Origin of the sequence: Kitasatospora sp. NPDC051914, assembly GCF_040680995.1 — a bacterium.
Lineage (GTDB): Bacteria > Actinomycetota > Actinomycetes > Streptomycetales > Streptomycetaceae > Kitasatospora.
Genome location: NZ_JBFAXX010000049.1, coordinates 1 through 57,671, shown reverse-complemented (window position 1 = coordinate 57,671; position 57,671 = coordinate 1). Strand labels below are relative to the sequence as shown.

The following is a 57,671-nucleotide window of genomic DNA, read 5'->3' as shown; positions in this document are numbered from 1 at the left end:
CGAGCCGCTGGAGTGCATCGAGTGGGACGAGTTCCGCAAGGAGAACCCGCAGGTCGGCACCGCCGAGGAGTACGCCGCACGGCTGCTCGCCGCCCTCGCCCCGACCTTCGGCGGACGCACCGAGGAGGAACTGCTCGAGATCTGGACCCGGACGGAATCCGGCGACCCCGACGCGCGTTGAACCCCCTGCCACCCGACCCGCCGGACACCTGGAGCAGGCCTTGCTGTTCAACCGCCACAAGAGCGCTCTCGTCACCGCCGACCAGGCGCTGCCCGGCCGCACCGCCCCCGCCTTCGCCGTGACCGACCTGCACACCGTGCTCGGCACCCCGCTCACCGGCCCCTACCCGGAGGGCCTGGAGACCGCCGACTTCGGCCTCGGCTGTTTCTGGGGTGCCGAGCGCGCCTTCTGGCAGCTCCCCGGCGTGTGGACGACGCTGGTCGGCTACCAGGGCGGCCACACCGAGAACCCGACGTACGAGGAGGTGTGCAGCGGCCTCACCGGCCACACCGAGGCCGTCCGCGTCGTCTTCGACCCGGCCCGGATCTCGTACGAGACCCTGCTGAAGACCTTCTGGGAGGCCCACGACCCCACCCAGGGCTTCCGCCAGGGCAACGACGTGGGCACCCAGTACCGCTCCGCGGTCTACACCCACTCCCCGGCCCAGCAGGCCTCCGCCGAAGCCTCCCGCGACGCCTTCCAGCCCGCCCTCACCGCCCTCGGCTTCGGCCCGATCACCACCGAGATCGCCCCCGCCGCCGCCTTCTACCCGGCCGAGCCCTACCACCAGCAGTACCTCTCCGAGGCCAAGAACCCCAACGGCTACTGCGGCCTCGGCGGCACCGGCGCCTCCTGCCCGATCGGCGTCGCCAGGGCCGAGGGCTGACCCTCCGGTGACGACGGCCCAGGAGCTGTACCGGGCGATGCTGCGCGACAGCATCGCCCCGCGGCTCCGGGCCCTCGGCTGGAAAGGGTCCGGGCAGCGCTTCGAGCTCCCGGACGCGGCGGCCTGGGTGCAGCTGGGCTTCCAGGGCTCCCGCTTCAACTCCGCGTACTCCCTGGACTTCACCATCAACATCTCGGTGATCGACCGCCGGGCCTGGGAGGCCTACCGGACCGACCGGCCCGAACTCCCGGCCCGGCCCAACCCGGTCGTCCACTACGACCGCCGCCTCGCCCCGGTACGCATCGGCTACCTGCTCGCGGCCGGCCGCGACACCTGGTGGAACATCTCCACCGACCGGCCCCGTGACCACATCGACCGGACGGCCAACGGCGTCCTCGCCGCAGTGACCGACCACGCCATGCCCGAAATCCGCCGCCGCCTCGACAAGACATGAGCCGACCTGGGTCACATGGCACTGCACGCTCGGCAGAGCGAGCACGACGCCGGTTGACCCGTCCATCGGGCCCGGGCCGTCTGACGGATCGACGTTGACCGGGCCGCCCGACACGGGCCCGCACCGGGCGGCGCGCAGGTTCCGGCCGCAGGTCGGCCGTGTGGAACGCGGCCGCCGCGCCCTCGCTGCGGTAGACCCCGGGCGTTCCGGGCAGGCGCAGGCCACAACACCGCCCGAGGCCACGTGGACGCGGCTTGCACATCGAATCATCAACGAACCATGAAGTCGGATACAGCGGCCGCCGAATACTCCCCGCATCCTCCGCGCAGGTGCCCTGGACACTCCCCTGAAGAGGCGATTTCGCCGCCACCGAATTAGACTGAAAGGACCGACCGAACCTCCCGCATCCAGAACCCCAGGAGTGACGGCAGGCCGCTCTGGCGAGCCGCTGCGCGACATGGCCCAGGAATTCTACAACCAGCCACGAAATTCCTCGCCGCCCGCCATCGAGTCAGACTTCAGGACAGAATTCTCCGCCGCGGCACCGAAGGCTGCCCAGTTGGCCTGTGCCAGACCAACTGGACGTCACGGCTGCAGCTTTCTGGATGCCCATCCGCCGGAGACGCACACTCCCCGGCACAGCATGAACAGAACTCGGCCGTTGAGGCGGGGGGTATCGAGAGACCATTCGGACGTCACCGAAATCCACTTCCTTGCTAGCGAGGTTTCTGCAATGCCAAGGAAAACGAAACTGATACTCGCAATGGCTGCGGCCATGACTGCGGTGCTCTCCACGTCGGCATGGGCATCTGCTCCGACCGTCTTCCCGAGAGGGATTCCCGGGACGTGGGCCCTCGACTGGTCGGACGAGTTTTCCGGGACGGCGGTTGACGGCAGTAAATGGAACCTGGCCGGCCATGCACCGAACGGGGCGCTCAATTGCTACGACGCCGCACAGGTCAAGCAATCAGGCGGATTACTGCACATGATTCTCGAACACCGCAGTGACACCTGCGCCGACGGCGCCACCACCCGCCCGTACGTGTCCGGCAGCGTCTCGGGCAAGAAGACCTTCACGGCCGGGGCGTTCGAAGCCAGGATCAACGTGCCCGCGGCCTCCAACGGGCTCGTGGCGAACTTCCCCGCCTGGTGGCTGGTCGCATGGCCTGCGGTCGGCGAGATAGACATCTGGGAGGGTCTGGCGGAATCCGGCAGCTGCTGGTCGGTCCACCCCCAGCCTGACGACGGCAAACCCGCGGGATGCACACCGCCGACAACCGGGTGGCACACCTTCGGCGCCGTCTGGAAGTCCGGCAAGTCCGTCGACGTCTACTACGACGGCCGGAAGGTCGGCAGCATGCCCTGGACGCTGACGACGGCTCAGTACCCGGTCCTCGACAACGCGGTCGCGGACTGGTCCCCCATACGTACGCCCACCGATCTCCAGGTGGACTACGTGAGGCACTGGAACGCCCGCTAGCGGGTGGTGCTGCAGCAGGTCTTCGCGGTGTCCGCCACGACCGTTCGGCGGACACCGCGAAGGCCCGCTCCCGGGCGTTCGCCGCGGCCGCCGGCGGAACGCCGCTTCTGACCAAGGGTCACATTCCGGCAGGCCGCCGACACGAGCACCGCTGCGCGACCGGCACGGCCGGGAACGGGCGCAGCCGGCCGCGGCGGGAGTGCCTGCGGGTGCTTCCGTGGCAGGGGCCGGGGGGCGGGCGGAGACTGGAAGTATCGACAGGGCGACCCGGGCGCGCCCCCGGTAGGCGTTCGGGGCAGGCGAGGTGGCACGCGGTCAGCGGTCGCTCCCGTTCGGAGGAGGAGCACATGTCCGGTCTTGTCCGTATGAGCCTGGACTCGCCCGAGGAGGTCCGTCCGTTCGAGGACGGCCGCGGCCGGGTCGAGCTGGTCAACCTGGAGGGCGGCGCGGTGGGCCGCGGCACCTTCGAGCCCGGCTGGCAGTGGTCGAAGCACATCAGGCCGATCGCCGGCACGGAGAGCTGCCAGGCCTCCCACATGGGGTACGTCGTCTCCGGCCGGATGAAGGTCGTGATGGACGACGGGCAGGAGGACGAGTTCGGCCCGGGCGACTTCATGATCTGCCCGCCGGGGCACGACGCCTGGGTGCTCGGCGACGAGGCCTGCGTGGTGATCGACTGGCAGGGCTTCGCCGACTACGCCAGGCCCAGCTGACGCCGGCCCTCCCCAGGGTGCCCGTGCACCCTAGGTCTCGGTCCTCGCCTCGGCGATGCTCCGTTCCAGCAGCTCGATCAGGTCTGCCGCGTCCATCTCCGCGACGGGCATGGGTTCGGGGGCGGTCACGATCTCGCCGCGGGCCGCCTTCGCGCCGACCAGCCCCTTCACCGCCTCCTCGTAGGGGTCGCGGTACTGCTCCGGCTGCCAGTCCGTCTCCGTCAGGGTGAGGAACTCCTCGGCGACGGCGAGTTCCTGCTGCGAGAGTTCGACGCCCTGCGGGAGGTGGTCGACCGTCGTGAGGGGGTCCCGGAGTTCCGCGGCGTAGTGCAGGGTGTGCACGACCAGGACGTCGGGCCGCGCCCGGACGACGGCGAGGTGGAGCCGGCCCCGCATGGTGAACCGGGCGATCGCCACCCGGCCGGACTGCCCGAGCGCCTGGTGCAGCAGTTCGTAGATGCGCCCGTGCTCCGCCGAGCGGGGCCCCATGTAGTAGCTGCGGTCGTAGTGCACGGGGTCGATCCGGTCGAGGGGGACGAATCCGGCGACCTCGATGGTCTTGGACGGCTCGGGGAGGCTCTGCTCCAGCTCGGCGGGCTCGATGGTCACGTACTGGCGGCCCGTGCCGTCGGGCAGCTGGACGCCCTTGACGATCTCCTCGTACGGCACCGGCTCCCCGGTGGCCGAGCTCACCCGCCGGTAGCGGATGCGGGCGCCGGTCGCCCGTTCCAGCTCGTGGAAGTGCTGCCGGCCCTGCTGCGTCGAGGCGTAGAGACTGACGGGCAGGCTGACGAGGCCGAACGTCAGCGTCCCGGACCAGGTGCTGCGAGTCATGGCGTGGCCTCCTCCGGCCCCCGCACCCCATCGTGCCCCAGCGGCCCGCGGAGTTCGAGCGGCCGCGGACCCGGCCCGGTCGCGGCCGGAGTCCTGCGGGGCACTGTCGGCACGGGCTGGGATGCTGCTCGCACGACGGGGACGGCGCGGACGGCGCGGGAGCTGTACCGGGTGCTGCTGCGGGACGAGGTCGCGCCGCGGTTGCGGGCGCTCGGCTGGAAGGGGTCGGGGCTGCGGTTCCGGCTGCCGGACGCGGGGGCCTGGGTGCAGTTGGGCTTCCGGTCCTCGCGCCACGGCGCCGGCGGGCCGGTGCGGTTCACCTTCCACGTCTCGGTGGTCGGTCGCGCGGCGTGGGAGGAGTACCGGGCGGCACACCCCGGGGCCCGGCCCGGCCGGGCCCGACGATCGCCTACGGCCCTGCGTTCCGGCCGGTGCGGATCGGCCACCTGACGGCCGTCGCCCGGGATTCGTGGTGGCTGGTGCGGGAGGGCGACACCCCGGCGCAGACGGCCGCCACGGCGGACGGCGTGTGCGCCGCGGTGACGGGCACCGCCGTCCCCGAGATCCACCGCCGCCCGGCGCAGCTCGCGGCGCCCGCCGCGGACGGGATCCCGGGATGACCGGGAGCGCCGCCCGTGGTGGCGCCGCTCCCGTTGAGGGCGGGTGTCAGACGGCGCTGCCGGCCTTCCAGGCGGCCCAGCTCATGTTCCAGCCGTTGAGGCCGTTGGCCGGGTTGACGGTCTTGTCGCCGGAGTTCACCACCTCGACGACGTCGCCGACCATGGAGCCCTTGAAGAAGACGGCGCCGTCGGTGCCCGGGTCGCCGGCGCCCTTGACGTCGCGCAGGGCGATGCAGCCATGGCTGAGGTTCTCGGCGCCGAAGGCCGGGCCCGGCGACCAGTAGTTGCCGTGGATGAACGTCCCGGAGCTGGTGAGCCGCTGGGCGTGCGGCACGTCGGGGATGTTGTACTCGTCACCGAGGCCGACGGTCTGGGAGTCCATCTTGGTCTGCAGGTACTGCTCGGAGATGACGAGCGTGCCGCCCCAGGTCCGGTTCTCGGGGGAGCCGCCGATGATCGGGTAGGTCGCGGTGACCTCGCCGTCGGTGGTGACGGTGAGGGTGTGGGCGGCGAGGTCGGCGACGCTGGTGCGGCTGCGGCCGACGGTGAAGCGCACGTCCTTGGACTGGGTGCCGTAGACGCCCTCGGCGCCCTCGACGTCCTTGAGCCGCAGGCCGAGCGTCACGACCGTGCCCTTGGCCCAGTACCGCTCCGGGCGGAAGTCGAGGCGGGTGCTGGAGAGCCAGTGGCCGACGATCTCGACGCCGGGTTCGGCGGTGACGGTGATGGCGTCCTGGACGGCCTTGCGGTTGGTGATCGGCCGGCTGAAGTTGATCGAGACGGGCATGCCGACGCCGACGGTGGCGCCGTTCTCGGGGGTGAAGTGCCCGACGAAGGTCCTGGCGGGTGCGGCGGTGGCGAACTCGGCGTGTGCGGCGGCTTCCAGGGCGTCCGCGTCGGTGGCGACGGCGGCGACGGCGTAGTTGGTGCCGCTGCTGAGCGGGGCGGTGGAGGACCAGGTGAGGCCGTCGGCGGCGAGGGTGCCGGCGACCGGGCGGCCCTTGGCGTCGGTGGCGCTGACGGAGGAGAGCGTGCCCCCGGTGACGGCGACCCGGATCGGCCGGGTGAAGGGCGCGGTGGCGCTGCCGTCGGCGGGGGTGATGGTTATTCGGGCGGCCGAGGTCCTGGGTGCGCCGGCGCCCTCGGTCGCACCGGCACCGCCGGACGGCCCGCCGGAGCCTGCCGCGCCGGAGGTGCCCTTGCCGCCGGAGTCGCCGTCGCAGGCGGCGACCAGCAGGGCGGGTGCGGCGAGCAGGCCGGCGAGGACACCGCGCCGGCTCCAGCTGCTGCTGCGCCCGGACTGCTGGTTCTGGGGTGCCGTCACGTGGTTCTCCCTGTTGCTCGGCCGGCGCGGTCGGGGCGCCCGGCACGGATCGTGAGCACGGCACAACGGGGCGAATACACCCGTTCGGCGCACATACTCCAGACCGTACGAGAGTACTTGTCATACCTCCATATCGGACAAAAGGCCCGGTCCGGAGGGGTCCGGACCGGGCCTGGGCAGCGCAGCAGCGCACCGGCGGGCGGTCGGCACCGGGATGCCCGGCACCGACTCGTCGAACGGGGGCTAGTCGACGGTGTACTCGTCCCAGCTCTCGTCCTCGGGGTCGAACTCGGTCTGCGCGGACTCCCAGGTGGCGGAGGTCAGCTCGATGCCCGGGACGTCGCCGAGCAGCGCCACCGGGTCGATGAAGTGGGCGAGCGAGCCGGACGGGTCCACCTCGATGGCCTCGACGGACTGGGTGCGCTCCTCGTCGTCGAGGTACTCGTCGTTCTCGACCCGGGCGAGGGCGGCGGCCTTGAGGGCCTGCTCGTCGGTGATCTCGGCGATGAGTTCGATCTTCAGTCGTACGTAACGCGGTGCGTCCTGCGCGGGCAGGTCAGTGCTGGTCATGGCGGCGAGCCTAGGTCAGCCGGCGATCGGACCCAAACCGTGCCGGGGCGGCCGGGCCGGAACAGCGGGAAGGGCCGGCCCCCAGGAGCTGGGGACCGACCCTCCCGCCTCCGCCGGGGCTCCCCCACCCGGGAGCCCGCGGAGACGCGCCTTTCGGCGCGATGGGTGCCGCGGGGGCCGCCGCACCCTGTTGATCGGTCGGAACCGAACAGGGGCGGGACGACGGCAACCCCCGCGGGCGGGACACGGAGGGCCGGGTCAGGGCCGACCGACGTGTCCGTGGTGACTGCGGTACCGGGGAGCCGCTCCCGGTCTCCGCTGCCACCATGCTCGGCGTCTTGCCGTTGACCAATACGATGCAGGACCGTTGTTAACGGGCCGATGCGCCGATGTGACGTCGGTGTACCAACTGGTGGGACGACGCCCTTTCACTCCTTCGGCCGGTGCACCCGGCCGGGCCGCTGACCGCGGGTCAGTGGCCGACCCGGCTGGCGAGGAAGGCCAGCAGGTCCTGGCGGGTGACGATGCCCTGGGGCTTGCCCTCCACCAGCACCACCACGGCGTCGGCCTTCTCCAGAACGGTCATCAGGTTGGTCACCGACTCGCCGGAGCCGACCACCGGCAGCGGCTTGGACATCACCTTGTCGAGGGTGTCGGAGAGCTTGATCTTCTGCGCGAAGAGGCCCTCCAGCAGCTCCCGCTCGACGATCGAGCCGATGACCTCGCCGGCCATGACGTCCGGGTGGCCAGCGCCGGGCGAGACGATCGGCATCTGCGAGACGCCGAAGTCGCGCAGCACCTGGACGGCCTCGGCGACGGTCTCGTTGGGGTGCATGTGGACGAACTGCGGGATGCCCTCGTGCTCGATGGCGTCCTTGCGGGCGAGCACCTCGCCGATGTGCGCCTCGTCGGTGGCGGTCGGCAGGAAGCCGTAGTCGGCCATCCAGTCGTCGTTGAAGATCTTGGAGAGGTAGCCGCGGCCGCCGTCCGGCAGCAGCACGACCACGACGTCGTCCGGGCCGAGCCGCTTGGCGACCTCCAGGGCGGCGACCACGGCCATGCCGCAGGAGCCGCCGACCAGCAGGCCCTCCTCCTTGGCGAGGCGGCGGGTCATCTGGAAGGAGTCCTTGTCCGAGACTGCCACGATCTCGTCCGCGACGGTGCGGTCGTAGGCGGTCGGCCAGAAGTCCTCGCCGACGCCCTCGACCAGGTACGGGCGGCCGGTGCCGCCGGAGTACACCGAGCCCTCCGGGTCGGCGCCGACGACCTGCACCTTGCCGCCGGAGACGTCCTTGAGGTAGCGGCCGGTGCCGGAGATGGTGCCGCCGGTGCCCACGCCCGCGACGAAGTGGGTGATCTTCCCGTCGGTCTGCTCCCACAGCTCCGGGCCGGTCGAGTGGTAGTGCGAGGCGGGGTTGTCCGGGTTGGAGTACTGGTCCGGCTTCCAGGCGTTCGGGGTCTCGCGCACCAGGCGGTCGGAGACGTTGTAGTAGGAGTCCGGGTGCTCCGGGGCGACCGCGGTCGGGCAGACGACCACCTCGGCGCCGTACGCGCGCAGCGTGTTGATCTTGTCGGTGGACACCTTGTCCGGGCAGACGAAGATGCACTTGTAGCCCTTCTGCTGGGCCACGATCGCCAGGCCGACACCGGTGTTGCCGGAGGTCGGCTCCACGATGGTGCCGCCGGGCTTGAGCGCGCCCGAGGCCTCCGCGGCCTCGACCATGCGCAGCGCGATCCGGTCCTTCACACTGCCGCCGGGGTTGAAGTACTCGACCTTCGCCAGAACGGTGGCGCTGATGCCCTCGGTGACCTTGGTGAGCTTCACCAGGGGCGTGTTGCCGACCAGCTCGATGATCGAATTGCTGTACCGCACGGGGATCCTCCCGATAGTGGCGCGTGTGACTGTGGGTGTCTAAAGGGTATGGCCACGGATGGCCGACGGCCGCCGATAGCGGCACCGCCGGAAGGGGTAGTACGGGTACAACGACTCTGGAGACCGCACAAGGGGGTGCAGGATGCCAGGGGCACAGGCGTCGAGGGCCCGGGTGGCCCGCCGGATCGCCACGGCGGCCGCGTACGGCGGTGGCGGGATCGGCCTGCTGGGTGTGGGACTGGCCGGGCTGCTGCTGACCGAGAGCCGGCTGGCCGTCCGGGCGATCGGCCTGCTGGACGGCGATCCGCCGCGCGCGGACGGGGTGTACGGCGATGCCTTCACCGACGCGGGGACGATCGCCGCCGCCTCGGACGACCCGCCGCTGGTGCTGGCCTTCCTGGGCGACTCGACGGCGGCCGGGCTGGGGGTGCACCGGGGCCGCGAGACCCCGGGGGCGCTGCTGGCCTCGGGGCTGGCGTCGGTGGCCGAGCGCCGGGTGCGGCTGGTGAACGTGGCGAAGTCGGGCGCCCGCTCGGCGGACCTGGTGGACCAGGCGGCACTGGCGCTGCCGCACCGCCCCTCGCTGGCCGTGATCATGATCGGCGCCAACGACGTGACCCGGCACAGCCCGGCGGCACAGTGCGTCCGCCAACTGGGCGACGCGGTGCGGATCCTGCGGTCCACCGGCTGCGAGGTGGTGGTCGGCACCTGCCCGGATCTCGGCACGATCAAGCCGGTGCGGCCGCCGCTGCGCTGGGTGGCCCGGCGGCTGAGCCGGCAGCTGGCCGCGGCGCAGACCATCGCGGTGGTGGAGGCGGGCGGCCGGACGGTGTCGCTGGGCTCGCTGCTGGGGCCGGAGTTCGCCGCCCGGCCGGAGATGTTCGCGGCCGACCGCTACCACCCCTCGGCCCAGGGGTACGCGACCGCGGCGATGGCGATGCTGCCCTCGCTGTGCGCGGTGCTGGACCTGTGGCCGCAGGAGGAGGACACCGCGGCCGAGCCGCCGGCCCAGGCGGTGCTGCCGGTCGAGGTGGCCGCGGCGGCCGCGGCGGGCCGTTCCGGCACCGAGGTGGCGGCGGCCGGGCCGGAGGCGGCGGCCAGGCGCTGGGCGCTGCTGCGGCACCGGCTGCGGCTGGGGCTGCCCGGCACGCCCGAGCCGGAGACAGCGTCGGCCAGCTCACACCCGGGACCGGGTGACGCCGGGACTACCAAGCGGTAATTTTCCTCCCGAGTGTCATTGGGGGCCGATACGCGCCCTCAAGTGAATACTCGCTAGCCGGTCACTCAGCGAGGAGCCCACCATGCCCGAAGCCGTCATCGTCAGCGCCGCCCGTTCGCCGATCGGCCGGGCCTTCAAGGGCTCGCTGAAGGACGTCCGCCCGGACGACCTCACGTCGCAGATCATCGCGGCCGCCCTCGCCAAGGTGCCCGAGCTCGATCCGCGCCAGATCGACGACCTGATGCTCGGCTGCGGCCTCCCCGGCGGTGAGCAGGGCCACAACCTCGGCCGGATCGTCGCGGTGCAGATGGGCATGGACTACCTGCCCGGCACCACCATCACCCGCTACTGCGCCTCCTCGCTGCAGACCACCCGCATGGCGCTGCACGCGATCAAGGCCGGCGAGGGCGACATCTTCATCTCGGCCGGCGTCGAGACCGTCTCCCGCAGCATCAACGGCACCTCGGACGGCATGCCGAACACCCCCAACCCGCTCTTCGACGACGCGCAGGCCCGCACCGCCAAGCGCGCCGCCGAGGGCGGCGGCGAGTGGCACGACCCGCGCGAGGACGGCCTGGTCCCCGACGCGTACATCGCCATGGGCCAGACCGCGGAGAACCTCGCCGCGCTCAAGGGCATCACCCGCGCCGACCAGGACGAGTTCGGCGTCCGCTCGCAGAACCTCGCCGAGAAGGCCATCGCGGCGGGCTTCTGGCAGCGCGAGATCACCCCGGTCACCACCCCGGACGGCACCGTCGTGTCCCAGGACGACGGCCCGCGCGCCGGCGTCACCCTGGACGCCGTCTCCGGCCTCAAGCCGGTCTTCCGCCCCGACGGCACCGTGACCGCCGGCAACTGCTGCCCGCTGAACGACGGCGCCGCCGCCCTGGTGATCATGTCCGACACCAAGGCCCGCGAGCTCGGCATCACCCCGCTCGCCCGGGTCGTCTCCACCGGCGTCAGCGGCCTCTCCCCCGAGATCATGGGCTACGGCCCGGTCGAGGCCACCAAGCAGGCCCTCGCCCGCGCCGGCATGACCATCGGCGACATCGACCTGGTCGAGATCAACGAGGCGTTCGCCGCCCAGGTGATCCCGTCCTACCGCGACCTCGGCATCGACATCGACCGCCTCAACGTCAACGGCGGCGCCATCGCGATCGGCCACCCCTTCGGCATGACCGGCGCCCGCATCACCACCACCCTGATCAACTCCCTGCAGTGGCACGACAAGCAGTTCGGCCTGGAGACCATGTGCGTGGGCGGTGGCCAGGGCATGGCGATGGTCATCGAGCGGCTGAGCTGAGTCGCATCGGGGCTGAGCGCGTGCGCGACACGCCGTACGGGCGCCCGGAACCACCCGTTCGGAGTGACACTCCGTAATTGAGGGCCGGATCACACTCGAAACGTGATCCGGCCCTCGATTTTTCATTTCCGGGCCGTTTCGTCGACGGAGCGGAATGGCCTGACTGCGCTGCGTAGACGGGTTGTACCTAACAATTTGAGGACAAGTGAGGAAGTTCGCGATAAATGGGACATCCACCACTGCAGTAACCGGCCCGCATGCGGCAATGTGGACGTGCAACCCCGTTCCACTCCTCGCAAGGAGTACATTCCGTGAGCGTCGTCTACATCTCCCTGCTGCTGATCCTGATCGTCGTCGCCGCCACCGTGCTGGTCCAGATCCGGGCGCTCGCGCGCCGTTTGGACGACCGGCACGCCAACTCCGCCCGGGCCGTTCTCGACGAGGCGTCGATACGACGGGCGGTCACCGAGGCACTTGCGGCGGACCGGGAGCGGGAGATCACCGAGGCCCGGGCGTTCTGGGCCGAGCAGGAGGCGCGCGCCGCGGAGGACGCCCCGCTGTTCGACGGACCGTTCCTGAGCGTCGGCGAGGAGTGGCCGCTGTTCTTCCCCCGGCCGACCGGCCCGGAGACCGCCGCCGACAATGCCGGGACGATGGACCCGGGATTCGGCGAGGCGCTGCGCCATGCACTCGAGGACATCATCAGGGACGGCGGCCCGGAGGGCGGCGTCCGCCCCGGACACCCCTCACAGGGCGGCGTCCCGCTGCCGGCCGAGGCCTCCGGTGACGCCCGCGCCCGCCGCGAGGCGGACCTGATCGCGACCGGCCTGGAGGCCGGACTGCTGGACGCCGAGGCCGAGCCCGCCCCCGCCCCGGACCCGCGCCGCCACCCCTCGCACCCGGACTTCGTGCCGAGCCAGACCCCGTCCCGGGAGTGGACCGACACCCGGCTCGCCGTCCTGGCCGACGAGAAGATCGCCCTCACCGACGTCCGCCCCGGCCCGCTGGGCACCCTGGACGTGTACGCCTTCGCCGACGGCACCACCCTCTGCGTGGCCCCCGGCGACCGCGAGGCGGCCTACCGGCTGATCGACGCCGTCCAGGCCGGCGAGGACGTCCGCCTGCTCGGCGGCTCGTGCTTCTCCGGCTCCTACTCGCTGACCTTCTCCACCGACGACGATGCGGTCTACGTGCTCGCCGACCGCGTGGTCGCGAGCATCTGAACCACCTGCTGACGTGAACACCGGCCGAGGGCCGGTCGGGCGACCCCGGGGTTGCGCGCCCGACCGGCCCTCGGCGCGTGGTGCCCCTCGGCGCGTGGCACCTCAGGCGGTGAGCCGATCGGTCTCCAGGACGGCGGCCAGGGCCTCGGCGAGCGCCTCCGGGCGGTCCTGCGCGGCGATCACCAGGTCGTGCCCGGTGACCGAGAGCTGGTCCCCCACGGCGAAGGCGCCGGCGTCCGGGACCTCGCGCGGCGGCTCGCCCTCCAGCTCCAGTGCCGTCGAGGCGAGGGTGCGGACCAGCGCCAGCGCGGCCCCGGCACGGGACGGGTGGCCGGGCACCGCGCCGAGCAGCCGGCTCTGCGACATCGAACGGAACCGGTCCGCGAGGCGGTCGACGGCTTCGACCAGGGCGGCGGCGGACGGCGGGTGCGCTTCGGACATGCAGCGAGGGTATCGGCCCGCACCCCCGCCCCGAGCACGGCCCGGCGGGGGCCGGAAACGACACAACCCCCGGCTGTCGCCGGGGGTTGTGTCGTGCGGTGCGGCTCGGTCAGTCGTCGCCGCGGAGGATCGCGATGAGGCGCAGCATCTCGAGGTAGATCCAGACCAGCGAGAGGGTGAGGCCGAAGGCGGCGCGCCAGGCCTCCTGCTGCGGGGCGCCGCAGCGGATCGCGTTCTCGATCTCGGCGAAGTCCAGCGAGAGGAAGAAGGCGCCCAGGGCGATGCCGACCAGGCCGACGACGATGCCGAGCGTGCCGGAGCGCAGGCCGAAGTCCGCGCCGAACATCGAGGCGATCATGTTGACCAGGAGCAGGCCGAGGAAGCCCATGGCGATGGCCAGGCCGATCCGGGTGTACCGGGGGGTGACCCTGATCCGGCCGCTCTTGTAGGCGATCAGCATGGCACCGAAGACCACGGCGGTGCCGAGCACGGCCTGGACGGCGATGCCGGGCAGGATCGTGTTGAAGACCTTGGTGACCGCGCCGAGGAAGAAGCCCTCCAGGCCGGCGTAGACCAGGATCAGCGGGGCGCTGACGCTCCGCTTGAAGGTGATGACGAGGCCGACCACGAAGGCGGCCAGGGCGGCACCGGCGGCGAAGGCGTAGCCCTCGTCGGGGAGCGCGAACCAGGCGAGCGCACCCGCGGCGACCAGGGTGAGCAGGGTGAGCGTCGTCCGGGCGACCACGTCGTCCATGGTCATCCGGCCGGTCTGCAGCGGGCCCGCGGACGGGGCCTGGTACATCTCGACCAGCTGGTCGTCCGTCAGCTGGGTGCCGTCGGGCCGCGCGTAGGGGTTGGCACCGTAGGGGTTGGCGGCGTACGGGTTGTTGGCGTACGGGTCGCCGGCGTGGGGCTGCCGGGCGGTGTCGAACCCCGCGTATCCGGTGTCGCGGGTGAAGGAGCCCTCCCGCGAGAAGACCGGGTTGCTGCTTCTCATCTCATTCCCTCCGGGGCGGCACGGCGCCGCCCACGGAAACAGGGTAATGGTTTGGCAAAAGAATTCGCGTACGCCGTGAGGAGGATCTCCTGCGGCGCCACAGTGGCGCTGGTGCCCGGGGCCGGACTCGAACCGGCACGGCCTCGCGGCCAAGCAGTTTTAAGCTGCCCGTGTCTGCGTTCCACCACCCGGGCGTGAACCGCGCGCCCGTGTCGGGCTCCCCTGAGCCTAGTCGCCCCGATGCCCGTTTCGCATGTTCCGGCCATCGGAAGTTGTCATGTTTCCTTGCCATCTGACGAACAGTCCGTGATTCGGCCACCCTGCGGTGAGATCCGGCCAGCGGCGGTTCTCAGGGTCGGTGTCATACCGCAGGAGGAGAGGACACGTTCCGGATACGCCTGGTGGCGGTCGCGGGAACCGTTCGCCGGAGCGACGAAGTCCATGATCACGCAGGAGACGATCGAGTAGACAGCCCGCACCCTCCCGACAGGAGCCCTCGTGACCACGACGACCGCATCCGCCGTCCGCACCGGCCAGGCGGCCGCCCGAGCCGACGGCCTGAGCAAGGTCTACGGGGCGGGCGAGACCCGTGTGGTCGCGCTGGACGACGTGAGCGTGGCCTTCGCCCAGGGCGAGTTCACCGCCATCATGGGGCCCTCCGGCTCCGGCAAGTCGACCCTGATGCACTGCATGGCGGGCCTCGACACGGTGAGCTCCGGCTCCGCGACCATCGGCGGGACGGAGCTGGTCGGCCTGAAGGACAAGCAGCTCACCCGGCTCCGCCGGGACAAGATCGGCTTCATCTTCCAGGCCTTCAACCTGCTGCCCACGCTGACCGCGCTGGAGAACATCACCCTGCCCATGGACATCGCGGGCACCCGGGTGGACAAGCAGTGGCTGGACCGCGTGGTCGACACGGTCGGCCTCTCCGGCCGGCTCTCGCACCGCCCCTCCCAGCTCTCCGGCGGGCAGCAGCAGCGTGTCGCCTGCGCCCGCGCGCTGGCCTCCAAGCCGGAGATCATCTTCGCCGACGAGCCGACCGGCAACCTCGACTCCCGCTCCGGCGCGGAGATCCTCTCCTTCCTGCGCAACTCGGTGCGCGAACTCGGCCAGACCGTCGTGATGGTGACGCACGACCCGGTCGCCGCCTCGTACGCCGACCGTGTCGTCTTCCTCGCCGACGGCCGGATCGTCGACGAGCTGATCGCCCCGACCGCCGACACCGTCCTGGACCGCATGCGCCGCTTCGATGCCAAGGGCCGCACCAGCTGACGCGCCCTCCGCCGCCCGCCCGCACCGACTCCTCCAGGACACCCACCCATGTACCGCACCGCACTGCGCAACGTGCTGGCCCACAAGGGCCGACTGTTGATGACGGCACTCGCCGTCATGCTGGGCACGGCCTTCGTGGCCGGCACCATGGTCTTCTCCGACACGCTCGGCGAGGCCATGAAGAACAGCCTCTCCAAGAGCTACTCGGACATCTCCGTCCAGGTCACCGACCCGGTCGCCGACTCGCCCTTCCGCGCCCGTGAGAAGAGCGGGAAGAACCAGGCGAAGCTCACCGACGACACCGTGGCGAAGATCGCCGCGCTGCCCGGCACCGAGCGCGCCCGCGGCAGCGTCGGCGGCTTCGTCGGCGTGGCCGACCGCAAGGGCGACCTGATCGGCCAGGGCTGGAGCTCCCGCGGCGGCAACTTCCTGCCGGACGCCTCCGGCAAGGACTCGCGCTACCCGATGGCCGAGGGCCGCGGCCCGAAGACCTCCCAGGAGATCGCCCTCGACCGCCGCACCGCCGAGAAGGGCGGCTACCACCTCGGCGACCCCGTCCGGACGGCCTCCGACGGCCCGGCCGTGGAGCGGACGCTGGTCGGCGTCTTCACCACCGACGACCCGCAGGTCGAGTCCGGCGGCACGCTGACCCTCTTCGACAACGCCACCGCCCAGCAGCTGCTGCTGGCGCCCGGCCAGTACAGCACCATCACGGTGACGGCGAAGCCGGGCACCTCGCAGTCCGCCCTGCTGCAGCAGATCACCCCGGTCCTGCCGGGTGACGGCCAGATGCAGGCCGAGACCGGCCAGGAGCTGACCGACAGCCAGACGAAGATGATCGCCGACGGCACCTCCGGCATGAAGACCGCGCTGCTCGCCTTCGCCGGCATCTCGCTCTTCGTCGGCATCTTCATCATCGCCAACACCTTCACCATGCTGGTCGCCCAGCGCACCCGCGAGTTGGCCCTGCTGCGTGCGGTCGGCGCCGGCCGCGGCCAGGTCACCCGCTCGGTGCTGATCGAGGCGCTGCTGATCGGCATCATCGCCTCGGTCGCCGGCCTGGTCACCGGCATCGGCATCGGCGCCGGCATGCGTGCCGTGCTCGACGCCCTGGACGCGGGCCTGCCGGCCGGCAGCCTGGTGGTGGCCCCGGCGACGATCGTGGTCTCCCTGGTGGTCGGCGTCGTGGTCACCACGCTCTCCGCGCTGCTGCCCGCCGTCCGCGCCTCGCGGATCGCCCCGGTCGCCGCCATGAGCAGCGGTGACCAGCCCGCCCCGCAGAAGAGCCTGGTCGTCCGCAACGTGATCGGCGGTCTGATCGCGGCCGGCGGCCTGGGCCTGGTCGCCCTCGGCGCCGCGTCCGGCGACTCCTCCGGCCGGATGCCGGTGGCCGCCGGTGCGGGCCTGGCCATGATCGGCATCTTCATCCTGCTGCCGCTGCTGTCCCGCCCGGTGATCGCCCTGGTCGGCCCGCTGCTGCGCCCGGCGGGCACCGCCGGCCGGCTGGCCCGGCAGAACGCGGTGCGCAACCCGCGCCGCACCGCCGCCACCGCGGCCGCGCTCACCATCGGCCTGGCCCTGGTCAGCTCGCTGACGGTGCTCGGCACCTCGGTCGGCGAGGCCGTCGACCGCTCGGTGACCAGCAGCATGAAGGCGGACTACAGCATCAAGACCGCCAACGGCATCTCCCCCGACCCGAAGCTGGCCGCCTCGGTCGCCAAGGTGCCGGGTGTGGCCGCGGTGAGCCCGATGACCGACGTGTACTGGACGCTGGACGGCCGGGACCGCGCGATCAGCGGTGTGGACGCCGACGCGATCGACCGGCTGGTCTCGCTGACGCTCGACAGCGGCTCGACCGGCGCTCTGAAGCAGGGCGGCATCCTGGTCGAGGCGGACACCGCGAAGAACCACAACCTGTCGGTCGGCTCCACCCTGTCGGTGGAGTATCCGGACGGCAGCAAGGGTCAGGTCACGGTCGGCGGCGTCTTCCGGAAGAGCGAGCTGCTCTCGCCGGTCGTGATCGCCAACACCGAGGTGTTCAAGCACGTCGAGGACCCGTACGTCACCCAGATCCTGGTGAAGGCCTCCGACGGTCCGAGCGACGGCCTGCGCAAGGCGATCAAGGACGCCACCGGCAGCAACCCGGTGATCGAGGTCCGGACCAAGCAGGACATCCGGGACGAGTTCAACAAGATCATCACCTTCATGCTGAACCTGATGTACGGCCTGCTGGCGATGTCGGTGCTGGTCGCCGTGCTCGGCGTGATCAACACGCTGGCGATGTCCGTCTTCGAACGGAAGCGGGAGATCGGCATGCTCCGCGCGATCGGCCTCGACCGGCGCGGCATCAAGCGGATGGTCCGGCTGGAGTCCGTGGTGATCTCGATGTTCGGCGCGGTGATCGGCGTCCTGCTCGGCTGCTTCCTGGCCTGGGCGGTCAACGGCACCCTGGAGTCCAGCATGCCGGGCCTGGGCACCGTCCTCCCGTACGGCAAGCTGCTGGTCTTCCTGGCGCTGGCCGGGCTGGTGGGCATGGTGGCCGCGATCTGGCCGGCCCGCCGCGCCTCCCGGCTGGACATCCTCTCCGCCATCAAGACGGACTGACCCTCCGGCTCCGCACAGGGCCCCGGCACCGACAAGGTGCCGGGGCCCTGGGCCGTCCCGCAGCGGGCCCGGTGCGGCCCCGGGACGCGGCCCCGGGCACCCCCGACGCACCGTCAGCCGGGTGCGCCCCTGCGGGCGCCCGGCGCCCCGGACGGCACGCCCCGGGCACGCCGAAGGCCCCCGCCCGGTTACGGCGGGGGCCTTCGGTCACTTCTGTACTCCGCCCGGCTCGCACGGCCGGCTGAGCACCACGGAGGTCGTGGTCCGGCGGCGTTGCCGGGCGGAGGGCCTCCGACTCATCCCCGACCTGCACGGCCGGGGCCACAGTCGCTTACTTGCTGGTGGCGAGCTCCTTCTCGGCGACAGCCGGCTTCGCCTGGGCCGGAACGGCCTTGGCGGGGCCGGCGGCCTCCTGGAACGCCTCGAACGGCTTCTCCATCTCGGCGAGGCCGACGGTCTCGCGCTTGAGGAACATCGCCAGCGTCCAGTCGGTGAACACGCGGATCTTGCGGTTCATGGTGGGCACCCGGCTGCCGTGGTACAGGCGGTGGAACCACCAGGCCGGACGGCCCTTCAGCTTGTACTTGCCGAAGAGGATCGCCACGCCCTTGTGCAGGCCGAGGCCGGCGACCGCACCGAGGTTCTTGTGCTTGTACTCCTTCTGCGGGAAGCCCCGCATGCCGGAGACCACGTTGTCGGCGAGGACGAGCGCCTGACGCACCGCGTGCTGGGCGTTCGGCGGGCACCAGGCGCCCTCGCCGACGGCGAGGTCCGGCACCTGGGCGTTGTCGCCGGCGGACCAGACGTAGTCGAAGCCCTGCACCTGGAGGGTGGGAGCGGTGTCGACGTGGCCGCGCGGGCCGAGCGGGAGGCCGAAGTTGGCCAGCACCGGGTTCGGCTTGACGCCAGCCGTCCAGACGATGGTGGAGGCGTCGGCCTCGACACCGTTCTTCAGGACGACGTGCTGGTCGACGCAGGAGTCCATCGAGGTCTCGATGTAGATCTCGATGTTGCGCTCTTCGAGCTTCTCCTTGGTCCACAGACCGAGGTCCGGGCCCATCTCCGGGAGGATGCGGTTGGCCGCCTCGACCAGGATGAAGCGCATGTCGTCGCGGCTGACGGTCTTGTAGATCTTGGCCGCGTCGCGGGCCATGTCCTCGATCTCGGCGATCGTCTCGACACCGGCGAAGCCGCCGCCGACGACCACGAAGGTCAGCGCCTTGCGGCGGACGTCCGCGTCGGTGGTGGACTCGGCCTTGTCGAGCTGCGCCATGACGTGGTTGCGGAGGCTGATCGCCTCCTCGACCGTCTTCATGCCGATGCCGTGCTCGGCGAGACCCGGGATCGGGAAGGTGCGCGAGACCGAGCCGGTGGCGACGACCAGGTAGTCGAAGGGCAGCTCGTACGAGTCGCCGGCCGCGGGCTGGATGGTGGCGACCTTGCGGGCGTGGTCCACACCGGTGACCGCACCGGTGAGCACCTCCGCCTTCTTGAGGGCGCTGCGCAGCGGCGCGACGAGGTTGCGGGGCGCGACGTTGCCGCCGGCCGCCTCGGGAAGGAAGGGCAGGTACGTCATGTACGACCGCGGGTCGACGACCGTGACGGTCGCTTCGCCGTAACGCATCTTCTTGAGGATGCGCATCGCGGCATACAGGCCGACGTAACCACCGCCGACAATGAGGATGCGAGGACGCTCCGTGGTGCTCATATCCGAAAGTATCCACCCCCATCTGACGGGCACTTCGTGAGGCCCGTCACAAGCCTCTGGACACCCTCTGCTACACTGCGCGGCCGCATTTCGGGGGTGTAGCGGCCCGCTCACCGCGCGGGGCGGTGCCGGGTGAGCCCGGGGGCGGTCACGGCCGCGCTGAGCAGCAACGATCCCGGTCACGCCGGAGTTCCCGAGCGGAATTTCGAATCCATCGCCGACGGGCGAGCTCAGCCTGCGATCCGCTGGCCGAACACGGAGGGCGACCTTCGGTCCCACATATCGGACGGACCGGACACCGGAGTGCGCCGAAAGGCCGGTCGGCCATGTGAAGAAATTCACGAAGGTTCTCGCGACACGCGGTACAGGCGGCGGCCCCGGGCGCCGCGGGGGCGCTCCGGGGCCGCTCGGGTAAGGCCCTCAGCAGGTCAGGGGGCGATACTCCAGGCGATGCCGTCGAGGATGTCGTGCTCGCTGACGACCACCTCGGAGGCACCGGTGCGCTCCATGATCTCCAGCAGGACGAGCGCGCCGGCGCCGATCACGTCGGCCCGGCCGGGGTGCATCACCGGGATGGCCATCCGCTCGGCGTGGGTGGAGTGCAGCAGCTTCAGTGCGGTCTCACGGACCTGCTCCACGGAGAGCCTGGCGTGGTGGATCTTCTCGGAGTCGTACGCGGGCAGGCCGAGCACGATGCCGGCCACCGTGGTGACGGTGCCGGCGAGGCCCACCAGGGTGGCCGCCTCGGTGAGCGGGACGGCCTCGGCGGCGGTGTCGAGCGCGGCGCCGATGTCGGCCCGGGCGCGGGCGATCTGCTCCTCGGAGGGCAGTTCGGTGCCGGCGAAGTGGCGCTCGGTCAGCCGCACGCAGCCGATGTCCACCGAGCGGGCGGCCTGCACGTCCTCGCCGCCGAGCACGAACTCGGTGGAGCCGCCGCCGAGGTCGAAGACCAGGTAGGGCGGCTTGAACGGGCCGCCGGTGAGCTCCTTGGTGGCGCCGGTGAAGGAGAGGTGGGCCTCCTCCTCGCCGCTGACCACCTGCGGGGTGACGCCGAGAACGGCGTGCACGCCCCCGGTGAACTCGGCGGCGTTCTCGGCGTCCCGGGAGGCGCTGGTGGCGACGAAGCGGATCCGCTCCGGCCCCACGCCGTGCGCGGTGATGATCTCCGCGTACTCGCGGCAGGCCGCGAAGGTGCGCTCCAGGGCGTCGGGGTGGAGGCGGCCGGTGGAGTCCACGCCCTGGCCGAGCCGGTTGATGACCATCCGGCGGTCGAGGTCGGCGATCGCGCCGGTGGCCGGGTCGAGGTCGGCGATCAGCAGCCGGATGGAGTTGGTGCCGCAGTCGATCGCGGCGACCCGGGTCGCGGTCACTGGCCCTCCTCCTCGGCGCGGGCGCGCTTGGCCGCGCGCTCGGCGGTCTTCTGCTCCTTGGCCGCGATGACGGCGGCGTGGTCCTGGTCCTTGGCGCGGTTGCGGAGGACGCGCTCGCCGGCGGCCTCCACCTCCTCCGCGGAGACGCAGGGGCCCTTGGCCCACCAGTCCTCCAGCATGCCGAGCGCCTCGTCGCCGAGCGGGTTGACGCCCGGTCCGGCGGCCAGCGAGTGGCCGACCAGGACGTGCAGGCACTTCACCCGGTCCGGCATGCCGCCGGCGCTCGGGAAGCCCTCCAGCACCTCGATGGCGTCACGGCGGGCGATGTAGTCCTCGTGGGCCGCGCGGTAGGCGGCGGCGAGCTCCGGGTCCTCGGCGAGCCGGGCGCTCTGATCCTTCATCACACCGTCGGCCTCCAGGGTGCCGATCAGCGAGGCGGCCTTGGGGCAGGTCAGGTAGTAGAGCGTGGGGAACGGCGTGCCGTCGGGCAGCCGGGGGGCCGTCTCGACCACGTCGGGGTTGCCGCAGGGGCAGCGGTGGGCCACGCCGCGCAGCCCGCGCGGGACCCGGCCGAGCTGGGCGGCGATGGCGGCGACGTCGGCGTCCGGCACGGCGGGGCCGGAGGGGGTGCCGGGGTGCTGTTCAGAAGTCATGGGGTGCTGTCTTCGTGAGGGGCGGTGGTCGAGTCGGCCAGGTCGACCGAGTCGAGGACGGTGGTGTACCAGGGCTTGGCGGCCCTGACCGGGCCGGTGGGCAGGGCGTCGGCGGAGGCCGGCCCGGCGGTGGCCGACGGGTCGACCGAGACGAACGGGGTCTCACCGGGCATCGCGAAGTGCAGCCGCTCGCGGGCCTGCGCCTTCACGTACTCCGGGTCCTGCCAGCGGGCCTTCGCCCGGCGGAGTTCGTCGACCTGCTGCCGGGCGTGCTCCGCCCTCGCCCGCTGGTCGGCGATCTCCGAGCGCTGCGTCAGGAACTGCCGTGCGGGGTAGGCGAGTATCGCCACCAGCGAGCACAGGACGAGCACGAGCACGGTCGCGCGGCTGGTGAAGCGCGGTCGCCCCGCCAGTCCCGGGATCTTCCACATCGCTCGTACCCCTCCTGCTCACGCCGGTGCCCCGGCCCCCACCCTACGGGGTGGTTGCCGGGGCACCGGTCCAGCGGCCGTGTGTCAGCCGCGGGGTGTCAGCCTTCGAACTTGAACCGCGGGAACGCGCCGCGGCCCGCGTACTCGGCGGCGTCGTCGAGGATCTCCTCGATGCGCAGCAGCTGGTTGTACTTGGCGACGCGCTCGGAGCGGGCCGGGGCGCCGGTCTTGATCTGGCCGCAGTTGGTGGCGACGGCGAGGTCGGCGATGGTGACGTCCTCGGTCTCGCCCGAACGGTGCGACATCATGCAGCGGTAGCCGTTGCGCTGGGCCAGCTCGACGGCGTCCAGGGTCTCGGTGAGCGAGCCGATCTGGTTGACCTTCACCAGCAGCGCGTTGGCGGTGCCGGTCTCGATGCCGCGGCGCAGGCGCTCCGGGTTGGTGACGAACAGGTCGTCGCCGACCAGCTGGACCTTGTCGCCCAGCTTGTCGGTCATGGCCTTCCAGCCGTCCCAGTCCGACTCGTCCAGCGGGTCCTCGATGGAGACCAGCGGGTACGCGGCGACCAGCTCGGCGTAGTAGTCGATGAGCTCGGCGGAGGAGATCGCCTTGCCCTCGAAGGTGTAGGCACCGTCGTTGTGGAACTCGGAGGACGCGACGTCCAGGGCGAGCGCGACGTCCTTGCCCGGGGTGTAGCCGGCCTTCTTGATGGCCTCGACGATCAGGTCGAGGGCCTCGCGGTTGGAGTCCAGGTTCGGCGCGAAGCCGCCCTCGTCGCCGAGGCCGGTGGACAGGCCGCGCTCCTTCAGCACGCCCTTGAGGGTGTGGTAGACCTCGACGCCCCAGCGGACGGCCTCGGAGAAGGACTCCGCGCCGATCGGGGCGATCATGAACTCCTGGATGTCGACGTTGGAGTCCGCGTGCGAGCCGCCGTTGAGGATGTTCATCATCGGCACCGGCAGGACGTGCGCGTTGGGGCCGCCCAGGTAGCGGAACAGCGGCAGGTCGCTGGCCTCGGAGGCGGCGTGCGCCACGGCGAGGGAGACGCCGAGGATGGCGTTGGCGCCGAGCGAGGACTTGTCGGGGGTGGCGTCCAGGTCGAGCATGGCCTGGTCGATCAGGCGCTGCTCGGTGGCGTCGTAGCCGACCAGCTCCGGGCCGATCTGCTCGATGACGGCGAGGACGGCCTTCTCCACGCCCTTGCCGAAGTAGCGGTTCTTGTCGCCGTCGCGAAGCTCCAGGGCCTCGAAGGCACCGGTGGAGGCACCGGACGGGACAGCGGCACGACCGGTGCTGCCGTCGTCGAGGCCGACCTCGACCTCGACCGTGGGGTTACCGCGGGAGTCGAGGATTTCGCGGGCTACGACGACATCGATGGACGGCACGAGGCATCTCCTAGCGGAAGCGGATGAGGGTCGTTACGACCAGAGCCTAACCGCACGGGCCCGCAGGGCCACGCCGCGCATGGCCCTGTCTCACCGTGTGACCTGGCTACTCGCCGGTAGTTCACCTGAAGGACCACAAAACCGGCCGTCCGCCCCCGGGTGCCGCCCCGCGGGCGGACGGGCCGTTCGTACAGTGTCGGTCCGTCAGTCCAACTGCAGCTGCTGGCCGGGCAGGATCAGGTCGGGGTCGGCGCCGACGACCTCCCTGTTGTTCGCGTACAGCTGCTCCCAGCCGCCGGCCGTGCCGCGGTCGGCGGCGATGCCGGAGAGCGTGTCGCCGGGCTGCACGGTGTACGTCGCGCGGCCGACCTCGGGCACGGGGACGGCCTGCATCGTCCGCCCGGAGTCCTCCGCCGCGGCGTCCCCGTCGTCGTCGCCGCCGGCCGGCTCGGCCGGGGTCGGCGGCAGGTGCCGCTCGTAGATCTCGCGGTGCGCCGTCCAGTACCAGCGGTCGTCCTTCTGGTACCAGTACACGCCGCCGGACGCGTCCCACCCGCCGTGGCCGGGGAACCGCGGCGAGCCCGAGCGCTGCCCGCTGCCGGACTGGGCGGTGCCGGCCGCCCCGGTACTCGAGGCGGAGGCGCGGGTCAGGCCGGCGCGTTTGGAACAGACCGGCCACGCATTGGGCCCCTGGGAGGCCAGCACCTTCTCGGCGACGGCGATCTGCTGGCTCTTGCTCGCCTGGTGGGCGAGCGGCGCGTACCGGGCGCCGCCGAACCCCTTCCAGGTGCGTGCGCTGAACTGCAGCCCGCCGTAGTAGCCGTTGCCGGTGTTGATCTTCCAGTTCCCGCCGCTCTCGCACTGGGCGACCTTGTCCCAGATCGAGACGGGGGCGGCATGCGCGCCCGCCGCGGTGAGCAGCGGCATGGCGAGGCCGACACCGGCGACACCCGCGACGGCGACCGCCTTCTCGGCGGAGGTCCTGCGGCGGTGGCGGCCAGGTCCGGTGAAGAGCATGGGTTGTCCCTCTCCGAACGCCTGCGAGGTGAGCTGTCGGGTTCGGACCGGGAGGCTTGGCCCGGCCGCGGCCGCAGGAGGGGTCCTGCTGACGCGGCTTCACCCCTAGCCGTGGGGACGGCGACGAACGTGGTTCCCCCGCCCCTGTCCTTCGTCTTCGGTCGTCAGGCCCGGGATGCGGCGGACAGGATTCGGCGTTTCCGCAGCCGGGGTCCGCTGCTGCGGACTGATTCGGAGAGTAGGCAGAGCCGACGACCGATCACAAGCTCATATCGCTCATATCACGCAAGAATTACGGCGAACTGATTATCGCCCACGAACGATACTGATTTGTCCTGATTGATGAGTGTTCAGTCCCGGCCTTGCGGCGGCGACACGACACACCGTCAGGCGATGTCGTCCCGCCCGGGCGGCGGTGGAACGTCCGCCTGCGGGGTGAAGGCGACCGGCAGCTCGCGCAGCCCCCGCATGATGAGGCCGCCGCGCCAGCGCAGGTCGGCCGGGTCGGCGTCCAGCGCGAGGTCGGGCAGCCTGGTCAGCAGCGTCGCCAGCGTCGCCCGGCCCTCCAGCCGGGCCAGCGGCGCACCGATGCAGTAGTGGATGCCGTGGCCGAAGCCCAGGTGCGGGTTGTCGGTGCGGGCGAGGTCCAGGGTGTTCTCGTCGGCGAACCTGGCCGGATCGCGGTCGGCCGCCGCCAGCACGACCAGCACCGGGTCGCCGACCGGGATCTCCACCCCGCCGATCACCAGCGGCCGGGTCGCGAACCGCCAGGTGGCCAGCTCCACCGGCCCGTCGTAGCGGAGCAGCTCCTCGATCCCGGTCTCCAGCAGGCCGCTCTCGCCGCGGGCCAGCGACTCCTGGAGCAGCGCCCGCTGGCCGGGGTTGCGCAGCAGCGCGTACAGGCCGTTGCCGATCAGGTTGACGGTGGTCTCGAAGCCGGCGAAGAGCAGGATGAAGGCCATCGCCGCGGCCTCGTTCTCGGTCAGGTGCTCGCCGTGGTCGCTGGCCCTGATCAGCCCGGAGATCAGGTCGTCGCCGAGGTCGGCCCGCTTGCGGTGGATCAGCTCCGCCAGGTAGCCGCGCATCCGCTTCACGGCCCGGCCGACGCCGCCGCGCTGCCCGCCGTGGTGTCGGATCATCATTCCGGCCCAGTCCCGGAAGTCGTCCTGGTCTTCGGGCGGCACGCCCAGCAGGTCGCAGATCGCGTAGATCGGCAGCGGGAAGGCGAACTCGTGGATCAGGTCGGCGGTGCCGCGCCCGGCGAAGGAGTCGATCAGCCGATCGGTGAGCTGCTGCACCCGCGGCTCGAACTCCGCGACCCGCCGCGGGGTGAACGCCTTGGACACCAGCCGGCGCAGCCGGGTGTGGTCCGGCGGGTCGATGTTCAGCAGGTGCGTCATCAGGTCGGCCTGCCGCTCGCCCGGGATGCCGACCCGGCCGGAGCGGTGCGCCTGCTCGCTGTGGTGCACCGGGTTCTTCGACAGCCTGCTGTCCGCGAGGGCCTGCCGGGCGTCCGCGTACCGGGTCACCAGCCAGGCCTCCACTCCGCTGGGCAGCGTGGTGCGGTGCACCGGCGCGTGCTCGCGCAACCAGGCGTAGGCGGGGTACGGGTCGGCGGCGAACTCCCAGGTGAAGAGTTCGGGCTGGTCGGTTCGGGACGTCTCCGGCATGCCCCGACGGTATCCGCCGGACGGCGGCCCGCCCGACGCCGGGCACCGGCCGCCGTGCACCCGTGGGACACGCCCCGGACCGTCCGCCCGGACGGGCGTGAGTCTGGTCACCTGGAGGGTAATCCCTGTTGCGGAGGGTCGCGGGGTGCCTACGATCCTCCGATAACCGATGACGGGCGGCCGTGCGGTGCCGTCCACGGGGAAGCGTGCTCAGAGAGGAGCAGGCCGTGCGAGTAGCCGGGGCAGTGGTGGTCATCGCCGTACTCAGCGGGGGCGAGGGGGCGGACCTCGCCCGCCGCTTCGCCGCCGCGGGGGCCGCGGGCATGCTCGTCGCCGACCTGCGCCCCGGCGTGGCGGAGGACCTGGCCACCGAGCTCGACCGCCCGGGCTGCCCGGTGGTCGGCGTCAGCGGCGACGCCCACCAGCCGAGCGACATCGCCGCCCTGGTGGAGACCGCCACCAAGCACCTCGGCCCGATCGACCTCTTCGCGGTCGCCGGCCCGTACGGCGAGCGGATCGTCTCCTTCGCCGACCTGCCCGACGGCCTCGCCCCGCTCGCCGAGCTGCTCGCCCTGGTCGGCGAGGCGATCAGCGAGGTCGTGCCCCCGCAGCGTCAGTCCGACAGCCCCTCGGCCGTCCGCACCGCCGTCCGGTAGCGGCGCGCGGCACCGCGCAGCGCCGCATCGACGTCCACCCCGGCGTCGTACGCCCGCTGCGCCACGGCCAGCAGCAGCTCGCCGGCGCTCTCCGCGGTCAGCTCGCCGGGCAGCTCGTACGGCGCGTCCGGTACCGCCGTGAAGCCGGCCCGGCGCACCCTCGACACCAGCTTGGCCGCGTACGCCAGTGCGGGCAGGCCCGACGGCACGCCGTCGAGCACCGACTCGCGCTGCTTCTCCGCGGCCTTCAGCTGTTCCCAGTTGGCCTCGACCTGGTCGGAGCCGGTCGCCTCGACGTCGCCGAAGACGTGCGGGTGCCGGTACATCAGCTTCTCCACGATGTCGCCGGCCACGTCGTCCACGGAGAACGGGTCCTCGGGGTGCTCCTCGGCGATCCGGGAGTGGAAGAAGACCTGCAGCAGCACGTCCCCGAGCTCCTCGCGCAGCGTCTCGCGGTCGCCCTCCTCGATCGCCTCGACGAGCTCGTACGCCTCCTCGACCAGGTACTTCACCAGCGACTCGTGGGTCTGCTCGGCGTCCCACGGGCAGCCGCCGGGCGAGCGGAGCCGGTCCATCACCGAGGCCAGGTCGAGCAGCCGCGCCCCCGGCAGGTCGTACGAGCCCGGCAGCAGCTCGATCTCCGGCACCGAGCCGGCCTCCTCGACCGCCAGCCGGGCGAGCGCGTCGGTCAGGCCCGGGTCGCCGTCCGGGCTGCCCAGCCAGAGCACGGGCGCGGCCCCGGCCAGCAGGCGGGCCAGTGCCGGCGCGGACGTCCGCTCGACGATCTCCACCTCCACCCCGGCCTGCCGGACGGCGGGCAGCTGCGGGTGCGTCGGGTCGGCGGCCAGCACCCGGCCGGCCGAGCGCAGGGCCTCCCAGGCCGGCCAGGACAGCAGGCCGGGGGCGACCCGGTGGGTGGTGGTCAGCAGGATCAGCTTCGGAGTCTCCACACCCCCGAACCTACCGTTCCCGGCCCGCTGCCCGGCCGCCCTCGGGGTGCCGGCCGCGGGCCGGCGGCGGTACGGGCGGTCAGCCGGCGGCGGGGCGCCTGGGCAGCCAGTCGGCGGCGGCGTCGACCAGGGCGATCTGCTCCGGGTCCCAGCGGCCGTAGCGCGGGTTGACCTCGACGCCGAGGGCGGTGCCGGCCTCGGCGAGGGCCTTGCGGACGACCGCGTCGCCCTGCTCGGTGCGCGGGTCCTGGCCGGCCGCCGCGGCGATCTTGCGGATGCCGATCTGCTGCCGGTAGAAGACCGGGACGTCGGCCGCGGCCACGCCCTGGCGGAGCAGCAGCTGCCGCTCCAGCGCGGCGTCCCCGCCGAGCATCTTCGCGTCGGCCTGCCGGGCCTCGGCGATCTCCCCCTCGGAGACGGACAGGCCGCGGTCGGCGAGGGCGCGGGCGATCACCCGGTCCAGGACGAGTTCGGCGACCGTCCGGCGGACCAGGCCGGCCTGCTCCGGCCGGGCGTTCTCGGGTGTGGCGGCCGCCGTGGCGTCCCGCAGCGCGGTCACCTTGGCCTGCACCTCGGCGATCGGGATCCGTTCGCCGCCCACCACCGCCGCCGCGCCCTGGTGCACCGGGGCGCCGCCGCACGCGGACAGCACGGCGGCCGCGAGCAGGACGCCGGCGGCCGTGCGGGCCGGGCGGAGGGCGGAGCGGATGCGGATCACGTGGGGCCTCCCGGGGCGGTGGGTGCGGCGTATGGCGTCCGATGGTTCTCCTGACTGGAGTGAACAATAGGGAGCCGTCCGCGCCTTGCCCAGACCCCGTACGCGGGCCCGTGTGCGCCGTGCCTCAGCCGCCGGTGGCGTACGGGTTGCCGGGCACCGGTGTCGGCGGCGGGCCGGCCGGGCCGAACAGCCGCGGGTCGGGCCGGGCCGTCCCGGACGGCGGTGTGCCGGCCGCGGGCGCCGGCGGGGTGGCACCGGGCAGCGGGGTCGCGGTGCGCAGGGCGCCGATCCGGTCGAGCAGTGCGCGCAGCCGCCGGACGTCGGCGTGGTGCGGGCCGCGGCGGCGCTCGGTGTCCAGCAGGAGTTCGAGCAGGGTGTGCCAGGCCGCGTCGTGGTCGCCGGCGGAGGTCAGCAGCCGCCCGGTGCGCTCGCGGACCTCCAGGGCCTGGTCCGAGTCGGGCGGCAGCGCGGCGGTCAGCGCCCGGTACTCGGCCAGGGCCTCCGCGGAGCGGCCGAGCCGCTCCAGACAGCCCGCCGCCCGGTAGCGGTGGTCGAGCGCCGCCGGGTCGTACGGGCCGCGCTCGGCGGCGGTGGCGGAGGCCAGCAGCCGGTACTCGGCGAGCGCGTCCTGGGCTCGGCCCTCCTCCAGCAGCGTCCGGGCGTAGATCGTCCGGACGGTGTGCAGCAGCGGGGCGCCCTCGCCGAGTTCGGCGGCGGCCCTGGGCAGCAGCCGGGCGGCCAGGCCGATCACCTCGGTGTGGCGGCGGGCGGCCACCAGGTCGGAGAGCCGGGCGCAGGCGGCGGTCAGGTCCTCGGCCGGCCCGGGTGCGCGGGCCGGCTCCGGGGTGCGGTTCGGCTCCGGGGTGTGCGGCGGCCCGGCGACGGCCGGGACGGCGGCCATCAGCACGGGAGCGTGGTCCGCCGCGGCGGGGTCGCCCGCCGGTGCCGGGGCGGGCAGCCGCACCCGCAGCGGGGCCGGCGCCGCCGTGCGGGCGGGCTGCGGCTGGTGCGGGTGGCGGTACGGGCGGGCGGGGTCGGGCAGCGCGCCGTACGGGGGCTGCGGCCCGGCGGCCGGAGCGGGCAGCAGCGGAAGCAGCGCGGCGTACACCTGCTGGGCGTCGGCGGGGCGGTCGGCGGGCTGCTTGGCGAGCAGGTCGAGGACGAGCCGCTCCAGCGCCGCCGGGACCTCCGGACGCAGCTCGCGCAGTGGCGGCGGCGGCTCGTCGACGTGCCGGCGCAGCACACCGAGGGCGGTCGGGGCGGTGAACGGCGCGTCGCCGGTGAGCATCTCGTGCAGCAGGCAGCCGAGCGCGTAGAGGTCGCTGCGCGGGTCGACGCCGGCGGCGAGGGCCTGTTCGGGCGCCATGTAGGCGGGGCTGCCGATCGGGGTGCCGGTCAGGGTGAGCCGGGTGGCATCGGGGTCGAGGGCGGTGGCGATGCCGAGGTCGAGCAGCACGGTCCGGCCGTCCGGACGGACCATCACGTTGCTGGGTTTCAGATCGCGGTGGACGACCGGGACGGCGTGCACGGCGGCGAGCGCGGAGCAGATCTGGGCCGCGGCGGCCGCCGCCCGGTCGACGGTGAGCGGGCCGTCCTCGGCCAGCAGGTCGGCGAGGCTGACGCCGGGCACCCGCTGCATGACGAGGTAGAGCTCGGCGCCGTCGGCGCCCGCATCGAAGACCGTGACCAGGCCGGGGTGGTCGAGCGCTGCGCTGATCCGGCTCTCGCGCAGGAAGCGGCGGCGCAGTTCGTCGGCGCGGCTGCGGGTGGTGTCCTCGGGGCCGAGCAGGTCGGTGCGGAGCAGCTTGACGGCGACCCGGCGGTCGAGGCGCTGGTCGTGCCCGGCCCAGACCTGGCCCATGCCGCCGTGCCCGATCTTCTCGGTCAGCCGGTAGCGGCCGTCGACCACCCTGGCGGCGGTCACGGGCGGCCGTCCCCGGCCTGACGGCGCAGCAGCTCACCGAGCTGCTGGAGGTCGTCGGCGCCGGGCGCGGACTGCACGGTGGGGGCGCCGGGGGCCGGCGCCGGGGGCCGGGCCGGGGCGGGCGTGTGGGCGGGCGGATGCGGCTGCGCCGGGTATCCGGCGGGCACCGGGCCGGGGTGGACCTGGCCGGGGTGGACCGGCCCGGAGGGCATCGGGACGGCGGGCACGGGCGCGGGGGGCGTGGGGGCCGCGGGCGGGTACTGCGTCGGCAGGATCAGTCCCTGCGGGGGCCAGTAGGCCTGGACGGGCTCCGCGGGGGTGCCCCAGATCGACCGGCTGTCCATGATCAGGAAGTGCGCGGGCGCCCCCAGCCAGAGCAGGATCGCGGTCAGCCCGGTGACGTCGGCGTACCAGGTGCCGGTGGTGTCCTCCGGCGAGAGGCCGAGCACGACGTACATGGTCAGCTGGACGAGGCCGAACACCACCGCGCCGAGCACGTCCACCGCCCGGCGGCGGCGGGCGGCGAGCAGCACCGAGGGCAGCATGCCGAGCAGACCGAAGGTCAGGAGCGGCACCAGGCAGACGAGAATCCTGTGCAGCAGGCTGAACGGGCCTCCGGCGGTGCGGCCGGACTGCGCGTACAGGGGGCCGGACATGCGCGCTCCTGTGCGTGATCGAGGGTGTGTCGCACACCGTACCGCCACACCGCCCGGCGGAGCAGAGCCTTTCCGCCCGGACGCCGCCCGGGCGCCGCCGGGACGGTTCGCCGGGGCACGGCCGGGGCCGCCCCGGGCGTCCGGGCCCGCCCTAACGCTCCGTCACCGCGCCCGTCGCCAGGCCGTCGGTGAGGCCCTGGGCGAGGGCGCGGCCGAGGGCGGCGGCCTGGTCCAGGGCGGCCTCGAAGTCGGCGATCCGCCGGAAGGCCGCGCCGAGTTCGCGCTGGCGGCCGGGCGGGACGCGGGGCAGCTCCACCCGGCGGACGTCCAGCCGGGTGGTGGTGGAGGCGTAGCTGCTGGCGCGGCGGGCGCTGCCGGTGGCGCGCAGCACGCCGGCCAGGAAGTCGGGGTCGAGCTGGGCCGGGTCGGGGCGCAGCAGGTGCAGGCGGGGGCCGAGGGCGACGCCGTCAAGCGGGCCGCCGGCCCGGACGACGCGGGCGGTGCCGCCGCCGAGGGCGGGGGCGAGGACGTCGCCGGGGCGGGTGGTGAGGGGGGTGTCGCCGGCCGCCGCGGCGGCGCTCGGGGCGGTGCCGGCCAGCAGGTCCTGGTCGGTGAGGACGGGGATGCCGGACGGGCCGTCACCGGCCGGCCGCAGGGCGGGCCCCTGGCCGCTGGAGTGCACCTCCAGGGCGCCGGCGCGGGCGAGTTCGCCGACCGTCACCGTCGGCGGGTCGGCCGGCGCGGGGGCGTCGGCGACGGCGGGCAGGGCGGCGGCCGGGTCGGCCGGGCCGGCGAGCAGCTCGGCGAGCCGGGCCTGCAGGTGCAGCAGGGCGGCGGCACCGCCGTCCGGGGCGGCGGCGGGCAGGTGGCGGGCCGGGGAGAGGTCGGTCTCGTCGTCGAGCAGGTCGAGGGCGGGCACGGCGCGGTGCACGCCGGGACGGTCGGCGGGCAGCGGGCCGCCGTCCCGGGCGGCGGTGTCGAAGGCCCGCCAGGTGTCGAGGACGGTGCGGCGCAGGGCCGGCCAGTCGACCCGGTCGCGGCCGCCCTCGGCGGCGGGGTGGGCCGCGGCGGCGTCCAGCAGCAGCACCCGGCGGAAGTCGTCGCCGGGCCGGGGCCGGCGCAGCAGCCACAGGTGCAGCGGGACGCCGTACGGCGGGGCGGCGCCCGCGGGCAGTGCCACGACGGCGCGCAGCGTGCCGGAGCGGACGAGTTCGGCCCGGATGCGGCGGCCGGCGCGGCGTGCGGCGACGGTGGGCGGCAGCAGCAGGGCGGCGAGGCCGCCGGGGCGGGTGTGCGCCAGGCAGTGCAGCACCCAGGCGAGTTCGGACTCGCCGCGCGCGGGGACGAGGCCGCTCGGCCACCGCGAGTCGTACTGCAGCTCGTCGTGGCCCCAGTCGCGCTCGTTGTACGGCGGCTGGCAGAGCACGGCGTCGGCGGCCAGGCCGGGGTGGGCGTCGGCGCGCAGCGAGTCGCCGGGGCGGAGGGCGAGGGCGAGCGGGGCCGGTGCGGTGGGCGGGGTGTGCAGGGCCAGCCGGAGCAGGGCGAGGGCGGTGTGCACGGGGTCGAGGTCCTGGCCGTGGCGGGCGGCGGACGGGCCGGCGGCGAGCAGCAGGGCGCCGAGGCCGCAGGCCGGGTCGAGGACGCTCCCGCAGGGGCCGGCCAGGTCGGCGAGGAGTGCGGCGGCCTCCGGCGGGGTGGTGGCGAGCTGCCGGGGCCCGCCCTCGGCGTGCCGGGCGAGCAGTTGCTCGTACGCGCCGGCCGGGCCGTGTTCGTCGGCGAGGCGGACGAGCAGCCGGACGAGGTCGAGGAAGGTGGCGCCGGCGAGGGCGGGCAGGCCGAGGAGGTCGGCGCCCTCGGGGCCGAGGACGGCGTGCGCGGTGCGGTGCAGCAGCCGGGGCAACGCGCCGGCGAGCCGGGTGTCGGGTTCGTCGCGCAGGTCGGTCCGGGCGGACGGCTCGCGGTGGAGCAGCAGCAGGACGGCGCCGGCGGCGACGAGCGGGGCGGCGGGGTGGCCGTCCGGTTCGCGCAGGGTCTCCAGCTGGCGGTGGGCACGCTCCAGCACCGGCAGTTCGGCGATCTTGCCCTGGGCGCGCAACCAGCCCTCGACCTGGTCGAGCCGGAAGGTCGGGCTGCTGTCGGTGCCGCCGGAGGGCTGGGGGAAGTCGGCGTGCCGGCGGCGCCAGTTGCTGACGGCGGCCCGGCCGACGCCGGCCAGTCGGGCGATCTCGACGGCGGTCACCTCGGGACGGTCCGGCATCGGGGCTCCTCGGTCGGTGACGGCGGCGCGCGGGTCGGCCGCGGGTGGCCGCGGGTGGCCGCGGTCCGGCGGCCCGTGTGACCGCCCAGCATAGCCACGCGCCACCCGCCTCGTTCACATGTGAACAGAGAGGTTTTGCGAATCACTGTTGACGTGGTTCACAGTCGCATGGTCTGATCGGGTCATCGCCGAAACGGCCGGATGCCGAGGCGAATCCACCCGACTCACTTGGGAGTTCACGTCATGGCCAGCACCGCCGCCCGCAGCACCGTCCGCCGCTCCGCCGCCGCCCTGCTCGCCGCCTCGCTGGTCGCGCTCGGCGCCACCGCCTGCAACACCGGCGACTCCTCGGTCTCCACCGAGGCGAAGAAGCCCGCCTCCAGCGCGCCGGCCGCCTCCGGCGGCGCCAAGCAGGGCGCCCCGGCCCCCGCCAAGGTCGGCGACACCATCGCGCTCAAGGGCTTCGAGAAGAACGGCACCGCCGACGTCACCGTGGTCAAGATCGTCGACAACGCCGAGGGCGAGGACGAGTTCAGCAAGCCGGCCGACGGCAAGCGCTTCGTCGCCGTCCAGTTCCGGATCAAGGCCACCGGCAAGGCCTACAGCGACGCCCCGTCCAACAGCGCCAAGCTGCTGGACAACCAGGGCCAGTCGTACGACACCAGCCTCTACGACACCAAGGCCGGCCAGGGCTTCTCCGGCTCGGTGAACATCGCCCCCGGCGAGAGCGGCCTCGGCTTCCTGACCTTCGAGGTCCCCAAGGACGCCGTCCTCGACAAGGTCCAGTTCACCCTCGACAGCGGCATGGCCGACCAGACCGGCCAGTGGAAGCTCGCCTGACCGGTGCCGCTCCCGCGCGGCCGCGGCCCACGGGTCGCGGAGCACTCGCACGGAGAACGAAAAAGGGCGGCCCCGGGCACCTGACCCGAGACCGCCGGACGGAGCCGGGGGCGCTACCTGCGCGCCCCCGCCAGGTCGTCGAACATGGTGGTGAGGAACTCGGTGCTCCAGGCGAGGAGTTCGCGGCCGAGCAGCGGCTTGCCGCCGATCCGGCCGCCGCTCACCGGGCGGGGCACCAGCAGCTGGGAGGTGGCCGCCTTCACCTGGGTGCGCGGGTAGAGCCGGTTGAGTCGCAGCTGCTGCGACTCGCGGAGCTCCACCGGGCCGAAGCGGACGAAGTTGCCCTGCAGGGTGATGTCGCCGACGCCGCAGCGCCGCGCGTACAGCCTCAGGCCCGCCACCATCAGCAGGTTCTCCACCGGCTCGGGCAGCTTGCCGTAGCGGTCGGTGAGCTCCTCGCGGACGTGGACGATGTCCTCCTCCGAGTTGACCGCCGCGATCGAGCGGTACGCCTGCAGCCGCAGCCGCTCGCCCGGCGCGTAGTCGTGGGGCACGTGGGCGTCGACCGGCAGCTCGATCTTCACCTCCAGAGGCTCCTCCTCCGGCTCGCCGCCGCCCTCCAGCGACTCCCGGAACTCGGCCACGGCCTCGCCGACCATCCGCATGTAGAGGTCGAAGCCGACGCCCGCGATGTGGCCGGACTGCTCGCCGCCGAGCAGGTTGCCGGCGCCGCGGATCTCCAGGTCCTTCATGGCGACGTACATGCCGGCGCCCATCTCGGTGTGCTGGGCGATGGTGGCGAGGCGCTCGTGGGCGGTCTCGGTGAGCGGCTTCTCCGGCGGGTACAGCATGTAGGCGTAGCCGCGCTCGCGGCCGCGGCCGACGCGTCCGCGCAGCTGGTGCAGCTGGGAGAGGCCGAAGGTGTCGCCGCGCTCCACGATCAGGGTGTTGGCGTTGGAGATGTCGATGCCGGACTCCACGATCGTCGTCGACACCAGGACGTCGAACTCCTTCTCCCAGAAGTCGACGACGACCTTCTCCAGCTGGGTCTCGCCCATCTGGCCGTGCGCGGTGGCGACCCGCGCCTCGGGGACGAGGTCCTTCAGCCGGGCGGCCGCCTTGTCGATCGACTCGACCCGGTTGTGGATGTAGAACACCTGGCCCTCGCGCAGGAGTTCACGCCGGACGGCGGCCGCGATCTGCTTCTCGTCGTACGGGCCGACGAAGGTCAGCACCGGGTGCCGCTCCTCCGGCGGGGTGGTGATGGTGGACATCTCGCGGATGCCGGTGACCGCCATCTCCAGGGTGCGCGGGATCGGTGTCGCCGACATGGTCAGCACGTCGACGTTGGCCCGCAGCTTCTTCAGCTGCTCCTTGTGCTCGACGCCGAAGCGCTGCTCCTCGTCGACGATGACCAGGCCGAGGTCCTTGAAGCGGGTCTCCGAGGAGAACAGCCGGTGGGTGCCGATGACCACGTCCACCGAGCCCTCGAAGAGCCCCTCCAGCACGGCCTTCGCCTCGGCGTCGGTCTGGAACCGGGAGAGCGCCTTCACCACGACCGGGAAGTTGGCGTACCGCTCGGCGAAGGTCGAGAAGTGCTGCTGGACGAGCAGCGTGGTCGGCACCAGCACCGCCACCTGCTTGCCGTCCTGCACCGCCTTGAAGGCCGCCCGCACCGCGATCTCGGTCTTGCCGTAACCGACGTCGCCGCAGATCAGCCTGTCCATCGGGACGGACTTCTCCATGTCCGCCTTGACCTCGCCGATGGTGGTCAGCTGGTCGGGCGTCTCCGCGTACGGGAAGGCGTCCTCCAGCTCGCGCTGCCACGGGGAGTCCGGGCCGAAGGCGTGGCCGGGGGCGGCCATCCGCGCCGAGTACAGCTTGATCAGGTCGGCGGCGATCTCCTTGACCGCCTTCTTGGCCCGCTGCTTGGTCTTCGCCCAGTCCGCGCCGCCGAGCCGGTGCAGAGTGGGCGCCTCGCCGCCGACGTACTTGGTGACCTGGTCGAGCTGGTCGCTCGGCACGAACAGCCGGTCGCCGGGGTGGCCGCGCTTGGCCGGCGCGTACTCCAGCACCAGGTACTCGCGGGTGGCGCCCTGCACGGTGCGCTGCACCATCTCCACGTACTTGCCGACGCCGTGCTGCTCGTGCACCACGTAGTCGCCGGCCGCCAGCGCCAGCGGGTCGATGGCGTTGCGGCGGCGGGACGGCATCCGCCGCATGTCCTTGGTGGAGGACTTCTGGCCGGACAGGTCGGTCTCGGTGACGACGGTCAGCTTCAGCGCCTCGTCGACGAAGCCGTGCTCGATCGAGCCGCAGGAGACGTACACGACGTCCCGGGTCGGCGCCTCGGCGAGGTCGGCGACCAGCCGGGCGGGAATGCCCTCGCCGGAGAGCACCTCGGCCAGCCGGGCGGCCGGGCCGTGGCCCTCCGTCACCATGACGACCCGCCAGTCGGCGTTCAGCCGCTCCTTGGCGTCGGCGATGGCGCGGGCGGTGTCGCCGCGGTACGCCTCGACGGCGTGCATGCCCAGCGTCAGGGTGTCCGCGTCGAATTCGAGGATCTCGCTCACGCTGGAGTCGCTGGTGGCGAACGGGCTGACCGACCACCAGGGCAGCCCGACCTCCGCGGCGTGCTCGCGCACGTCCGCGAGCGACCACAGCGAGGCCGCCGAGACGTCGATCTCCTCGACGTCGATCGGCCGGTCGCCGCCCGCCGCCGCGGCCACCCAGGACGCCTGCAGGAACTCCTGGCTGGTCGCCACCAGGTCGGCCGCCCGGGTGCGGACCCGCTCCGGGTCGCAGACCACCGCGATCGAGCCCTGCGGCAGTACGTCCAGCAGCAGCTCCATGTCGTCGACCAGCACGGGGGCCAGCGACTCCATGCCCTCGACCGCGATCCCCTCGGCGATCCTGTCCAGGATCTCGGCGAGCCCCGGGTGCTGCGCGGCGAGCTCCGCGGCCCGCGCCCGCACCTCGTCGGTCAGCAGCAGCTCCCGGCAGGGCGGCGCCCACAGGCCGTACTCGGCGATCTCCAGCGAACGCTGGTCGGCGACCTTGAAGTAGCGGATCTCCTCGACGTCGTCGCCCCAGAACTCCACCCGCAGCGGGTGCTCCTCGGTCGGCGGGAAGACGTCCAGGATGCCGCCGCGCACGGCGAAATCGCCGCGCTTCTCGACCAGTTCGACCCGGGCGTAGGCGGCCGCGGCCAGCCGGTGCGCGACGGCGTCCAGGTCGTGCTGCTCGCCGCGCTGCAGCGCCACCGGCTCCAGCTCGGCCAGCCCCTTCACCTGCGGCTGCAGCACCGAGCGGACGGGCGCCACGATCACCTGCACCGGCCCGGCCGCCGCGTCGTCCGCCCGTGGGTGGACGATCCGGCGCAGCACCGCCAGGCGGCGGCCCACGGTGTCGGAGCGCGGCGACAGCCGCTCGTGCGGCAGGGTCTCCCAGGCCGGGAACTCGGCGACCGCGTCGGCGGGCAGCAGCGAACGCAGGCTCGCCGCGAGGTCCTCCGCCTCCCGGCCGGTGGCGGTCACGGCCAGGACGGGACGGCCGCGCTCGCCGGCCTTCGCCGCCAGCGACCGGGCCAGCGCCGCGATCGCGAACGGCCGGGCCGCCGGCGGGCCGACCAGGTCGAGGTGCTGCCTGTGCCCCGTGGCCGCCGCCTCGATCGCCTCGGCGAGGGCGGCGTCCCGTACGACGACATCGAGCAGTCCGGACAGGCTCATGCTTCTTGGCTCCACGGCTGGAGTGGCCCGGCGAGCGGTCGTCCGGGCAACGCGAACGGCCCGGTGCGCGACACGCCCCGGGGGTGTCCAGCCTACGCCGCAGCGCCCTCCCGTACCCCCGTGCACGCCTGTGCCGCACAGGTGCGGACGGCACACAGCAGGGCAGAACGTCAAGAATTCGACATACTCCTGTCACTGCCCGTCCATGGACGCCGCGCAGGATGGTTGCCGTGCCCGCCGCACCCAACCGTGGGGGATGGCTGCAGCGGCGCCGTCGCAGCCCGATGGGGGTCGGGAGTGCGAAGGCCGGACGGCCCTGGGTGGGGGCGGCCGGCAGTTGTGGAGGCCCGGGCAGCCTGTGAGGGGCGGCCCGGGCCTCGCCCTTTCCGGCCCCGGGAGCCCCGCCCTTTCCCGGCCCCGGCCCCGCCCTTTCCGGCGGTGTACGGACCGTGGACGGCCCGCCCGTACCGGACCGCACGCGTTTGCGCGAAGCCGCCCGCACGCGGGTCCGGTCTCCGTACCCTCGTGTGAAGAAGGTGTGGGCCCGCCCCGCAGGGGGTGTGCGCACCGCCGCGATGGAGGGGGTACTTCGTCATGCGCGTGGTCATCGCAGGGCAGGGCTACGTCGGCCTGCCGCTGGCCGTCCGGGCCGCCGAGGTCGGGCACTCGGTGGTCGGGTACGACGTCGACGAGCGGCGCATCAAGCGGCTCGCGGTCGGCGAGTCGTACGTGGAGGACATCCCCGGCGGGCGGCTGCAGCCCCTGCTCGACAGCGGCGCCTACCTGCCCTCGGCCGACCCGGCGGACGTCGCCGGCTTCGACATCGCCGTGATCACCGTGCCCACCCCGCTGCGCGACGGCGTCCCCGACCTCTCCTACATCGAGGCCTCCGCCCGGCTGCTCGCGAGCCACCTGCGGCCCGGCGCCACCGTCGTCCTGGAGTCCACCACCTACCCCGGCACCACCGAGGAGCTGCTCGCCCCGCTGCTGGAGCAGGGCTCCGGGCTGCGGGCCGGCGCCGACTTCCACCTCGGCTACTCCCCCGAGCGGATCGACCCCGGCAACCCGCAGTGGAAGCTGGAGAACACCCCGAAGGTGGTCTCCGGCACCACGCCCGAGGGCCTGGCGGCGGTCGACGCCTTCTACGGGCAGCTGGTGGAGCGCACCGTGCCGGTCTCCTCCTGCAAGGAGGCCGAGCTGACCAAGCTGCTGGAGAACACCTTCCGGCACGTGAACATCGCGCTGGTCAACGAGCTGGCGATGTTCGCCCACGACCTCGGCATCGACGTCTGGGAGGCCATCGACGCGGCCTCCACCAAGCCCTTCGGCTACCTGCGGTTCACCCCGGGCCCGGGCGTCGGCGGGCACTGCCTGCCGATCGACCCCTCCTACCTGTCCTGGCGGGTGGAGCGCGCCCTCGGCCGGTCGTTCCGCTTCGTCGAGCTGGCCAACGACGTCAACAGCCACATGCCCGACTACGTGGTGCGGCGGCTCACCGAGGCGCTCAACGACCGGCAGCGCTCGGTCAACGGCTCCCGGGTCCTCGTCCTCGGCCTCGCCTACAAGGCGAACACCGGCGACGCCCGCGAGACCCCCGCCGCCCGGGTCGTCGAACTGCTGACCAGGATGGGCGCCGAGGTCCGCGCCGCCGACCCGCACGTGGTCGCCGGCGTCCACGTCGCCGAGCCCACCGTCCCCGGCCAGCGCGTCGCCGCACCCGACCACGAGGGCGACCCGCTGGCCACCGTCCACCGCGTCGAGGCCACCCCCGAGGAACTGGCCGCGGCCGACGCCGTGGTCCTGCTGGCCGACCACGACGAGTTCGACTACGAGGGCATCACCGCCCACGCCCGCTACGTCCTGGACTGCCGCCGCCGGCTGACGGGGGCGGCGGTCGAGGTGCTGTAGTCCCGAACGACGCGGGGGCGGTCAGCCTCGGCGGGTGACGCGGTTGGGGCGGGTGTCGTGGTCGATGCCGTCGTCCACGATGACGATCTTGGGGACGATCTTCGGCTCGGCCTCGGGCTCGGCCTTCGTGTCGGCGGCCGGGGCTGCCTCAGCGGGGGCGGCCTCCTCGGCGGCCGGGGCGGCGGGCTCGGCCGCCGGCTTCTTCAGCAGCAGGTCGAGGGTGAGCTCGGGCTCGTTGGCGTCCTTGGCCGCGGCCTCCAGGGCGGCGGGGCGGCTGCCGGGCTCGATGCTGCCGAGGGCCGTGCCGGTGAGCTCGGCCAGCGTCTTCTTGACGGTGTCGAGGCGCTCCTGCATCTCGGCGTGCCGGTCGGCGAAGTCGGCCTGGTCGCTCTCGCTGTTCGAGCGGATGTTCTCGGCCTTGCGCCGGGCGGCGGAGAGCACCTCCTCGGCCCGCTTCTGGGCGTTGCCCTCGATGGTGCGGATCTCGGCGAGGACGGCCTCGCGGTGCTGCTCGGCCTCCCGCAGCCGGCGTTCGGCACCGGCGGTGATCTTCGCCTCCGCGGCGTCCGCCTCCGCCTCGGCCTCGGCGAACATCTCGTCGGAGCGGCGGCGCAGCTCGGCCAGCTTGGCCTCGGCGCGCTCCTCCGCCTCCGCGGCGGCGACCCGGGTGCGGGCGGCGTCGGCGGTGGCGGTGTCGCGGGTGGTCCGGGCGTCCTGCTCCGCGTGGGCGATCAGCGACTCGGCCTCGGCGCGGCTGCGGTCCTCGGTCTCGCGGGCGGCCTGCTCGGCCTCGCCGCGGACGGTGGCGGAGTACGTCTCGGCGGAGCGGGCGGCGGCCCGGCCGGCCTGCTCGGCGTCCGCCTTGGCCTGCTCGGCGTCGCGGGCGGCGTTGTCCCGGACGGCGGCGGCCTCGTTCTCGGCGATCAGCATGAGGGCGCCGGCCTGGGCGCTGAGCCGGCCGTAGTCGGGCTCGGGGGCGTCCTCCTTGGCCTGGCGGATGTCGGCGAGCCGCTTCTCCATCTCACGCAGGCCCGACCCGAGCACGCTGAGCCGCTCCCATGCCTCGTCGCGGTCGGCGGTCAGCGCCCGGAGGGTCGCGTCGACCTGCTCCGTGGCGTAGCCGCGGCGGGCAACCGTGAAGCCGTGCTGGGAGACGGCATCGCTCATCGGCTCTTCCCCTCGTGCTTGGGTGTGTGTCCGTTCGAGGGCGTCCCAGTGGGCGCCCACTTGACCTATTTTGCGCAGATACGGTCGAAAGCCCAACAAGGCGAGGCCGGGGGCGGGCCCCGCGGCCCGCCCCCGGTCCGCTACATCAGACCGTCCCAGAACTGCTCCAGGAGCACCGCCCACCAGCCCTCGGGGGTGTGCAGCGCCGCCGGGTCGACCGCCAGCAGCTGGGCCTGCAGGTCGGTCGTCCAGCGGCCGGCCTGCTCCGGCGTCAGGCCGTACCTGAGCCGCCACATCCGGCCGAGGACGGCGAGGCTGCGGACGAACTCCGGCACGCCGGTGTTGACGAAGCGCGGCGGCTCGCCGGTTCCCTCCAGGTCGACCGCGACCACCGCTGCGGTGCCGTACTGCACGCACAGCTGCCGGCCGTAGTCGTTGCCGAGCACCAGGTAGCCGCCGAAGTCCGGGGCGGCCGGGCGGCCGCGCTCGGCGGCGAGCTCGGCGAGCGTCGGGATCGGCCGGCCCTCCTGCGCCTGTGCCCAGAAGAACGGCGGGAACTCGCGCGGCAGGCCGGCCCACATCAGCGTCTGGGCGACCGCCTCGGGCACGCCCTGGCGGGAGACCGCGCGCTGCTCGAAGCGGAACACCGCGGGCCCGAAGACCTGGCCGAGCTCGCCCGCCAGCTGCTGGGGCGCGAGCGGCGGCAGCTGCGGGACGGTGCCCGGCGGCGGCAGCGGCGCCTGCACCGGCCGGGGCCGCTTGGGGGCCGCGGCCAGCTGGTGCAGCTGGTCCAGATGGTCGAGCAGCATCGCCATGCCGCCCTGCCGGGCCTGCCGGTCGCGGCCGTACGGGACGGTGTGGGTGATCCGCACGTTCGGCCAGGAGGACTTCACCATCCGGGCGCAGTAGCCGCCCGGCAGGTCGCACAGCTCCAGCTCGGTGTGGAACTCCAGGACCTGGTCCGGCGGCACGCCGAGGCGGCGCATCTCCTGCAGGGCCTTCCACTCCGGGTGCGGGGTGCCGGGCTCGCTGGCCATGACCAGCGACTGCTCGGAGCCGTCGGGGCGGCGGTAGCTGATCACGGCCTGGGTGCCCGGGCCGATGGTGGGGACGCCGCCGGCGGGCGGCGGCGGTGCCACGGGTGCGGCCTGCGGCGCCGGGGCGGGCATCGCGGGCGGGGCGTTGACCGGACCGGCCCCCGGGTAGCCGTAGCCGGGCGGCGGCGGGCCCGGGACGGGGGCCATGCCGACCGGCGGCGGGGGCATCGCCGGGCCGGGCGCCGGTGCCGCGGGCGCACCCGGGCCGCCGGGGCCGCCGGGCAGGTCCACGGCGTGCGCCAGCTGGGTGGCGGCGTACGCCACACCTGCCGCGTCGGGTGCGGCCGGGGCGGGCGACGGGGCCGCCGGGCCGCCCTGGGCGAGGGAGGCCGGGGCGGGCGGGGGCGGCGTGCTCGGCGCGGATCGGCCGGCTGCGCCCGCGGCCGGGCCGGCGTCGCCGCGCAGCTCGGCGGGCGGGGGCGGCGGCGGGGCCGACGGGGCCGAACGACCGGTGCCCGCGGCCGAGCCCGGACCGCCCGCGCCGCCGCGCAGCTCCGCGGGCGGGGGCGGCGGCGGGGTGGACGGGCCGGAACGGCCGAGCTGCACCCCGGGCGCGGCGGGGCCGGGCGCACCGGGCAGGCCCATCAGTCCGGGCGGGCCGTCGGAGGCCAGCATGGTCGGGGCGTACTCGATGGCCGGGCCGGGCGCAGCGGGGCCGGGCGGTGGCGGGGGCACCTGGCCGGGGGTGGCCAGCATGGTCGGGGCGTGCTCGACGGCCGGCGGCGGGACGGGCGTGCCGGCCGAGGGCGTGCCCGGGCCGGGGAACGGCGGCGGCGCGGTCGGCGGCGCCGGCGGCATCGGGGGCGCCGCGGCGGGCGGCGCGTCGAAGGCGAAGCCCTCGGGCATCGCCACGGTGGCGGCCGGCGGGGCACCGACCGGCATGGGCACGGTGAGCCCCTCCGAGCCGGCCGGAGCCGGGACGGGCATCGGCACGGTCAGGCCCTCCGACCCGGGCGGGGCCTGCGGCGCGGCGGCCCGGTCGCCGGGGAAGGCGTCCGCCCGGGAGGGCGGGGCCAGCATGGTGGGCGCGTCGCCGGCCGGCCGGTCGGAGACGGGCGGCATGGTCTGCAGCGCCGGGGCGGCCGCGGGTTCGGCGGCGGGCGCCCCGCCCCCGGACGTCCCGCCGTCGGGCGTGCCGAGCCGGGCGTTCTCGGCGGCGATCGCCGCGGCACCCGCCTCCTGCAGCCACTGCGGGGGACTGAGCAGGAAGGAGGTCGCCTCGACGGCGCCGGGCACCGGGCGGGCCGCGCCCGCCGGGTTGGGCTCCGTACGGCCCCCGTAGGCCTCCTCGTACTGGCGGACCACCTCGTTGACGGGCAGCGGCGGCCAGAGCGTGCTCGCCCCGCTGTCCCGGGCGATCACCAGTCGCACCTCGCTGCCGTCCGACGGCTCGTCGTCGGCCTTCTCCACCGCCCAGCAGACGAAGCCCAGGTCGAACTCCCGCACCCGTACCTCGCGCTGCCCGGAGCGCGGCACGCCGGCGTTGATCCAGTCCTCGGCGATCTCCTGCGCCTGCGCGTACGTCACCACGCCCGGCTCACCCCTCCGTTGCTCAGTTCACCGGGACGGCCCGGGCGAACCCGCCGTCCACCATCAGCTCCGCGACCGTCTCCAGCTCGGGCGGGCTGCCCGCCAGCCGGAGCAGGAACGCGTCGAAGCTCTCCCCGCAGGGCAGCAGCAGCCGCGCCACCCTCTCCTCCGGCGGCTCGGCGCCGCCGCTGTCGCGCGCGTCGTCGTACGGGCAGAACCAGACCGAACCCGTCCGCTCGCCGCGCACCTTGATCGCGAGCACGCCGCCCTGGACGTACGCGATGCCCAGGTAGTCCTTGGTGAGGTGGTCGCGCAGGCACTTGTTGGCGTACACCAGGTCGTGCACGCCGTACTCCTCACTCAGCGTCAGGAACGGCTGGTCGAGGAGCATGCCGCAGTCGACGTCCAGGGCGACGCCCGCCGGGCCGCGCCCGCCGGCGACCTTGAGGAAGCTGCGGTAGGCGCCGGGCAGCGGGTGGCCGAGGCGCTGTTCGGCGCGCTGCACCAGGTCCTCGGAGACGGTCACCGGGTCGCCGCCGTCCATGGCCAGCGGGAAGTGGACCGGCCGGCGCTCCTGGAGCGGGCGGGTGCCGCGGCGGGCGTGGTCGGCGGAGGAGCGGGCGAGGCCGCCGTGGTGCCGCAGCAGCGCCTTGACCTCGACGGGGACGAGTTCCATCCGCCGCCAGCCGGGCGCGGCCCTCCCGACCGCGTGGTGCCACGTCCAGCCGGGCGGGGTCGCCACGGCGGTGGGCAGGTCGGCCCAGAGCTCGTGGCCCTGGGTGTAGAGGGCGGCGTTGGCGGAGACGTAGTCGGTCAGTCTCAGTTCGTCCACGCCGAAGCCCTCGGGCGGGTCGGCGACCTCGGCGGCCGCGGCGGCGTACGGCCCGAAGTCCGGGAAGCCGTATTCGTCCACGCGGACACCGGCCGGGTGCTTCTCGGCCCGGATCGGGTCCGGGAACTGCACCACCTGGCCCGCGTACGCCGAGTTGGGCGCGGCGGCGGCGCCGGGCCGACCTGTCGTCATCAGGGCTCCCCCACTGGCTGCTGCACTGTTGCGGGCACCAGCGTAGGGGAAGGGACACCCCTGGAGACCAGGGGCGTCACTCCCGTACCGGCCGGGCCGCCGCAAAGGGCCGCCGCCGGGCCGTCAGCGGCGGACTGCCTTGGCCAGGACCTCCGCCACCCGGGTCTGCTGGCCCTCGGTGATCTGCGGGAAGAGCGGCAGGGTGAGCAGCTGTTCCGCGGCCTTCTCGGCGACCGGGAAGGCGCCCTCGGCGTGCCCGAGGCCGCGGAAGGCGGGCTGCAGGTGGACGGGCACCGGGTAGTGCACCCCGGCACCGATCCCGGCCGCGTGCAGGTCGGCGAGGACGGCGTCGCGCCCGCGCTCCACCCGGACGGCGTACAGGTGCCAGACGTGCTCGTTGCCGGGCAGGGTGCGCGGCAGGACGACGCCGTCGAGGCCGCCGAGCAGCTCGTCGTAGCGGGCGGCGGCGGCGCGGCGGGCCTCGTTCCAGGCGGGCAGCCGGCGCAGCTTGGCGCGCAGCACGACGGCCTGCAGGGTGTCCATCCGGGAGTTGAAGCCGAACCGCTCGTGGACGTACTTGCGGCCGGAGCCGTGGTCGCCGATCAGCCGGACGGCGGCGGCGAGTTCGTCGTCGTCGGTGGTGACGGCGCCGGCGTCGCCGTAGGCGCCGAGGTTCTTGCCGGGGTAGAAGCTGGTGGCTGCGATCCGGCCCCAGGAGCCGGAGGCGCGGCCGTCCTGCCGGGCGCCCTGGGACTGTGCGGCGTCCTCGACCACCGGGAGGCCGTCGGCGATCTCCAGCAGCGGTGCCATGGGGGCGAGTTGGCCGTTGAGGTGGACGGGCACCAGCACGGCTGCGCCGGGCAGCGCGTCGGCGGCCGCGGCCGGGTCGATGAGCAGGTGCTCGGGGTCGACGTCGACCAGGACGGGCCGCAGTCCGGCGCGGACGACGGCCTCGGCGGTGGCGACGAAGGTGTTGGCGGGCAGCACGGCGCCGCCGCCGGGCGGCAGGTCGAGGGCGCGCAGGGCGAGTTCGAGGGCGTCGGTGCCGTTGGCGGTGCCGACCGTGTGCCTCACGCCGGAGAAGGCGGCGTACTCGGCCTCGAAGGCGGCCACGTCGGGGCCCTTGATGTAGGCGCCGCTCGTGAGCACGGCGTCGAAGCCCGTGCGGACCTCCTCGGCGACCTCTGCGTGGGCGGCGTGCAGGTCGACGAGCGGGATGTCGGTCATGGGATACGCCCCTCGGCGGGTTCGGTGGACAGTGCGGGCACGGGCACGGGCTCGGTCGGCGGTGCGGGCCCGGATGCGGCGGGCTCGGGTCCGACGCGCAGCGGGAGGCTGCCGCCGGAGAGACAGGCGCCGGTCTCGGTGCTCCAGCGCCAGTGGTGGCGGGGGCACTCGACGACTCCGTCGGCGATCAGGGCGTGGCTCAGGTCCTCGCCGGCGTGCGGGCACCAGCGCTGCAGGACGAGGCCGTCGCGCCGGACGGTCTCGTCGCGGGCCCCGCGCTCGCGGACCAGCCGGCGGGTCTGGGCGGGCCGGTGGCCGTAGCGCAGCAGGGAGAGCAGGGTGAGGTCGAAGACGTCCGGGTCGCGGTGCAGGGCGAGGCGCATGGAGAGCAGGGCCTCCTCCCAGCCGGCCCTGCCGTCGAGGACGGCCCGCAGGGCGCGCGGCGGGACGCGGATGGTGTAGGCCGGGTCGACCGGCTCGTCCTCCAGGTCGGCCCGGGCGGCGAGGTCGCCGAGGGGTATGCGCCAGGCTTCGCCGCCGGCCTCCAGGGCGAGTCCTGCGCGGTAGTCGGCGAGCAGCGGGCGGTTGAGCCGGCGGAGGCGGTCGAAGTGGGCGTCGACCTCGGCGGCGGTGGGCGGTTCGGCGGCGCCGTGGTGGTAGGCCTGCCATTCGCCGCGGCGGCGTTCGCGGTAGTCGGCGAGGTAGCCGGCCGGGTCGGTGAGCCAGCGGCCGGGCGGGACGGGGCCGTCGACGGTGTCGCCGGGGACGGTGTCGCCGGGGGCCGTGCGGACGACGGCGGTGCCGGGGCAGGCGGCGGCGAAGTCGGCGGCGACGTCCTCCCAGTGCGGGAAGATCGTCCGCTCGCGGTCGTTGAAGCGGTCGAGCTCGGGGTCGAGGAAGCAGGCGGGCCCGGCGGAGGGCAGGTAGCTGCGGGCGCCGGTGAGGCGGACCTTGCGGACCAGGCTGTCCATCAGGCCGGCGCGGACGGCGGCGGTCTTCTCGGCCATCACCGCCGGCGGGTAGTCGTAGGCGTTGGGGTACCACATGGCGCCGGAGTACTGGGCGGCCAGCAGGTCGACGCCGTCGGGCAGGTCGGACAGCGGCGGGTTGCAGTCGTTGAGGTCGAGGAAGCGCAGACCCCCGAGGTCGAGCAGCAGGCCGCTGTCCTCCTTGTGGCTGGTGTCGAGCAGCATGGTGGCGGTGGCGTCGGGGCCGAGCCGGTGGGTCTCCCGGTGGCCGAGCAGCACCTGCCGGGTGAAACCGAGCGCGGCGAGCCGGCGCTGCAGCGAGCGGGTGCGGTAGCGCGGGACGAGCACGGTGGTGTCCCGCGGGAGCTGCGCCAGCAGCCGCTCGTCGAAGTGGTCCTCGTGGACGTGCGAGACGTAGAGGAAGTCCCAGCGGCCGGCGAGGACCTCGGGCAGCAGGTGCCGGTTGTCCGGGTACGGGAACCAGGCGTCCAGGAACGCCGGGTGGAACCACGGGTCGATCAGCAGCCGCAGGCCGGCGTGCTCGACCGCGAAGCCGGCGTGCCCGAGGTGCCGGATCGACGTCACCCGACGGCCTCCCGGAGGGCCGCGGCGACGGTGTCCTGCTGCTGCTCGGTGAGAGTGTGGAACAGCGGCAGGACCAGCGAGCGGTGGGTGATCAGCTCGGTGGCGGGCAGCGGCACCCGGGCGGTCCCCTTGTACGGGGCCTCCAGGTGGGCGGCCATGATGCCGCGCCGGGCAAAGACGCCGGCGGCGGCGAGCCGGGCGAGCACCTCGGTGCGGTCGGGGGCGCCGTCGGGCAGCAGCAGCCAGCAGGACTGGTAGTTGCCGGTGCCGTGGGCCGGGTCGGCGACCAGCCGTGCGGCGAGCGGGCCGAGCAGGGTGCGGTAGCGCTCGGCGAGTCGGCGCCGCCGGGCGACCATGGCGGGCAGCTTGCCGAGCTGGACCAGGCCGACGGCGGCCTGGATGTCGGTCATCCGGTGGTTGAAGCCGATCTCGTCGTAGGTCTCGACGACGGCCGCGCCGCCGGAGGCGCTGTGCCGGTCGGCGGCGGAGACGCTCATCCCGTGCTCGCGCAGCCGGCGCAGGCGGGCGGCGAGTTCGGCGTCGTGGCAGGTGACCATGCCGCCCTCGCCGGTGGTGAGGAGCTTGCGCGGGTGGAAGGAGTAGGCGGCGATCTCGGCGCCGGCGCCGACCGGGCGGCCGCGGTAGACGGAGCCGGCGCCGCAGGCGGCGTCCTCGACGACGGTGGCGCCGCGCGGCTCGACCAGTGCCCGGATCGCGTCCAGGTCGACCGGGACGCCGCCCTGGTCGACGGCGATCACGGCCTTGGTGCGTTCGGTGAACACGGCGGCGACGGTGTCCGGGGTGAGGTTGCCGGTGGCGGGGTCGACGTCGGCGAAGACCGGGACGGCCCCGACGTAGGTGACGGCGTTCGCGGTGGCGATGAAGGAGAGCGAGGGCACCACGACCTCGTCGCCGGGCCCGACGCCGGCGCCGATCATCGCGAGGTGCAGGGCGGTGGTGCAGGAGGAGACGGCGACCGCGTGCGGCACGCCGAGGTGCTCGGCGAAGGCCCGCTCGAAGGCGGCCACCCGGGGGCCCTGGGCGACCCAGCCGGAGCGGACGGCCTCGGCGGCGGCCTCGGCCTCCTCCTCGCCGAGCCACGGCACCATGACGGGGATGGCGGCCACGGGGATACTGGACACGGGGGTGCTCCGAACTGCTCGCGGGTCGGTCGGGGTCACTGCGCGCGCCACCAGGCGACGAGCCGGCGCAGGCCCTCCTCGAGGCCGAGGCCGGGCTTCCAGCCGAGGTCCCGCTCGGCGGCGGAGATGTCGGCGAGCCGGCGGACCACGCCGCCGGCGGTGCCGCGGGCCGGGCCGTGCTCGACGTCGAGGTCGGTGCGGTCCATGGCGGCGAGCAGGGCGTCGGCGAGGCCGCGCAGCGAGACCTCGCTCGCGGAGGCGATGTTGTAGACCCGGTCGGTGACCGGGGCCTCGGCGGCCAGCAGGTTGGCCCGGGCGATGTCCTCGGTGTAGACGAAGTCCATGGTCTGGGCGCCGTCGCCGAAGATCAGCGGGGGCTGCCCGGCGTTGATCCGCTCCATCCAGCGGATGAACACCTCGGTGTACTTGCCGTGGACGTCCATCCGGGGCCCGTACACGTTGAAGTAGCGCAGCGCGACGTAGTCCAGCCCGGTCATCGCGTGGAAGCTGCGCAGCATGCCCTCGTTGAAGGCCTTGGCGGCGCCGTAGAAGGTGTCGTTGTTGTAGGGGTGCTGGGTCTCCGGCGTCGGGAAGGTGTCGGCGAGGCCGTAGACCGAGGCGGTGGAGGAGGCGATCAGCTTCCGGACGCCCTTCTCGGCGGCGGCCTCGATGACGTCGAAGGTGCCGTCGACCATGATCTCCAGGGCGAGCCGGGGCTCGGCGGCGCACTGGGTGATCCGGATCGCGGCGAGGTGGAAGAGCAGGTCGGTGTCGTCGCCGAGGAGCTCGCGCAGCAGGGCCCGGTCGCGGATGTCGCCGTCGACGACGCGCAGTTGCCCGGGGGCGGCGAGCTGCCGGGCGCGGGCGAGGTTCTCCGTGCGCCCGCGGACGAAGTTGTCGAGCACGACGACCTCGCGGGCGCCGGCCTCGACCAGCTGGTCGACGACGGTGGAGCCGATGGTCCCGGCACCGCCGGTGACCAGGCAGCGGGACCCTTCGACGGTGACGGCGTTCATCGGGCGGCGGCCCTCTCCTGAGCAGTGGTCGGCTGGGCGGGGATCGGTGCGGTGTCGGCGCCCGGACCGACGGGCACGGTGGCGCCGCCGAGTTCGAGGCTGAGCGAGGCGGCGTGCAGCAGGCGCAGCACGCGCAGGCCGGCGCGGCCGTCGGTGAGCGGGGCCCGGCCCTCGGCGACGGCGGCGGCGAACTCGGCCATGACGTTGCGCAGCGCCTCCTGCTCGACCAGGGCGGGCGCCACCACGTCGCCGACCCGGTAGGAGATCAGGGCGCGGTGCCGGATGGCGTCGGTGAGCTCGTCGGGCGGGGTGAGGTCGACGCCGCGGTCGTGGATCGCCAGCCGGGCCTGCGGGTTGAGGTCGTCCCAGACCAGGGTGCGGCGGGAGCCGCCGATCAGGGTGGTGCGGACCTTGGTCGGGGAGAGCCAGTTGACGTGGCAGTGGGCGAGCGCGCCGTTGCTGAGCCGGACGGTCAGGTAGGCGACGCAGGCGCGCCCGGCGCCGATCGGGTCGGCGGCCTGGGCACTGACGCCGACCGGCTCCACGCCGGGCGGCAGGACGAAGTCGAGGATGGACAGGTCGTGCGGGGCGAGGTCCCAGAGCACGTCCACGTCGGGCTGGACGAGGCCGAGGTTGATCCGCACCGAGTCGAAGAACTGGACGTCGCCGATCTCGCCGCCGTGCACCAGCTCGCGGATGCGGCGGACCACCGGGGTGTAGCAGAAGGTGTGGTCGCACATCAGCACCAGGCCGCGTTCCTCGGCCAGTTCGCACAATTCGGCTGCCTCGTCGGCCGTGGTGGTGATGGGCTTCTCCACGAGCACGTGCCGGCCGGCCTCCAGGGCGGCCCGCACCAGCTTGTAGTGGGCGGCGGCGGGCGTGGCGACGGCGACCGCCCGCACCCGGTCGTCGGCGAGGACCTCGTCGAAGGAGGTGGTGGTGCGGACGGTGCTGTACTCACCGAGGACCCGGCGGGAGCGCTCCTCGTCCAGGTCGCACAGCCAGTGCAGCTGCAGCGCGGGTGTCTGCTGGGCGTTGCGGACGAGGTTGGGGCCCCAGTACCCGGCGCCGACCACGGCCAGCCCGATCCGGCCGGCCGGTCCCGCCTCGGGCGCACCCGGCGTGGGGACGTGCTCTCCGGGCGCCTCGTGCGCCTCCTGCGCCGGCGCGCGACCCGGCCCGTACTGCGTCGACATCGACAAGACCCCCCTTGTCCGGTGCCGGAGCGTCACTGCCCCGGTGCACCACGCGTCCGAGCGGCGGCCCCGGACGATCGCCCCGCCGGCCCTTCGGACGGCGGCGCCCCCACGGTGTGCCCAGGTGACCCCGCTGCTCGAACGGTACCGGCCGCCGTACGCCCCCGGGGTCCGAATCCGCAAACCCGAGGCGCGCCGTGACGGCGTTCGCAACGCTCCGTACACCCCGGGTCCGCGGCGCTGCGGAGGGTTTGACAGTCTGGAGGCCCACAATGAGGGAGCGGTCGGCATCCGCCGTCCGTCAGCACACCGAGCACCGGCCGGAGACCGCGCGGAACGCGGATCGAGGAGAACCATGGCAGCGAGCCCGACGGCCGACCGGGAGCCGGTCACGACCGAGCAGCCGGCGGCCCAGGCCGTGCCGCACCTGCTCCACCTGCGGGACAGCGTGCTGCCCGCGGTGGCGGCCGCGCTCTCGCTGAAGAACGGGGACGTGCACACGCTGGCCGGTGACAAGGCCGACCTCGTGCCGCTGCTGCACCCGCTGGTCGCGGACTTCCTCGCCGGCCTGCCCATCGAGCACCGCGAGCGGTTCACCGGGCGCTGCCCGGAGGCGGTGCTGCTCTCCCAGTACCTCGCCACGGTCGACGGGGCCCGCTCCAAGCGCGCCTCACGCAAGCCGCTCGGCCTCCACGACGCCCGCAAGGCGCTCAAGGGCGCGCGGCTGACCACCGTCCGCATCCGCGAGGAGGGCGATCCGGCGCACGGCACGCACGCGCCGCCCTGCCGTTCCTGCGCGGCCCTGCTGGACCACCTGAACGTCGCGAGCGTCGCCGTCGGGCCCACCGCCCGCTGATGCCCGCCGTCCCTGTCCCCGAACCACGGAGCAGACCCTGAACGCGACCGCTGTACGCACCCAACCGCGCTTCCCCGCCGACGTGGCCGCCGCGCTCAAGCAGGCCGGCTGGCACCCCGGACGCTGGGAGATCCGCCAGGCCGAGGCCTGGGCGGACGTGCTCGCCGTGCACGGCGGGCCCCTGGACACCCCGCACTCCGTCTTCCCGGCCGCCGTCGAGGCCTGGGCCGAGTTCGGCGGGCTGGCCTTCGACCTCGGCGGCGCCGGCCGGGTGCTGGCCCGCACGCCGTTCCTGCTCGACCCGCGCTGCGGCCTGCACCAGCCGCGCACCCTGGCCGACCTCGGCCGGGCCCTCGGCACCCGTCTCGCCCCGCTCGGCGAGGAACGGTACGGCCAGGCCCTGCTCGCCGTCGACGAACGCGGCCGGGTCTACAGCCTCGACCACACCGGCGAGTGGTACCTCGGTGCCACCGTCGACCAGGCCATCACCACCCTCGTGCTGGGCCTCGCCCCGGAGCGGCTGCGCGCCGGCGTCTGACGGCGCGCCACCGGAATCCTCCACCGCACCGGCTGACCTCCCGTCGGCCGGTGCACTTTCCCCCCGACCCCTCCCGCCCCGGGCGTCCCGGCGCCACACTGTGGGGCTATTCCGAGGAGAACACCGGGAGGAACCGCGATGAGCGCCGCCCCCACCGCCCCCACCGCCGACCGGGCCGCCGCCGGGACGGCACCCGCCGGCGCTTCCCGCACCGACGACCGGGCGGCGGCACCCGCACGGCTGCCGCTCTTCGACAACGCCAAGTTCGCGGCGGTGGCGCTGGTGGTGTGCGCCCACACCTGGATGCCGCTGGTCGGCGCGGACCGCACGATCGCCGCCGCGGTGCTCACCGTCGCCGCCTTCGCGATGCCGGTGTTCGTGACCCTCTGCGGCTGGTTCGCGCAGCCCCGGCCGGGCCGGCCGGCGGTCGACGGACGCCGCCTGGTGACCGGGGTCGCCGTGCCCTACCTGGTCTTCCAGGTGCTCTACAACGTGGTCGGCATGGTGCTGGAACGGCGCGCGGCCCCGTTCTCCCTGCTGGAGCCGCGCTGGCTGACCTGGTTCCTGCTGTCGCTGTTCGTCTGGCGGCTGACGGTGCCCGTGTGGACGGCGCTGCGGCACCCCCTGGCGGTCGCCCTGCTGGCCGCCGCGGGTTCGGGCGCCGTCCAGGCGCTGCCGGCCGAGCTGGCGCTCAGCCGCACCCTGGCGTTCCTGCCGTGGTTCGTGCTGGGGCTGGTCCTGCGGCCGCACCACGTCGCCCTGCTGCGCAGGCCCGCCGTCCGGGGCTGGGCCCCGGTGGTACTGGCCGCGGTCTTCGCCGTGCTGTGGCTCGCCGCGCCGAAGCTGCTGAACCCGGGCTGGGTGGAGTACACCGACAGCGCGGCCCAGCTGCACGTGCCGTACCCGGTGTGGCTGGCGGTCAGGGCCGCCCTCGGCCTGCTGTCGCTGGCCGCCGGCGCGGCGTTCCTGGCACTGCTGCCCGAGGGCCGCACCCGCTGGACGGCACTCGGCGCGGCCTCGCTCCACGTCTACCTGCTGCACGGGCTGCCGCTGAAACTCGTCCAGGCCTCCGGCGTCTACCACGCCCGGGCCCTCCACCACGCCTGGACGGCCCTGCCCCTGCTCGGCTCCTTCGCCCTGGCCCTCGCCGTCACCCTCGCCCTGCCGCTCGCGACCCGTCTGTTCACCCCGCTGGTCCACCCGAAACCCGCCGACCGCCTGCTGAAGGCCGCCTGAGCGGGGGATCACCGGAGACGCGGGGCTCCTAGGCGAGCCGTTCCGAGGGCACCGCCAGGCGTGAGGGCAGCACCGCCTCGACGCGGAAACCGCCGTCCGGTTCCGGGCCGGCGTCGAAGCTGCCGCCCAGCGCCAGGACGCGCTCCCGCATGCCGACCAGCCCGTTGCCGCCGCTCGGCAGCCGCACCGGCTCGGCCCCGCCCGGGCAGTCGTTGACCACGGCGACCCGGACCCCGTTCGGCACGTAGGCGAGCAGCACCACCACCCGTGCCCCGCCGGCGTGCTTGTGCGCGTTGGTGAGGCCCTCCTGGACCACCCGGTACGCGGTCTGTTCGGCGTCCCCGCGGTACCGGCGGTGGTCGCCGCTGACGGTCAGGGACACCGCCATCCCGGCCGCCCGGGACTGCTCGACCAGCCCGGGGACCTCGGCGAGCCCGCCCGCCGTCTCGGCCGCCGCGGCCGGCTCGGCCATCCGCAGCACGCCGAGGATCTCGCGCAGCTCGTCCAGCGCCTGCCGGCCGACCTCGCCCATCAGCTTGGCGCTGGCCTGCGCCTTCTCCGGGTCCTTGGTGATGATCCGCTCCAGGGCGCCGGCGTGCACCACCATCAGGCTGACCCGGTGGGCGACCACGTCGTGCATCTCGCGGGCGATCCGGGTGCGTTCCTCCAGGCGGGCGCGCCGGGCCCGTTCGCTGGCCTGTTCGGCGAGCAGGTCGAGTTCGGCCTCCAGGCCGTGCGCCCGGTCCTCGAGGGACTCCACCAGCCGGCGGCGGGCGCCCACGTACAGGCCGGTCACCACCGGCGGCACGGTCAGGCCGACCGCCACCAGGCCGGCCAGCAGCACGAACACCCAGGTCGGCGGCAGTTCCTCGGCCGGCACCTGGGAGGGCGCGAGCACGTACACCAGCGCCATGCCGAAGGTCTCGGCGAGGGCGAGCGCGGAGAGCGCCACCACCCGGCGGCGGCGCGAGGGCCACTCCCAGGTCGCGGCCAGGGTGTACAGCGACACCACCAGCAGGACCATGCCGAACAGCCCGGGCACGAACACCAGCGCCACCAGTACGGGCACGGCCGGCCACCGCCGCCGCACCACCAGCGTCGCGCCGGCCAGTGCGCCGAGCACCGCCGACACCACCGCGAGCGGTGCCCCCAGGTGCAGCCGGTCCCCCACCATGCCGTACGCGCCTGCCGCGCACTCCAGAGCGGCCAGGCCGGCCAGCCCCACGTCCAGCAGCGCACTGCGGCGCCGGGGCCACCACCCCAGGGTGTGGACCGGCCCGCCCCCCTCCGGCGACTTGCTCATGGGGGACAGCGTAAGGCCGCTCCTCGGACCGTCCCCAGCGAGTTCCGTTACGGCCTCCGCAGGTGCCGCACTGTCCGCCATCCGGCCACTTCTCGGACGCGGCACCCGGTGCCACCTATGCTGTTCGCGTCGGACAGCGCGGTCCGCACGCATCGCCACTACAAAGGTGATGAGAGCCGTTGCCGAACCCCCACCACCACAGGGAGAAAGCCGTGACCGCTCCGGTCCCCGCCCCGGCGGACACCACATCCGCGAGCCCCGAGGCCGACAACGCCGCCCTGCGCGCGGACATCCGGCGCCTCGGTGACCTGCTCGGCGAGACACTGGTCCGGCAGGAGGGCCCCGAGCTGCTCGGCCTGGTGGAGCAGGTCCGCCTGCTCAGCCGCACCGACGGCGAGGCCACCGCCGAACTGCTCGGCGGCATCGACCTGGAGACCGCAGGCAAGCTCGTCCGCGCCTTCTCCACCTACTTCCACCTCGCGAACGTGACCGAGCAGGTCCACCGCGGTCGCGAGTTCGCCACCCGCCGCTCCCGCGAGGGCTCGCTGCTGGCGCAGACCGCCGACCAGCTGGCCGACGCCGACCCCAAGCACCTCCAGGACACCCTGGCGCACCTGGCGGTCCGGCCGGTCTTCACCGCGCACCCCACCGAGGCCGCCCGCCGCAGCGTCCTCAACAAGCTGCGCCGGATCGGGGAGCTGCTGGAGCGCATCCACCGCGAGCACGTCGCCTCCGGGCTGTCCGAGGCCGACCCCGTCCGGCACTCCTCGGCGAAGCGCCAGGCCGACCGCCGGCTCGCCGAGGTCATCGACCTGCTCTGGCAGACCGACGAGCTGCGCATCGCCCGCCCCGAGCCCACCGACGAGGCCCGCAACGCCGTCTACTACCTGGACGAGCTGTACCGCGACGCCGTCCCGGAGGTGCTGGAGGAGCTGCACGAGGAGCTCGCCCGGGTGGGCCTCTCGCTGCCCGAGGGCGTGCGCCCGCTGACCTTCGGCACCTGGATCGGCGGCGACCGCGACGGCAACCCCAACGTGACCCCGCAGGTCACCTGGGACGTCCTCAACCTGCAGCACGAGTACGGCATCAAGGACGCCCTCACCGCCGTCGACGACCTGCGCAACTCGCTCTCCACCTCGGTCCGCCTCGCCGGGGCGAGCGAGGAGCTGCTCGCCTCGCTGGACGCCGACCTCAAGGCGCTGCCCGAGCTCAGCCCCCGCTACAAGCGGATGAACGCCGAGGAGCCGTACCGGCTGAAGGCCACCTGTGTGCGCCTCAAGCTGGAGAACACCCGGGACCGCCTGGTCTCCGGCACCGCGCACGTCGAGGGCCGCGACTACGTCGGCACCCGCGAGCTGATCGCCGACCTACGGCTGATCCAGGACTCGCTGCGCGCCCACCGCGGCGGGCTGATCGCCGACGGCCGGCTCGCCCGCGCCGTCCGCACCATCGAGGCCTTCGGCCTGCAGCTCGCCACCATGGACGTCCGCGAGCACGCCGAGGCCCACCACCACGCGCTCGGCCAGCTCTTCGACCGGCTCGGCGAGGAGGCCTGGCGCTACGCGGACATGCCGCGCGAGTACCGCCAGCGGCTGCTCGCCAAGGAGCTCCGCTCCCGCCGCCCGCTCGCGCCCGTCCCGGCCCCGCTGGACGCGGCCGGCGCCAAGACCCTCGGCGTCTTCAACACCATCCGCGAGGGCTTCGAGCGGTTCGGCGACGAGATCGTCGAGTCGTACATCATCTCGATGTGCCAGGGCGCCGACGACGTGTTCGCCGCCGCCGTGCTGGCCCGCGAGGCCGGCCTGATCGACCTGCACGCCGGCATCGCCAAGATCGGCATCGTGCCGCTGCTGGAGACCACCGACGAGCTCCAGGAGGCCGACCGCATCCTGGACGAGATGCTCTCCGACCCGTCCTACCGCCTGCTGGTGTCGCTGCGCGGCGACATCCAGGAGGTCATGCTCGGCTACTCGGACTCCTCCAAGTTCGGCGGCATCACCACCTCCCAGTGGGAGATCCACCGTGCCCAGCGCCGGCTGCGCGACGTCGCCCACCGCTACGGCATCCGGCTGCGGCTCTTCCACGGCCGCGGCGGCACCGTCGGCCGCGGCGGCGGCCCCTCGCACGAGGCGATCCTCGCCCAGCCCTGGGGCACCCTGGAGGGCGAGATCAAGGTGACCGAGCAGGGCGAGGTCATCTCCGACAAGTACCTGCTGCCGTCGCTGGCCCGGGAGAACCTCGAACTCACCATCTCCGCGACGCTCGCCGCCTCCGCGCTGCACACCGCCCCGCGCCAGGCCCCCGAGGAGCTGGCCCGCTGGGACGCCGCGATGGACCGGGTCTCCGACGCCGCCCACACCGCCTACCGGGCCCTGGTCGAGCAGGAGGACCTGCCGAAGTACTTCTTCGCGGCCACCCCGGTCGACCAGCTCGCCTCGCTGCACCTGGGCTCCCGCCCGTCCCGCCGCCCCGACTCCGGCGCGGGCCTGGACGGCCTGCGGGCCATCCCGTGGGTGTTCGGCTGGACGCAGTCCCGGCAGATCGTCCCCGGCTGGTACGGCGTCGGCTCCGGCCTCGCCGCCGCCCGCGCGGCCGGCCTCGGCGACGTGCTGGACGAGATGTACGGCCAGTGGCACTTCTTCCGCAACTTCCTGTCCAACGTCGCCATGACGCTGGCCAAGACCGACCTGCGGATCGCCCGCCACTACGTCGAGCAGCTGGTGCCGGCCGACCTGCACCACATCTTCGACCAGATCACCGCCGAGCACGAGCTCACCCTGCGCGAGGTGCTGCGCCTCACCGGCGAGGACGAACTCCTCGACCACAACCCGGTGCTGAAGCAGACCTTCGCCGTGCGCGACGCCTACCTCGACCCGATCTCCTACCTGCAGGTCGCCCTGCTGCGCCGCCAGCGCGACGAGGCGGCCAAGGGCCTCACCGAGGACCCGCTGCGGGCCCGCGCCCTGCTGCTGACCGTCAACGGCATCGCCGCAGGCCTGCGCAACACCGGCTGACGCCGCATCCGGCCGACGGGCCGGGGGGGGGGGCCCACGGGGGGGGCCCCCCCCGCCCCCATAGCGGACGAGCGGCCGGCGCGACCC

46 protein-coding genes, 1 tRNA gene and 1 riboswitch (1 of these 48 running past the window's edge) are annotated in these 57,671 nt (G+C 73.8%); of the genes, 18 read left to right on the top strand and 29 right to left on the bottom strand.

The window, feature by feature from the left end; all coding sequences use genetic code 11:
• The 5 genes from AB0M03_RS28230 to AB0M03_RS28210 form a co-directional block, all read left to right on the top strand.
• Positions 1-181: the final stretch of a nucleotidyl transferase AbiEii/AbiGii toxin family protein gene (locus AB0M03_RS28230; RefSeq protein ID WP_363495943.1), read on the top strand. Its footprint begins 881 nt before the window's first position; 181 of the gene's 1,062 nt are visible here — the last part of the coding sequence; its start codon lies beyond the left edge, outside the window; the stop codon is at positions 179-181.
• Between the two features lie 40 nt (positions 182-221).
• Positions 222-887, top strand: a complete 666-nt coding sequence (gene msrA / locus AB0M03_RS28225; protein ID WP_363495940.1) for a peptide-methionine (S)-S-oxide reductase MsrA — start codon at positions 222-224, stop codon at positions 885-887.
• Between the two features lie 7 nt (positions 888-894).
• On the top strand, positions 895-1,341 hold the full coding sequence (locus tag AB0M03_RS28220) for a DUF4304 domain-containing protein (RefSeq protein ID WP_363495937.1): 447 nt from the start codon (positions 895-897) through the stop codon (positions 1,339-1,341).
• A gap of 985 nt (positions 1,342-2,326) precedes the next feature.
• Positions 2,327-2,821, top strand: a complete 495-nt coding sequence (locus tag AB0M03_RS28215; protein WP_363495934.1) for a family 16 glycosylhydrolase — start codon at positions 2,327-2,329, stop codon at positions 2,819-2,821.
• Positions 2,822-3,168: 347 nt separating this feature from the next.
• Positions 3,169-3,534 (top strand): cupin domain-containing protein, encoded by a 366-nt coding sequence (locus tag AB0M03_RS28210; RefSeq protein ID WP_363495931.1) that lies wholly within the window; start codon positions 3,169-3,171, stop codon positions 3,532-3,534.
• A gap of 30 nt (positions 3,535-3,564) precedes the next feature.
• Here the strand turns inward: AB0M03_RS28210 and AB0M03_RS28205 are convergent, their stop codons facing one another.
• The gene (locus tag AB0M03_RS28205; RefSeq protein ID WP_363495928.1) at positions 3,565-4,368 is read right to left on the bottom strand and encodes a Ku protein; all 804 of its coding nucleotides are present in this window, start codon (positions 4,366-4,368) and stop codon (positions 3,565-3,567) included.
• A 431-nt stretch (positions 4,369-4,799) separates the two neighbouring features.
• Here AB0M03_RS28205 and AB0M03_RS28200 point away from each other — a divergent pair, with 431 nt between their 5' ends.
• Complete coding sequence (locus AB0M03_RS28200) at positions 4,800-4,988, top strand: hypothetical protein (RefSeq protein ID WP_363495925.1); 189 nt, start codon at positions 4,800-4,802, stop codon at positions 4,986-4,988.
• A gap of 46 nt (positions 4,989-5,034) precedes the next feature.
• On the opposite strand, the gene AB0M03_RS28195 is transcribed toward AB0M03_RS28200, so the two are convergent.
• From AB0M03_RS28195 to AB0M03_RS28185, 3 genes are all read right to left on the bottom strand, one after another.
• Positions 5,035-6,312, bottom strand: a complete 1,278-nt coding sequence (locus AB0M03_RS28195; protein WP_363495922.1) for an Ig-like domain-containing protein — start codon at positions 6,310-6,312, stop codon at positions 5,035-5,037.
• A 243-nt stretch (positions 6,313-6,555) separates the two neighbouring features.
• A complete protein-coding gene (locus AB0M03_RS28190; RefSeq protein ID WP_363495920.1) occupies positions 6,556-6,882 on the bottom strand; it encodes a hypothetical protein in 327 nt (108 codons plus the stop codon).
• Between the two features lie 472 nt (positions 6,883-7,354).
• Positions 7,355-8,755: a cystathionine beta-synthase gene (locus AB0M03_RS28185; protein ID WP_363495917.1), complete on the bottom strand. Its 1,401-nt coding sequence runs from the start codon at positions 8,753-8,755 to the stop codon at positions 7,355-7,357.
• Between the two features lie 142 nt (positions 8,756-8,897).
• Between AB0M03_RS28185 and AB0M03_RS28180 the strand changes: the two genes are divergently transcribed.
• The 3 genes from AB0M03_RS28180 to AB0M03_RS28170 all read left to right on the top strand — a co-directional run bounded on the left by AB0M03_RS28180 (position 8,898) and on the right by AB0M03_RS28170 (position 12,500).
• On the top strand, positions 8,898-9,974 hold the full coding sequence (locus AB0M03_RS28180; protein ID WP_363495915.1) for an SGNH/GDSL hydrolase family protein: 1,077 nt from the start codon (positions 8,898-8,900) through the stop codon (positions 9,972-9,974).
• A gap of 82 nt (positions 9,975-10,056) precedes the next feature.
• Positions 10,057-11,277, top strand: coding sequence for an acetyl-CoA C-acetyltransferase (locus AB0M03_RS28175; protein WP_363495912.1), 1,221 nt, complete (start codon positions 10,057-10,059; stop codon positions 11,275-11,277).
• A 311-nt stretch (positions 11,278-11,588) separates the two neighbouring features.
• Positions 11,589-12,500 carry a hypothetical protein gene (locus AB0M03_RS28170; RefSeq protein ID WP_363495910.1) on the top strand — a complete coding sequence of 304 codons (912 nt, stop codon included), beginning with the start codon at positions 11,589-11,591 and terminating at the stop codon, positions 12,498-12,500.
• A 102-nt stretch (positions 12,501-12,602) separates the two neighbouring features.
• Here AB0M03_RS28170 and AB0M03_RS28165 read toward each other — a convergent pair whose 3' ends face one another.
• The 3 genes from AB0M03_RS28165 to AB0M03_RS28155 all read right to left on the bottom strand — a co-directional run bounded on the left by AB0M03_RS28165 (position 12,603) and on the right by AB0M03_RS28155 (position 14,132).
• Positions 12,603-12,941 (bottom strand): hypothetical protein, encoded by a 339-nt coding sequence (locus AB0M03_RS28165; protein WP_363495907.1) that lies wholly within the window; start codon positions 12,939-12,941, stop codon positions 12,603-12,605.
• Between the two features lie 109 nt (positions 12,942-13,050).
• Complete coding sequence (locus tag AB0M03_RS28160) at positions 13,051-13,938, bottom strand: Bax inhibitor-1/YccA family protein (protein ID WP_363495904.1); 888 nt, start codon at positions 13,936-13,938, stop codon at positions 13,051-13,053.
• Positions 13,939-14,047: 109 nt separating this feature from the next.
• Positions 14,048-14,132, bottom strand: a tRNA-Leu gene (locus tag AB0M03_RS28155).
• 304 nt (positions 14,133-14,436) lie between these two features.
• Here AB0M03_RS28155 and AB0M03_RS28150 point away from each other — a divergent pair.
• Both AB0M03_RS28150 and AB0M03_RS28145 read left to right on the top strand, forming a co-directional pair.
• Entirely contained in the window at positions 14,437-15,210 is a 774-nt protein-coding gene (locus AB0M03_RS28150; protein WP_363495901.1) for an ABC transporter ATP-binding protein, read from the top strand.
• Positions 15,211-15,258: 48 nt separating this feature from the next.
• Positions 15,259-17,814 carry an FtsX-like permease family protein gene (locus AB0M03_RS28145; protein WP_363495898.1) on the top strand — a complete coding sequence of 852 codons (2,556 nt, stop codon included), beginning with the start codon at positions 15,259-15,261 and terminating at the stop codon, positions 17,812-17,814.
• 331 nt (positions 17,815-18,145) lie between these two features.
• Here AB0M03_RS28145 and AB0M03_RS28140 read toward each other — a convergent pair whose 3' ends face one another.
• From AB0M03_RS28140 to AB0M03_RS28110, 7 genes are all read right to left on the bottom strand, one after another.
• Positions 18,146-19,522 carry an FAD-dependent oxidoreductase gene (locus AB0M03_RS28140; RefSeq protein ID WP_363495895.1) on the bottom strand — a complete coding sequence of 459 codons (1,377 nt, stop codon included), beginning with the start codon at positions 19,520-19,522 and terminating at the stop codon, positions 18,146-18,148.
• 428 nt (positions 19,523-19,950) lie between these two features.
• On the bottom strand, positions 19,951-20,892 hold the full coding sequence (locus tag AB0M03_RS28135) for a Ppx/GppA phosphatase family protein (RefSeq protein WP_363495892.1): 942 nt from the start codon (positions 20,890-20,892) through the stop codon (positions 19,951-19,953).
• Positions 20,889-21,545, bottom strand: coding sequence for a DUF501 domain-containing protein (locus tag AB0M03_RS28130; RefSeq protein ID WP_363495889.1), 657 nt, complete (start codon positions 21,543-21,545; stop codon positions 20,889-20,891). Before AB0M03_RS28130 ends, AB0M03_RS28135 begins: the two co-directional genes overlap by 4 nt.
• Complete coding sequence (locus tag AB0M03_RS28125) at positions 21,542-21,976, bottom strand: septum formation initiator family protein (protein WP_363495886.1); 435 nt, start codon at positions 21,974-21,976, stop codon at positions 21,542-21,544. The genes AB0M03_RS28130 and AB0M03_RS28125 overlap by 4 nt, the downstream gene beginning before the upstream one ends.
• Before the next feature lie 98 nt (positions 21,977-22,074).
• Positions 22,075-23,361, bottom strand: a complete 1,287-nt coding sequence (eno, locus tag AB0M03_RS28120; protein ID WP_363495883.1) for a phosphopyruvate hydratase — start codon at positions 23,359-23,361, stop codon at positions 22,075-22,077.
• 204 nt (positions 23,362-23,565) lie between these two features.
• On the bottom strand, positions 23,566-24,378 hold the full coding sequence (locus tag AB0M03_RS28115; protein ID WP_363495880.1) for a transglycosylase family protein: 813 nt from the start codon (positions 24,376-24,378) through the stop codon (positions 23,566-23,568).
• A gap of 4 nt (positions 24,379-24,382) precedes the next feature.
• Positions 24,383-24,571, bottom strand: a riboswitch (cyclic di-AMP (ydaO/yuaA leader).
• Positions 24,572-24,764: 193 nt separating this feature from the next.
• Positions 24,765-26,048, bottom strand: a complete 1,284-nt coding sequence (locus AB0M03_RS28110) for a cytochrome P450 (protein WP_363495877.1) — start codon at positions 26,046-26,048, stop codon at positions 24,765-24,767.
• A 227-nt stretch (positions 26,049-26,275) separates the two neighbouring features.
• Between AB0M03_RS28110 and AB0M03_RS28105 the strand changes: the two genes are divergently transcribed.
• Entirely contained in the window at positions 26,276-26,704 is a 429-nt protein-coding gene (locus AB0M03_RS28105) for an SDR family NAD(P)-dependent oxidoreductase (protein ID WP_363495874.1), read from the top strand.
• Here the strand turns inward: AB0M03_RS28105 and AB0M03_RS28100 are convergent.
• The 5 genes from AB0M03_RS28100 to AB0M03_RS28080 all read right to left on the bottom strand — a co-directional run bounded on the left by AB0M03_RS28100 (position 26,662) and on the right by AB0M03_RS28080 (position 33,209).
• Complete coding sequence (locus AB0M03_RS28100) at positions 26,662-27,654, bottom strand: MazG family protein (RefSeq protein WP_363495872.1); 993 nt, start codon at positions 27,652-27,654, stop codon at positions 26,662-26,664. The genes AB0M03_RS28105 and AB0M03_RS28100 overlap by 43 nt on opposite strands.
• Before the next feature lie 79 nt (positions 27,655-27,733).
• Positions 27,734-28,372 carry a SurA N-terminal domain-containing protein gene (locus AB0M03_RS28095; RefSeq protein WP_363495869.1) on the bottom strand — a complete coding sequence of 213 codons (639 nt, stop codon included), beginning with the start codon at positions 28,370-28,372 and terminating at the stop codon, positions 27,734-27,736.
• A 124-nt stretch (positions 28,373-28,496) separates the two neighbouring features.
• On the bottom strand, positions 28,497-30,296 hold the full coding sequence (locus AB0M03_RS28090) for a protein kinase (RefSeq protein ID WP_363495866.1): 1,800 nt from the start codon (positions 30,294-30,296) through the stop codon (positions 28,497-28,499).
• Entirely contained in the window at positions 30,293-30,952 is a 660-nt protein-coding gene (locus AB0M03_RS28085) for a hypothetical protein (protein WP_363495863.1), read from the bottom strand. Before AB0M03_RS28085 ends, AB0M03_RS28090 begins: the two co-directional genes overlap by 4 nt.
• A 151-nt stretch (positions 30,953-31,103) precedes the next feature.
• Complete coding sequence (locus AB0M03_RS28080) at positions 31,104-33,209, bottom strand: N-6 DNA methylase (RefSeq protein ID WP_363495860.1); 2,106 nt, start codon at positions 33,207-33,209, stop codon at positions 31,104-31,106.
• Positions 33,210-33,452: 243 nt separating this feature from the next.
• Here AB0M03_RS28080 and AB0M03_RS28075 point away from each other — a divergent pair, with 243 nt between their 5' ends.
• Positions 33,453-34,049, top strand: coding sequence for a DUF4352 domain-containing protein (locus tag AB0M03_RS28075; protein WP_363495857.1), 597 nt, complete (start codon positions 33,453-33,455; stop codon positions 34,047-34,049).
• A gap of 113 nt (positions 34,050-34,162) precedes the next feature.
• Here AB0M03_RS28075 and mfd read toward each other — a convergent pair whose 3' ends face one another.
• Positions 34,163-37,777: a transcription-repair coupling factor gene (gene mfd / locus AB0M03_RS28070; RefSeq protein WP_363495854.1), complete on the bottom strand. Its 3,615-nt coding sequence runs from the start codon at positions 37,775-37,777 to the stop codon at positions 34,163-34,165.
• Between the two features lie 594 nt (positions 37,778-38,371).
• On the opposite strand from mfd, the gene AB0M03_RS28065 reads away from it, so the two are divergent.
• Positions 38,372-39,685: a nucleotide sugar dehydrogenase gene (locus tag AB0M03_RS28065; protein ID WP_363495851.1), complete on the top strand. Its 1,314-nt coding sequence runs from the start codon at positions 38,372-38,374 to the stop codon at positions 39,683-39,685.
• A gap of 21 nt (positions 39,686-39,706) precedes the next feature.
• Here AB0M03_RS28065 and AB0M03_RS28060 read toward each other — a convergent pair whose 3' ends face one another.
• From AB0M03_RS28060 to AB0M03_RS28025, 8 genes are all read right to left on the bottom strand, one after another.
• Complete coding sequence (locus AB0M03_RS28060) at positions 39,707-40,852, bottom strand: hypothetical protein (protein ID WP_363495848.1); 1,146 nt, start codon at positions 40,850-40,852, stop codon at positions 39,707-39,709.
• A 140-nt stretch (positions 40,853-40,992) separates the two neighbouring features.
• Positions 40,993-43,479 (bottom strand): SUKH-4 family immunity protein, encoded by a 2,487-nt coding sequence (locus tag AB0M03_RS28055; RefSeq protein WP_363495845.1) that lies wholly within the window; start codon positions 43,477-43,479, stop codon positions 40,993-40,995.
• 22 nt (positions 43,480-43,501) lie between these two features.
• Entirely contained in the window at positions 43,502-44,503 is a 1,002-nt protein-coding gene (locus AB0M03_RS28050; RefSeq protein ID WP_363495842.1) for an SMI1/KNR4 family protein, read from the bottom strand.
• A gap of 123 nt (positions 44,504-44,626) precedes the next feature.
• Positions 44,627-45,730: a DegT/DnrJ/EryC1/StrS family aminotransferase gene (locus AB0M03_RS28045; protein WP_363495839.1), complete on the bottom strand. Its 1,104-nt coding sequence runs from the start codon at positions 45,728-45,730 to the stop codon at positions 44,627-44,629.
• A complete protein-coding gene (locus AB0M03_RS28040) occupies positions 45,727-47,283 on the bottom strand; it encodes a Rieske 2Fe-2S domain-containing protein (RefSeq protein ID WP_363495836.1) in 1,557 nt (518 codons plus the stop codon). Before AB0M03_RS28040 ends, AB0M03_RS28045 begins: the two co-directional genes overlap by 4 nt.
• Complete coding sequence (locus tag AB0M03_RS28035; RefSeq protein ID WP_363495833.1) at positions 47,280-48,425, bottom strand: DegT/DnrJ/EryC1/StrS family aminotransferase; 1,146 nt, start codon at positions 48,423-48,425, stop codon at positions 47,280-47,282. The genes AB0M03_RS28040 and AB0M03_RS28035 overlap by 4 nt, the downstream gene beginning before the upstream one ends.
• A 35-nt stretch (positions 48,426-48,460) precedes the next feature.
• Positions 48,461-49,441: an NAD-dependent epimerase/dehydratase family protein gene (locus AB0M03_RS28030; protein ID WP_363495830.1), complete on the bottom strand. Its 981-nt coding sequence runs from the start codon at positions 49,439-49,441 to the stop codon at positions 48,461-48,463.
• The gene (locus AB0M03_RS28025; protein WP_363495827.1) at positions 49,438-50,637 is read right to left on the bottom strand and encodes a Gfo/Idh/MocA family oxidoreductase; all 1,200 of its coding nucleotides are present in this window, start codon (positions 50,635-50,637) and stop codon (positions 49,438-49,440) included. Before AB0M03_RS28025 ends, AB0M03_RS28030 begins: the two co-directional genes overlap by 4 nt.
• 355 nt (positions 50,638-50,992) lie before the next feature.
• Between AB0M03_RS28025 and AB0M03_RS28020 the strand changes: the two genes are divergently transcribed.
• From AB0M03_RS28020 to AB0M03_RS28010, 3 genes are all read left to right on the top strand, one after another.
• A complete protein-coding gene (locus AB0M03_RS28020; RefSeq protein ID WP_363495824.1) occupies positions 50,993-51,493 on the top strand; it encodes a YwqJ-related putative deaminase in 501 nt (166 codons plus the stop codon).
• 82 nt (positions 51,494-51,575) lie between these two features.
• Entirely contained in the window at positions 51,576-52,031 is a 456-nt protein-coding gene (locus tag AB0M03_RS28015) for an SUKH-3 domain-containing protein (protein ID WP_363495821.1), read from the top strand.
• Between the two features lie 138 nt (positions 52,032-52,169).
• Complete coding sequence (locus tag AB0M03_RS28010; protein WP_363495818.1) at positions 52,170-53,267, top strand: hypothetical protein; 1,098 nt, start codon at positions 52,170-52,172, stop codon at positions 53,265-53,267.
• A 28-nt stretch (positions 53,268-53,295) separates the two neighbouring features.
• On the opposite strand, the gene AB0M03_RS28005 is transcribed toward AB0M03_RS28010, so the two are convergent.
• Positions 53,296-54,570 (bottom strand): histidine kinase, encoded by a 1,275-nt coding sequence (locus tag AB0M03_RS28005; protein WP_363495815.1) that lies wholly within the window; start codon positions 54,568-54,570, stop codon positions 53,296-53,298.
• Positions 54,571-54,782: 212 nt separating this feature from the next.
• Between AB0M03_RS28005 and ppc the strand changes: the two genes are divergently transcribed.
• Entirely contained in the window at positions 54,783-57,584 is a 2,802-nt protein-coding gene (gene ppc, locus AB0M03_RS28000; RefSeq protein WP_363495813.1) for a phosphoenolpyruvate carboxylase, read from the top strand.
• Positions 57,585-57,671 lie beyond the last annotated feature (87 nt).

Bases quoted from the DNA above. Each gene is read 5' to 3' on its own strand.
- AB0M03_RS28075 (WP_363495857.1), top strand. From the start codon at position 33,453: ATGGCCAGCACCGCCGCCCGCAGCACCGTCCGCCGCTCCGCCGCCGCC.
- AB0M03_RS28165 (WP_363495907.1), bottom strand. From the start codon at position 12,941: ATGTCCGAAGCGCACCCGCCGTCCGCCGCCGCCCTGGTCGAAGCCGTC.
- AB0M03_RS28020 (WP_363495824.1), top strand. From the start codon at position 50,993: ATGGCAGCGAGCCCGACGGCCGACCGGGAGCCGGTCACGACCGAGCAG.
- AB0M03_RS28205 (WP_363495928.1), bottom strand. From the start codon at position 4,368: ATGACTCGCAGCACCTGGTCCGGGACGCTGACGTTCGGCCTCGTCAGC.
- AB0M03_RS28160 (WP_363495904.1), bottom strand. From the start codon at position 13,938: ATGAGAAGCAGCAACCCGGTCTTCTCGCGGGAGGGCTCCTTCACCCGC.
- AB0M03_RS28110 (WP_363495877.1), bottom strand. From the start codon at position 26,048: ATGCCGGAGACGTCCCGAACCGACCAGCCCGAACTCTTCACCTGGGAG.
- AB0M03_RS28060 (WP_363495848.1), bottom strand. From the start codon at position 40,852: ATGAGCGATGCCGTCTCCCAGCACGGCTTCACGGTTGCCCGCCGCGGC.
- AB0M03_RS28130 (WP_363495889.1), bottom strand. From the start codon at position 21,545: ATGACTTCTGAACAGCACCCCGGCACCCCCTCCGGCCCCGCCGTGCCG.
- AB0M03_RS28080 (WP_363495860.1), bottom strand. From the start codon at position 33,209: ATGCCGGACCGTCCCGAGGTGACCGCCGTCGAGATCGCCCGACTGGCC.
- AB0M03_RS28215 (WP_363495934.1), top strand. From the start codon at position 2,327: ATGATTCTCGAACACCGCAGTGACACCTGCGCCGACGGCGCCACCACC.
- AB0M03_RS28175 (WP_363495912.1), top strand. From the start codon at position 10,057: ATGCCCGAAGCCGTCATCGTCAGCGCCGCCCGTTCGCCGATCGGCCGG.
- AB0M03_RS28025 (WP_363495827.1), bottom strand. From the start codon at position 50,637: ATGTCGACGCAGTACGGGCCGGGTCGCGCGCCGGCGCAGGAGGCGCAC.
- AB0M03_RS28190 (WP_363495920.1), bottom strand. From the start codon at position 6,882: ATGACCAGCACTGACCTGCCCGCGCAGGACGCACCGCGTTACGTACGA.
- AB0M03_RS28065 (WP_363495851.1), top strand. From the start codon at position 38,372: ATGCGCGTGGTCATCGCAGGGCAGGGCTACGTCGGCCTGCCGCTGGCC.
- AB0M03_RS28010 (WP_363495818.1), top strand. From the start codon at position 52,170: ATGAGCGCCGCCCCCACCGCCCCCACCGCCGACCGGGCCGCCGCCGGG.
- AB0M03_RS28125 (WP_363495886.1), bottom strand. From the start codon at position 21,976: ATGTGGAAGATCCCGGGACTGGCGGGGCGACCGCGCTTCACCAGCCGC.
- AB0M03_RS28005 (WP_363495815.1), bottom strand. From the start codon at position 54,570: ATGAGCAAGTCGCCGGAGGGGGGCGGGCCGGTCCACACCCTGGGGTGG.
- mfd (WP_363495854.1), bottom strand. From the start codon at position 37,777: ATGAGCCTGTCCGGACTGCTCGATGTCGTCGTACGGGACGCCGCCCTC.
- AB0M03_RS28085 (WP_363495863.1), bottom strand. From the start codon at position 30,952: ATGTCCGGCCCCCTGTACGCGCAGTCCGGCCGCACCGCCGGAGGCCCG.
- AB0M03_RS28145 (WP_363495898.1), top strand. From the start codon at position 15,259: ATGTACCGCACCGCACTGCGCAACGTGCTGGCCCACAAGGGCCGACTG.
- AB0M03_RS28030 (WP_363495830.1), bottom strand. From the start codon at position 49,441: ATGAACGCCGTCACCGTCGAAGGGTCCCGCTGCCTGGTCACCGGCGGT.
- AB0M03_RS28115 (WP_363495880.1), bottom strand. From the start codon at position 24,378: ATGCTCTTCACCGGACCTGGCCGCCACCGCCGCAGGACCTCCGCCGAG.
- AB0M03_RS28180 (WP_363495915.1), top strand. From the start codon at position 8,898: ATGCCAGGGGCACAGGCGTCGAGGGCCCGGGTGGCCCGCCGGATCGCC.
- AB0M03_RS28050 (WP_363495842.1), bottom strand. From the start codon at position 44,503: ATGACGACAGGTCGGCCCGGCGCCGCCGCCGCGCCCAACTCGGCGTAC.
- AB0M03_RS28210 (WP_363495931.1), top strand. From the start codon at position 3,169: ATGTCCGGTCTTGTCCGTATGAGCCTGGACTCGCCCGAGGAGGTCCGT.
- AB0M03_RS28045 (WP_363495839.1), bottom strand. From the start codon at position 45,730: ATGACCGACATCCCGCTCGTCGACCTGCACGCCGCCCACGCAGAGGTC.
- AB0M03_RS28140 (WP_363495895.1), bottom strand. From the start codon at position 19,522: ATGAGCACCACGGAGCGTCCTCGCATCCTCATTGTCGGCGGTGGTTAC.